Genomic DNA, 56,918 nt, shown 5'->3' with positions numbered 1-56,918 from the left:
ACCCGTTGACTCGCTCTACGGATGGTTATCGCAATGTGCACTACTGGACGGAACTGGCACGTACCCTTGAGCGAGGCCTCTTCGACAGCCTGTTTCTGGCCGACGTCCACGGCACCTACAGCGTGTACAAAGGTTCCGCCAGGACCGCGATCGAACAGGCGGTCCAGATTCCCGGCGGCGACCCCACGCTAATCATCTCGGCGATGGCTGCGGCGACGCAGCATCTGGGATTTGCGTGCACTTTCAGCACGAGCTATTTCCCGCCATACCACACGGCCAAACTGTTCTCGACGCTTGATCATCTGACGGGAGGCCGGGTCGGCTGGAACGTGGTGACTTCCTATTTGGCCGATGCACTCGCCAATTTTGGCCTCAAGGACGAGCTCACCCATGACCAGCGCTACGATCGGGCCGACGAATACATGTCGGTCGTCTACAAGCTCTGGGAACACTCCTGGGAGGACAACGCGATTGTTCGGGATCGCGTTCGCGATATCTACACGGACCCCGATCGCGTACACAAGATCGATCACGAAGGCGCCTGGTTCAATGTGCCTGGCCCGCACATGTGCGAGCCGTCGCCTCAGCGGACTCCGGTCATTTATCAGGCCGGGGCGTCCGGCCGCGGCAATGCGTTCGCAGCACGGCATGCCGAGGCCATCTTCTGCATTCACCCCCACATCGCGGCCGCGGCGAAGGATGTGAAGAAGGTGCGCGAAGCGGTCGTTCAAGCGGGACGTTCGCCGGGCGACATCAAGATCATCCAGGGGGTGGCAGTGATCGTCGCACCGACCGACGAGGAGGCGCGATTGAAGGAACAGACCTTCCGAAGCTTCTCCAACGCCGAAGGCGTTCTTGCGCTGTTCTGTGGATGGGCGGGGATCGACATTTCCGCCCTTCCACCCGGAACGCGTCTTGAAGATTGCGAATGGAAGGCCATCCAGGGTTTGCGCGGCTTCTTCAGCAACGTGGACCCCGATCGCGATTGGACACTGGAGGCGATCAGCGACTTCATGGCCATCGGCAGCATCTTTCCAAAGATCGTGGGCAGTCCCCAGGCAGTGGCGGACGAGCTGGAGCGCTGGATCGACGAGGCCGATGTGGATGGCTTCAACATTCATGCCGTGACTCAACCCACCGGGTTCTCTGACTTCGTGGACCTGGTTGTGCCGGAACTCCAGCGCCGCGGGCGGATGCGGACAAGCTATGAAGGTTCGACGTTGCGGGAGAGCTACTTTGGCGCCGGCAACCAGCGCCTAAGCAAGACGCACCCTGCATATCAGGCTCTGCCACCGTGGAAGTTTGGGCCGCTTCATTCATGAATGATCTCGCATCTGACGAACCGCTTATCATGTGTAGGACAAACTACATGAAGAGGGCGGATGACAGTCAGCAAGATACAGCGTCGGCTTCCACCGGAAGAGCGTCGGGCGCAAATGGTTCGAGCAGCGGTGAAGGTGGCTGCAGCCAAGGGGTTGGGGCGCGTCGTACATGCGGATGTAGCACGCGCGTCCGGCGTGTCCGTCCCAACCGCCTTTTTGTATTTTCAGGATCGCGAGACCCTGCTGAAATCGATTGTCGAGGAGGTCGATCGACACTACAGAGCAATGGCGAGGGAGAGTCACGATTCCGGTCACCCCGGCTTGCAAAGCATTCGCGATCACTTCCAGGTCTTCGGCAACTCGATCGACATGGATCCCACTTACGCCACCGTCTGGCTGGAATGGAGCACCATGTTTCGCAACGAATACGGGTTGTGGGACGCATTCCTGAATTTCCAAGAATACATTATCTCGACGGTGGCGCGGTCCATCCGAAAAGGCCAGAAGGAGGGGGTTGTCGCGGCAACCATTTCAGCTTCGGACAGCGCGCGCTTGATCGTCGCCGGCGCCTACGCGCTCACCCAGCTCAAATTCATGAAGCGCAGCAATGCAATGGTGAAGCGTTACGTCGAGCAGATGCTACAGATGGCCTTGAGGGATCACTAGCTCCCAATGAATTTACGGGGACAAGGTCCGCGCCGCAGACCTCACGCCTCGCGACGGGATCCGCATCATGGCATCCGTGACTGCGCGCACATCGGCGCCATCCCGCGCAAGGCCGTGGCGGATTCTGCCGGTGATCGTGCTTGCGCAATTCGCCGCCACATCACTGTGGTTCGCGGGTAACGCGGTCCTCACCGATCTACAAACTCTCTGGAACCTGCAGCCCGCTTCGCTCGGCCTGATCACCTCGGCCGTCCAGATCGGTTTCGTGGCGGGCACTCTCTTCTTCGCGATCCTCGCGGTCTCCGACCGCTTCTCCGCGGCGAGCGTCTTTCTGTGCTGCTCAATCCTGGGGGCGTTGTGCAACCTGTCCATTCTTCTGGTCGGCCAGGGCCTGTGGTCGCTTGTACTACTGCGCCTCCTTACCGGATTTTTCCTTGCCGGGATCTACCCAGTAGGCATGAAGATCGCGGCATCGTGGTGCGAGCGCGGATTGGGCCGCGCATTGGGCTACTTGGTCGGCGCACTGGTGCTGGGTACCGCATTCCCGCATCTGCTGCGCGGCCTGGGAACAACCTTCGAGTGGGGAACAGTTCTGGCCAGCGTCTCGGCATTTGCCGTTCTTGGCGGCATCGCCATTTACCTCATGGTGCCAGCAGGTCCATACCTCCCCGCGAAATCATCTTTTGATGTTCGCGCAATCCCCCGGATATTCGCTTCGCCGGATCTGCGTGCAGCAGCATGGGGTTACTTTGGTCACATGTGGGAGTTGTACGCGCTGTGGGCATTTACTCCATCGATCCTTCGACGCTACGCCGATCGATTCGGTCTCGACGGCCTGAACGTGTCGCTGTGGTCGTTCTACGTCATTGCGGCCGGTGCCATTGGGTGCATTGCCGGCGGGTTGATCGCGTCCCGCGCCGGTAGCGCCCGGGTTGCCAGTGCCCAGCTCGGTGCCTCGGGCGTAGCTTGCCTCCTGTCTCCCCTCATGTTTCACGCATCGCCACTTGTCTTCTTCGCTTTCATGCTGTTCTGGGGAGTCACTGTAGCTGGCGACTCGCCACAGTTTTCAACGCTGATCGCGAATGCGGCCCCTCGTGAGTATGTGGGCAGCGCCCTTACGGTGGTGAACTGTATCGGCTTCGCCATCACTGCCGTCAGCATCCAGCTGATCAGCGACTTGAGCCAGGCAGTGAACGCGGATTTCCTATTTCTCGTCTTGGCGCCGGGTCCGCTGATCGGCCTGCTCGCGAGCAGGCGCCTCATGAAGCCCGCAATGTCGCGGCATAACAGGCCGTACTGAAGAGTTCCGCCGCTTGCCGTGGGTAGTTTTTTCTCTTCTTTCTGATAATTGTGTCATTAGCCAACTGTTTTTTTCCAAACTAAAGAATCGTCATTTCAGTTTTTAAGTGCCATTTCCATCAACACCGCGCTGAATCGCGCCTACCTGGAGATCTTGATGAGTATCCCTAACACCCTCCCACTCGGAACCGATACCCCGAAGCCGCAGGCGGCAACTCAGCCCCTGGATCCTGCAAATCTGCGCCAATTTGCCGGCCAATTCCCCACGGGAGTAGCCGTCGTCACGGCGTATGACGGCACGGACAGACTCCACGGGCTGACCCTGAATGCTGTGACCAGCGTGTCGTTGAACCCACCTCTCTACCTGGTCTGCCTGAGCAACACCAGCAACACTCTGAACGCCATTATGGAAAACCGGATGTTCGGGATCAATTTCCTCAGCGAGGGCCAGCAAGCGGTCTCGCGCGTGTTTGCCAGCAAGAGCGACAACAAGTTCGACTCCATCCCTTACCTGCGAGGTCATGAACGAGTCCCGCTGCTTCAGGATGCGGTGGCGACGGCAGTCTGCCGGGTCGAGGACGTCTTCCCGGGCGGCGATCACCAGATCGTCGTCGGGCGTCTCGAATCCTACGACATTGCAGGCGGCCACCCGCTTATGTTTCACAAAGGTCAATACCTCGACCGGCGAGATTCTTTGCCGTCGGATGGCATCCGCTGACGGTCCGCGAAAAGCCAGGAGTCGCGTTATAGAGTCCGCTTGCACAACCGAGGCCCGTTGGCGATCAGCGCGAAGCTGATGAAATCAACGAACATCACGCCGAGCTTCTCGAGGCGAGGGAAGATTCGGGGGAAGCGCTAGAGTTGCCCTAACAGTCGCTCCGTCTCACCGCTCTAGATCCGCACACCGGAAACGCACATGGCTCATTCGCGCTTCACAGTGCCCTCGCAACTCTTTTTTTCCACGCCGGAGCAACGCCTGGCCTTGGCACGCGAGCTCTTCTTCGACGAAGGGGAACGGCCTTCGGGGCTGGTCAGCGAAGCGGTCCTCCAGTCCTGGTACCGCTGCGTGCGGTCGGGCCAGCGCACGAGGGACCGTCTTTCGGTGGAAACCGTCAGCAAGTTGCGCATTAGTTCGGCGCTTCGCTTCAGCCAGCAGTTGAGGGAAGCCTCGGCCAGTGGACTGGATCGGCTGGAAGCGACCATTGCCGGCACGCCGTGCCAGGTCATCCTGACCAATCCCGAAGGCATGGTCATCTATGCCAGCCGGCGTGCGCAGGACCACGGAGAGTTGCTCATGCAGGACATCGCGCGCGTCGGCGTCGATCTCTCGGAGCACACCGTTGGCACCAATGCGCCGGGCATCGTGGTCCAGACTGGCCAAGGTTGCATTGTGCATGGCGGCGAACATTTCAATAACGCGATCCGGGCGGTGCATTGCGCAGCCGCGCCCATACGTGACATCCATGGGCAATTGGCGGGGGTGCTTGATATTTCCATCGAGAGGCGTGCCTTTGGCTTTGATGCCTTTGCCTTGATCGGCACCTACGCAACTATGATCGAAAACAACCTGATAGCCAGGCAGTCGCAAGACATGCTGCTGCTGGCCTTCCAGGTGGATCCGCAACTGCTGGGCACGCCGCAGGCAGGATTTGCCGCTATCTACGAGGACGGACAACTGAAATGGCTGAACGATACGGCGGTGCGGCTGACTGGGGGCGCCGTCGGTCAATCCATCGAAGACGTGCTGGGCCATTCGCTGATGGTTCTGCTGGGCCTGATTCGCAAGCGGCAGCCGCAATGCGTGTGTCTGCCCAATGGACTCCGTGTCTGGATACAGGCTCAACTCCGGACGGGCGATCGTGCGGGCGTCCTCTGGTCCGCGGAGCCGTTTCAGCGTGCAGATACGGTACTGCCGCCACCGGTAAGCGAAGAGTCCTGGGATGCCATGCGCCCCTCGGAAACACCTGGCGAGTCTGTGGTCGAGGCCAGTCCCCAGCAAAGTCCCATTCTGCCAATACCGTCGACCCTGCAGGACAGTCAGGCCGAACAGATCGCGCGGGCGCTGCAGGCGTGCGGTGGCAAGGTGGCGCGCGCCGCTCGGGTGCTGGGCGTGTCGCGCGGCCTGATCTATCGCTATCTGAACAAGCTCAAGGCCTGATCGTGCGAGGACGGCCTGACCCTTGCCGAGTGTCTCGGAGGAGAACACTTTTCACTAAGGGAAAGTCCTCATCTCGAAGCCTTGGAGGGTGACTCCTAAACTGCCTCGCTGCTGCTGGCATGCGGCTGCTCCGGCGCATATCGCGTCCGGGAAATTTTCTGAAACAAAGGCAAAAGATGAATCTCTCCGACATCCAACATTTTCTCTCGGACAGGGCTGCGGCCTTCCTAAAGCGTGACAGGCACGCACTGCTGATCGATGGCCAATGGGTGCCCGCTGCAGGCGAAGGCACGTTCGTGACCCGCAACCCGGCCACGGGAAAAGTGATCGGGCGGATCGCCGCCGCTGGCGCCGAAGACGTTGACCGCGCCGTGCGTGCCGCGCGCCAGGCCTTCGACGCAGGTCCCTGGTCCAAGATGCGTCCCGTGGAGCGCCAGCGCCTGATACTGAAGCTGGCCGACCTGGTGGAAGAGCATGCGCAGGCGCTGGCGGAGATCGAGTCAGTGGACAACGGCAAGTCCGCCGGAATCGCGCGTGCGGTGGACGTGGCGCTCACCGTGGACTTTTTGCGCTACATGGCCGGCTGGGCCACCAAGATCGAGGGCATCACGCACGAGGCGTCGGTACCCTACGCCCTGCAGGCCGAATTCGTCACTTACACGCGGCGCGAGGCCGTGGGCGTGGTCGGGGCCATCGTGCCTTGGAACTTTCCGCTGCTGGTGGCGACCTGGAAGTTGGGTCCGGCGCTGGCCGCCGGCTGCACGGTGGTGCTCAAGCCCGCCGAGCAGACGCCGCTGACGGCGCTTTACCTGGGCGAGCTGATTGGCGAGGCCGGATTCCCGCCGGGTGTTGTCAACATCGTGACTGGCGACGGCCCCGGCGCAGGCGCACCGCTGGCCCGTCACCCGCGGGTCGACAAGATCAGCTTTACCGGCTCCACCGAGGTCGGCAAGCTGATCGGGCACGCGTCGGTGGAGAACATGACACGCTTCACGCTCGAACTGGGCGGCAAGTCGCCGGTGATCGTGCTCGACGACTGCGATCCCGAGGTTGCCGCAGCCGGGGCGGCGAATGCCATCTTCTTCAACCAGGGCCAGGTGTGCTGCGCCGGCTCGCGGCTGTATGTGCAGAAAAAGATGTTTGACCGCGTGGTCGGCGAGATCGGCAAGATCGCCGACGGCATGACGCTGGGCCACGGTTTTGACGCGGCGGCGCAAATGGGGCCACTGGTGTCTCAGGAGCAGATGGATCGCGTGTGCGGCTACATCGACATCGGGCGCTCGCAGGGTGCCGAAGTCGTGGCCGGGGGCGGCCGGCAGCCGGGCGAGGGGTACTTCGTGCGGCCGACCGTCATGGTCAACGTCGACCACGGCAAGCGCGTGGTCCAGGAGGAAATCTTCGGCCCCGTGCTGACCGCCATGCCCTACGATACCATTGAGGAAGTCGCGGCCTGGGCCAACGATTCGCCCTATGGTCTGGGCGCCAGCATCTGGTCCAACAACCTGTCCAAGGTGCATCGGCTGATCCCCAAGATCAGGGCCGGCACGGTCTGGGTCAACTGCCACAGCGCGCTCGAACCCGCGATGCCTTTCGGCGGCTACAAGCAGTCGGGCGTCGGCCGCGACATGGGGCGCGCCGCCCTCGACGCCTACCTGGAGACCAAGTCCGTGTTCATCGCCGTCTGAGCGCAGTTTCCCAGCGCCTTCGCGGCACACGGCGCCGCGGAGGTTTTTCGACTTCGGATGGAGAAGAACACGAATGGTGCCGGACTTCGGGCGTTCAAGCAGGCAAGGCAGTTCTTGCTCGATCACCGCGAGGACTACGACACGGCCTATGCGGGATTCGCTTGCCTCATGCTGGGGTCCCCTCGTTTTCAGTGCAATAACTGGCGATACGCAAAGCGAGCACTGGCGTGGGGGTGGTATTCGTAGATCGTTGATTTCATTGGATTTCCCGTTCACTTTCAAATCCGATATTTGTGGCGTCAAGGCGTGATCGGTTTTAGCCATTGGTGCCAGTTATCGGCGCCCCCTGCGGGGGTAGGATTTGATCGACGTAGCGGTCAACAGGGAAGCGAAACACACCCCGCAAGTTGATGCTCTCCAGCCTGGTCGGCGCAATTTTGCCGATTAATTCCGGCGGAATGACTTGGCGGCGGTTCGACCAACGATCCAGGACGGCCTAAGCCCCACTTGGTGCCGAAAAAGCGTGCCTGCTCCGCGGCGTAGTCTCCAGCCTATGAAATCCACGCGAGAGTCGCTGTCGCGCGTGTAGAACGAAGAGAAGTTGCCCTGCTCGCAATTAAGCACCGGCATGCCGTGCGGTTCTAGGTGTCTTCGATGCCCGCTGACACTCTGAAAAACCGTAACGCCGAAGCGAGTTTGACCCTCCCTGAGGTCTCCGCTTCTTCCGTATCTGCGATCTTTGATGACATTGGTAGAAACACTTATGCCGTTTAATGAAATATTTATTGAAATTAATTGAATGTTTGATTAATATCAATGAATCAACTACGCCATTTATTGAAACGAATACTTCGAAATCTAAAGCCATGAACACGATCACCATGAAGAAACCAGTCGCAAGTCGCGCACGCGCATCGGCTCGTCCCGAGCGTGACGATGGTGCCGCGGTGATCGGCTCCCTGTCCCGCGGACTGCAGGTTCTCGATGTGCTTCGACAGGCCAATGGCTACCTCTCGCTGTCCGACATTGCTGCAGAAACCGGGCTCGATGCGAGCACGGCGCACCGTCTCGTGCAGACCCTGACGGAGAACGGCTATGCCGTTCGCGACGACGTTCAAAAGCGTTACCTGCCTGGCCCGCGCGCGCTGTCGCCACTGTCCCTGTTTCATCCACTCACGCAATTGCGGCGCGAAGCGAGCTCGACCCTCCATTCGCTGCAGAAGGAGACTGGGTATACGACCGCGTTGGCGCTATTTGTGGGCAAGGAGCGCATGGTGGTGGACTTTGTTCAGGGGGGCCATCCGCTCTCGCCGTACTACGAAAGCTGGCTCAAGAGTCCACTGCACGGATCCGCCTCCGGAAGGCTCTTGCTCGCCTGGATGCCCGAATCGGAGCGCGAGCAACTGCTGGGCGCCGGCCCTTATGAGGCTTATACGCCGAAAACCATCACCGACCCGTCGGCCCTGTCGCGCGAGTTCGGCCGGGTTCGCATGCGGGGCTATGCGGTGGCCCGCGACGACTACAACCACGGGCTGTTGGCCATCGGCGTTCCCCTGATCCATCAAGCCGAATCGCAACCGCTCGGCTGCTTGATGCTGACTTCCCCCAGCGGCTCGGTGCCGGTCGAGGCCGAAGAGGTGCTGGCCGACCAGTTGAAGGCTGCATCGAAGCTCCTGATGAACAGCGCACCCTCCCTGCAGACCTTCAAGCAATGGAGTGTCCGTGGCGCCGCCCGCCGAAACCCGGCCAACTTGGCCATTGCATGATGACTCTCACCTAAGGAAGACCCTATGACACGCAACGCCGCCCAGTGGGCAGGTCCGCCCCGACTCCCCGAGGACCACTACGTCAACTCACGGATCTATACGGACCCCGAGGTGTTCGCCCAGGAGCGCGGGAAAATCTTCGCCCGCACCTGGAAGTTCGCCTGCCACGAGAGCGAACTCCCGTTGCCCGGCGACTTCCGTACGCTGGAACATGCCGGCATTCCCGTTGTTGTGGTACGCGGGCCCGATGGCACCGTGCGCGCCTTCCTCAATGCCTGCTCGCACCGCGGCGCCCAACTGGTGACGGAGCCGCGTGGCAACTCCAAGCACTTCACCTGCTTCTTCCACCTCTGGTCCTACGACACCAAGGGCCGTTGCATCGAGATCACGCGTGAGGAGGGCTACAAGCAGTGCAAGCTGACCAAGGACGATTGCGGGCTGCGCAGCGTGCGAACGGCCGAGAAGCTCGGGATGATCTTCATCAATCTCGACGACGACGCGCAGGACTTCGACAGCTACGCCGGCGACGCCCTGGACGATCTGATCGATCCCATGGGGACGCATCCGATGGAGGTTTTCCATTACCACCGCGTGCTGATGAAGGCCAACTGGAAGCAGTGGCATGAGACCAACATGGAACTGTATCACGAGTGGGGCCATGTGGTGAACCGGACCACCAGCGTCGCGGCCGGTGGCTACCACGAACGCAAGTGGAAGATCCATCCCAATGGGCACGGCTCGCTCGACCCGCTGAAGGTCGAGTACGACAAGTACAAGGGCTGGGACGGACGCCAGGACCTGATGTTGCCCGGACTGTCGCCCGGCGAGTTTCGTGTCGTCGACATCTTCCCCAACACGACCGTCATCGTGCGAGGGACCAACATCCGTCTCGATACCAGCATTCCGATTGCGCCCGGCCTCACGCTCCTGGAGCAGCGCGGCCTGGGCGTCAAGGGTGAGTCCGCGGAGGATCGCGCCTTGCGCCAGGAGCACCACAACCAATTCTGGGGCCCGTTCGGGCGCAACCTGGCGGAAGACGTGGTCTTCGTCGAGGCCGTCGAGCGAACCAATCGCCACGGCGCATCGCGTTACGGGATCATCGCGCGCCACGAGGACCTGATGTCCCAGGATGACGAAATCATGCGCGCCTACTACCGCGTCTGGGGCAAGTACATGGGCACCAGCGCCGCCAACCCGCTCAACAAGGCCGCGCGCCGTGAAGCGCACATGGAGGTGGCTTAAATGGAAACGATCAACATAAGCAACGAAGAGATCAACCGCCTGATCTACACCTCGGCACTCAAGCTCGACGCCGAGGACTTCAAGGGCTTTCTGCGCCAGTGTGGCGAGAGTTTTCGCTACACCATCAAGGCCTACAGTCCGGAACTCGGCAAGGAGATGACCTGGCTGGACCACGGGCGCAAGGGCATGCAGGATCTGTTCGGGATGCTGCCCCAGCACGTGCGCATGAAGGGGCGCTTCAAGCGGCACGTGAGCGTCTATTCGGTCGACCGGCAAGAAGACGGCCGGGCCAAAGCGCACTCCAGCTTTCTGCTCATCCACACGGATCCCGAGGGGAATTCCAAGCTTTTCGCGGCCGGCCAGTATTTCGATGTGATTGACGTGAGCGGTGATGCGCCGCGCCTCGTCGAGCGGGTAGTGCAGCTCGAAACACGAGAGCTTGGGCCCGGCATGCACATCCCCGTGTGACGATAGAAAACAATAAGAAGCCAGCACATGGCTCCAGCCTTTCCATCCCCGATCGACATGAGACCCATTGGAGAAGACATGATCAAACTTAAATTTTTACGTACCGCGCTGCTCACCCTCGCAACGCTGGCAAGCACTGTCGTGATGGCGCAGACCGCGCCCGTTAGCGGCGAGACGGTGCGCATCCAGAAGTACCCTGGCGTCGTCAGCCTGCTGGCCATAGTCGCTGCTGAGCGAGGCTATTGCACCAAGTACGGAATCAATTGTGTGCTCACGACGATCCCATCTTCTGTGGTGGGGTTGCAGGCCATGCTGTCGAGCAGTCTTGACGTCGCCACTCCGGCCGTGGAGGCGGCCTTGCAATTGGCCGCCAAGGGAACGCCGATCCGTTTCGTTGGCAATATCTCGCGCAACGGCCTCTATATGTTCGCGGTGGGCGATCAGGTGTCCGGCCCTAACCAGAAAAAGGGCTTTCCGGCGCTGATGCATGACTTCAAGAACAAGAAAATTGGTGTGACCACGCGCGGTGCCGGGCCTGAATATGCCTTGAAAAGCATGCTCGCCGCCGCCGGAATGAAGGACAGCGATGTGACCATTGTCGCGGTCGGGGGGCCGGATACAGCCTACTCTGCGCTCGTGAACAAGCAGGTCGACGCCGTCGTCAGCTTCGAACCCATGGGAGCATTCTGCGAAGTGCTGAAGACCTGCCGCGTCGATGTGTGGCTCTCGCGGGGAGAGGGACCGAAGGAGTTGACCCTTCTTGCCGGCGCGTATGCACCCATGGTGGTGCGCGCGGAGTATGCGGAGAAGAACCCCAAGGTGATCGCGGCGCTGCGCAGCGCACTCAAAGACGCCGAAACATTCATTCACACCAGTTCCAACTTCGACGAGTTGCTACGCATTACTGCGAAGCACTTCAAGATGGAGCATCCTCAGGCCGATGCGCTGATCGCGGCCATGGTGCGTAACACGCTCCCGAACCTTTACTACGAGATCGATCCGAAGGGAGTACAAGCTGCCATGGACTATATGGTTCGTACTGGCCAGCTCGATAAGCCTTTCGACATTTCCGGGCTCGTGCTGCGATGAGCAACGTTGCGACCATCGTGCGCAAGAGCGCACGAAGCGAGCCCTTGAGCCCCCGGCCATCGAATCTCGCTGAGCCAGCCGCGATCACTATCGACGGCCTGACACTCGAGTTTCAGCCGGGCCGCCCGGTGCTCGACAAGATCTCGCTGTCCATCCCGCATGGTCAGTTCGTGTCGATCGTGGGTCCCAGCGGGTGCGGCAAGACGACCGTCCTGAATTTGCTCGCAGGATTGATCAACGTTCCCTATTCCGGGGATATCCAGCTGCTCCAGCATCCGCCCCGGCTCGGATCGCACAATGTGGCGTACATGCTGGCCCGCGACTGCATGCTGCCATGGCGTGATGCACTCGGCAACGCAAGCTTCGGGATGGAAGTGCGGGGCATATCGAAGCAGGAATGCCAGGCGCGCGCCGCCAGGCTGCTTGCGCGGGTGGGGCTTGCCGGCTTCGAGCAGGCCTATCCCAAACAACTCTCACACGGCATGCGCCAGCGTTGCGCGCTCGCGCGCACCTTTGCGCTGGACTCCAGCGTGCTGTTGATGGACGAGCCATTCGGGGCGCTGGATGCGCAGACCAAGCTCCAGCTCGAGGAGCTGTTAGTTGACCTCTGGCAGGCGGAGCGCCGCACGGTGGTGTTCATTACGCACGACATTGGTGAAGCGATCGCGGTATCCGATCGAGTCATCGTGATGAGCGGGCGTCCTGGGCGAATCGTCTCCGATACGCTCATTTCCCTCCCCCGGCCACGCTCCGTGCGAGAGCTTCAAAAGAGCGCCGAGTTCCACCAGATCTACGCGCACATTTGGGAAAAGCTGGAAGGCGATTGGAGAGCAAGCGATGCCAAATAATTCAAAACCCCATACGTTTTCGTTTGGTATGGTAGGCGCACACCTCGTGTTTTTGTCGATTTTCCTCGGCCTGTGGCAGTTTGCCGTGGCGCGAGGCTGGATCGATCAAACCTTCTTCGGCAGCCCGCTCGGCATCGTGATGTTCCTGTTTGACGGTTTTCTCCGCGGAACAAAGCTATGGTGGGAAATGGCGTGGTCACTAGGCGGGACGGTTTCCGCGTTCCTGCTTGGGAGCGTTGCCGCAATTCTTGCGGCGCTGGTCTTCATCAACTATCCCCGCGTCGAGAAATTCGCGGACCCCTATCTATCGGCATTGAACTCGATGCCGCGCATTGCCCTGGTGCCGCTGTTTATTCTGTGGTTCGGGCTTGGGCTGGCATCCAAGATCGCCATGGGGTTCACGCTCACCTTCTTCATCGTACTGTCGAGTGCCATTGCCGGGATTCGCGGCGTGAATCAGGATCACCTCACGCTGATGTCCACCCTGGGTGCCCGCCCGCGTCAGACCTTTTCCCTGGTGACCTTGCCGAACGCCGTGCCGGTGATCTTCTCCGGTTTGCGGCTCGGTCTGGTCTACGCCCTGCTGGGAGTCATAGGCTCCGAAATCATTGCTTCCGAGCACGGACTGGGACAGCAGATTTCCTACCTCGCATCGACGTTCAACATGAATGGTGTGCTGGGTCTACTGCTTGTACTGGCCATCGTAGCGACGCTTATCAACTACGGAATGTCGCGGCTGGAGTTTTATCTGTTGCGCTGGCAGTAGTCGATAAAGAAAGCGCATTGAAGAACCAGCCCGCGAGCCCTGTCGAGCTGACGCGAACCGACATGCACCTAACACTGAATAGAAAGAGAGATTTGATGACCACACCTCCCAAGCGCATTCCCGTTGCCATTCTGGGCTCCGGAAACATCGGCACCGACCTTATGTACAAGATCCGCCGCAATCCCCTGTTCGACCTGCGCCTGGTCTCGGGCATCGATGCCGCGTCTGAGGGTCTGGCCCGCGCGCGCGAGTTGGGTTGCACCACTTCGAACGACGGGGTCGAGGCAATTCTCGAGCGCGGCGACATCCGCATTGTCTTTGAAGCGACCTCGGCACGCGCCCACAAGTTAAATGCGCCGCGCTTCAAGGAAGCGGGGATCTTCGCGATCGATCTCACGCCCGCCAAAGTCGGCCCCAGCGTTGTGCCGTGCGTGAACATGAAGGACATTTTCGACGCAATGAACGTGAACCTGATCTCCTGCGCGGCGCAGGCAACCATTCCCATGGTGCACGGCGTGAGCCGCGTGGCGAAGGTGAAGTACGCCGAGATCGTCGCGACCGTCGCGAGCAAGAGCGTCGGGCCGGGTACACGGGAAAATATAGAGGAATTCACGCTCACCACGCAAAAGGCGCTGGCTGAGGTCGGCGGGGCCGGGCGCGGCAAGGCCCTTGTGGTGATCAATCCGGCCGATCCGCCGCTCATCATGCGCAACACCATCTACACCATCGTGGACGACGATGTGGACGAGCAGGCCGTGAAGGACTCCGTGCTGGACATGGTGAAGCAGGTTCAGCGCTACGTCCCCGGCTATCGCCTCACCGTTGAACCCTTTCGACGCGGCGATCACTTCATGATCGGCGTCGAGGTCGAGGGGGCGGGCGACTTCCTGCCGCCCTATGCGGGCAATCTGGACATCATCAACGCGGCCGCCGTGGCCGTGGCCGAGCGCTACGGCGCGACACTGAACTAGGAGAAACCTGTGGCCAAAATTACTTTCGTCGACGTCACCTTGCGTGACGGCAATCACACCTTCCGCCATCAGTTCACGCCGGAGATCGTGCAGGCGACTGCCGCGGCCCTCGACGCCGCCGGGGTCGACATCATTGAGGTCGGTCATGGCGACGGACTGGGCGGCAGTTGCGTGCATGTCGGTCGTGCACCGGCCACCGACCGCCAACTGCTCGAAGCCGCATGCAAGGTCACCAAGCGCGCGAAAGTCGGCATCCTGTTGGTGCCAGGCTTCGGACTGTTCGCCGACCTGGAGATGGCGGCCGAAGTCGGTGTGGGCGTGGCACGTATCGCGACGCATTGCACCGAGGCCGACGTGACCGAGCAGCATCTGCGGCGCGCCAAGGATCTCGGCATGTTCACCGTCGGCTATCTGATCTCGGCGGGCATGGCCAGCCCTGAGCAACTGGCGGAACAAGCGCGCAAACTCGAATCCTACGGCGCGGACTATGTGAATCTCGCCGAATCGCAGGGGCATCTGGTCCCGAGGGAAGTGGCCGCCCGGATTCGCGCGGTGCGCCAGGCCGTGAACATTCCGATCGGCTTTCATCCCCACAACAATCTGGGTCTGGCCATCGGCAATATCCTTGCCGCCGTGGACGAGGGCGCGACCTTCATTGACGGCAGTCTCAAGGGCTTTGGCGGCGGTGCGGGCAATGCCCAGACCGAAGTGGCAGTCACGGCGCTCAAGCGCGCCGGTCACGAGGTGGGCACTGATCTGTTCGGCATCATGGATGCGGCCGATGTCTTCGCGCGCCAGGTAGCCCCGCAACCCATGCCCGTCATTGACAACGATTCCCTCCTCATGGGCTACGCCAATGTTTATGGCGGATACATCAATCCTGTAAGGCACGCTGCCGAGCAGTATGGCTGCGACGCGCGCGCGCTGGTGCTACGCCTTGGCGAGCGCAAGGTGGTCGCCGCCCAGGAAGATGTGGTGATCGAAGAGGCCCAGAAACTGTCCCGTGCCATGCGCCTGGCAGCCTGAGTCGAGAGCCAGGAGAGCCGAATTGGACGCCATCATCGAAGTGCGAAGCGCAGAAGAGTGCCACAGCTTCGCCTGCGCGCCGGGCGAGCGTCTGCTTCACGCCGGCCTGCGCGGGGGCGTGAGCCTCCCTTACGGCTGTGCCACGGGTACCTGCGGTGATTGCCGTGCCAAGGTAGTGTCCGGAAACGTTGAGTCGCTGTGGCCGGATGCACCTGGGGCGCGCGCATTGCGCGATCCCGCTGAGATACTATTGTGCCAGTCGCACGCGCGCGGCGCCTGTGTCATCGAAGCAAAGCCCGACGCGCACACGCATGCGCGCGCACTGCCTCAACGCTACGAGGGCATGCTCGCGCGCGTGGTTCCGAATGACGACGGCCTGACCTGGGTAGAGCTGGAACTGGATAGGCCGATTCGCTTTCTTGCCGGCCAGTTCGTGCTGGTGGCTGTGCCAGGCGTCGAAGGCTACCGCGCCTATTCGCCGGCACACGACGGGCAAGAGGTGTCGCGCCTGTCGCTGGTCGTGCGCAACAAGGCCGAAGGCGCGCTTTCGCCACTGCTGTGCTCGCCTGATTCGGTAGGTTCTCACGTGCAGGTGTTTGGCCCCTTGGGCGCGGCGCATGTGCGGCCGGATGAGGACGGTGACTTTGCCGTGGTCGTCGGAGGGTCCGGCGCGGCGGTAGCCTTGTCGATACTCGACTGGGCGGTCGCTTCGGGCCACCTGGAATGGCATCGCCTCGATCTCGTGTGCGGACTGCGCACCTCGCGCTGTCCCGCTGTCATAGACCGCCTGGCCGCAGCGGCCGCACGCTTCCCGGAGAGCCTGAGGATCGTCGTGGCGCTGTCCGACGAAGACAGCGCTGATGTTGCGCTGCCCGGCGCCGGCGCCCACCTGCAGGTCGAGTCGGGCATGGCGCACGAGGTTGCGGCACATTGCCTGGAGGGCCTGTGGAAGGACCGTGCGGTGTTCGTTGCCGGGCCGCCGCCCATGGTTCGGGGCACGCTGCGGATGTTGATCACCAAGGCGCGCCTGAACCCTACGGGCATACGCTACGACAGCTTTTCCTGAGGCGGCGAGTGCCGCAAACCTGGATTAGCGGAGGAACCGTGCTATGGATACCAAGATGCAACAGAACGAACAATGGGAAGCCGCCTGCGATGCCGCGGATTTTGATGGCGAGGAGATGATGGAGTGTCGCGCCGGCGAACGCGATGTTCTGCTGGTGCGCCTGGGTGATCGCATCGTCGCCTGCCCGGCGCTCTGCCCGCATCTGGATGAGCGGCTCGCCTTTGGCTTTGCCGATGGCAATGTGTTGACCTGTTCCAAGCACCTTTGGCAGTGGGACCTCGAAACGGGCGATCCTCTTGGAATTGCGGAGAAACGTCTCGCGGTGGCACCGGTACGCATCGAGAACGGAAAAATCCTGGTGGACACTGGGCCGCTTGCGTGCGGTGACGATTAGCCCTTGTCTCCGTGGCTGAGCCTTCCAGCGGTTGTGTAGACGGCGTTCCTGGCATCAGAAGGGAAACCGTATCCATCGAAAGCCGCTACAGCTGGTGGGTTGCCGCCATGACGCTGGTGATCGCGTCTCTCGGTTTTGGCGCTGTCACGTCCGTTCCGATACTGCTAAAGCCGCTTGCCCGCTACTGGGAGACGGGAGCGAGCACCATTGCCCTCGTGCACACCTCGGCGATGTTCGGCGCGGCCATCGGCAGTCTCGTGCTGGGTCGAATGCTGGACCGATTCGGGTTCTTTCGCATTGCGATGCTGGCCGCGACCGCCACCGGCCTGGGCCTGCTGCTCGCGGCCTCGGCCCAGAATTTGCTCACTTTGTATCTGGCCTATGGGGTGCTCATTGGCGGCATCGGGCAGGGCGCGTTTTTCAGCCCGCTCACGGCTGCCGTCAGTCAATGGTTCGATCGGCATCGGGCGCTGGCGATCGCCATCGCCGCCAGCGGGCAGAGCGTGGGCGGATTGACGCTGCCGCCCCTGATGCGATGGGGTGCGGGTGCGTTCGGATGGCGGGCGACGCTAGTGGCCTACGGGCTTGTTGCAGGCCTCGCACTTGTGGCATGCGCGTTCGCGTTCCGGCGTGCGCCTCCGCCACACGCCGCTCCGCCCGATCTTTCCGGCACTGGCGAAGCGGGCCTATCTGAGGCACGCGGCGGCTTCCTCATGCTGGGCCTTTGCATGGCCCTGTCCAATCATGCGAGCTTCATGGTGATCGGACACCTGACGGCTTTCGGCGAGGAGCAAGGGTTTGCGCCGGCCGCCGCCGCGGCCCTGGTTTCGGCGCTGCTTGGCGTGACGCTCGTTCCGCGCTTGTTCGCCGGACAGTTGTCGCACAGATTAGGGCGCTACCGCACGCTGCTGGCGATGTCCGTGCTGCTTGTGTTCGGGATGGCCTGGCTGGCGACGGCGCAGGGGCCCGTTGCGATCACGGTGGGCGTCGTACTGATCGGGTTGGGCTTTGGCGGCTACATGCCCGGTTACGCGATCCTTGTGCGGGAAATGTTTCCTGCCGCGCAGGCGGGGCGCCGAATCGCCGAGATCTACTCCTTCGGATTCGTCGCGGCCGGAATCGGGAGTTGGACCAGTGGCTGGCTGCGCGACCTGACGGGTGGATACGCGATACCCTTTCTGGTCGCGGCCTGCTCGGCCGGCTTGGGCGCCGCCGGGCTGCTGCGGCTGCGCGAGCACCTACGTTCGATCTGAACTTGCGCGAACCTGCCGCTGCGCGCCGCGCGGGGTCCAGTGCCTGAGAACCTGCAAGCTCGGCGAACTGTTTATGAGCAGCGCTGCAGCAGCCTTCAAGCTGCTCACGATGTCGGCCTCGGCGTCTTCGGGCAGCAATTGGCTGGTACAGGTGACCACCAGGCACCCCATGGGCCGGCTGTGAGTTGGCATCATCAGTGGCACGCCGATGGCTACCAGGTTTTGATAGGCGTCGTCGCGCGCCACTGCATAGCCTTGACGGCAGATTTCCTCGAGCCGATCTTTGAAGATCACCGGATCCGTCACCGTCTTTGGGGTGTGCGCCATATAGGGGCCCGCTCCCAGCAATTGCTCCCGCTCTGCATCGGAAAGCCATGCCAACAGAATCTTTCCGGATGCCGAACCATGCAGCGGGCTCTTGAGCCATGTGTCGTAGTACGGCGAAAGCGGCTGCCTGCCGCGGATGAAGTCGACCACGAGGCGTTCGTTGCCCAGGAACAGAACCAGCGCGCAAGTTTCCCCCGTGTTTTGCTGCAGCGATCTCAGGACCTGTTCCGCTTCTCGGCGAAACAGGGTGAGCGGGTGGAACAGCGACAGCGGAGAGAGTGCGCGAGGTCCTGCCATATAGCGTTTGGCGGAGTCATCCCGTACGACATACCCATGCTCGCTGAGTGCGTGAAGCAACCGAAGTGTGGTGCTGGCGTCGAGACCCGTCAGCGCGGCAACTTCGGACAGCGTAAGACAGCCCTGGGCAGACGTAAGGACGTCGACGATCTGCAGCCCACGTGACAGCGATCCGACGGCTGCCGGCTCCCCACTGGCCGAGGCCTTCGTCTTCCGCGAAAGTATGGGGTCTTTCCGCGTTTTCGCGCTCTGCTGCACCATGTTTTGAAGCCCTTGTCAGATCAATATGAAGGCGGACTATCGGCCACCGATTCTCGGCGCCATTGTATTTCACTATTTCGCAAGATTTTTTCACTTTTGGAGTCAGGTGCCCCGCCGTCTCTTCTGCCGTGGCGTCTCAAGGCAGACGCCGTCCAAGCGAGCGGCTCACCGATCAAACCGTGGCGGAAGGCGCTGACGCAAACGACAAAGATGGCTCTGATGATGACCTGCACCTGCGAGCCGACGCGGTCGGCAAGGAAGTTCTGCAGCCTGAGCACCGCCAATGCGCCCGGCACTGGCCCGGTGAAGGTGCCCATGCCGCCGAGCAAGGTCATCAGCACGACCTCGCCCGACAGCGACCAGTGCACATCCGACAACGTGGCGAAGCCGAGCACCACGGTCTTCAAGCGTGGACTCAGCAGCATTGCGCTTGTCGTTCGTGACAGATGATGGTCGCTGGGCGAGCCGATCAGCTTCGCCCGGAAATTGCGGCGAAGACGAAGGTCCGCTGCCGACTCACGCAGCAGTTTGCATCGGGTCGTCAAGCCGGTCATGAACGACCGTTGACTGGAATTCAATTGGGTTCCGGTAAGCCGACACCGATGATTGGCCGCTTTCGCCTGCAGATCGGCCCGGCGCGCCTCAAGCCACCCTATGCCGGTAGCCTCTCCAGTGGGCTGACGACCTCACGCAGGACCTCGGTGGCCACGTGCGTGAAATCGATGTCGTCTCCAGCTTCTTGTGTCCCAGCATCACCTGGATCACACGGATGTCCACCTTTTGCTCCAGCAGGTGCGTGGCGAAGCTGTGGCGCAGCGTGTGCATGGAGACACGCTTGTCGATCCTGGCCGCCTCGGCGGCGTCGTGAACCGCGCCGTTGAGCTGGCGTGCCGTCAAAGGATCCACCGGGTTCATGCCCGGGAACAGCCAACCGCCCGGCAGCATCTTGCCGTGTGCATGTGCGAATCGCCACCAGGCGCGCAGCCGCTCCAGCAGCACCGGCGAGAGCATGGCGTAGCGATCCTTGCGGCCTTTGCCCTGCTCGACGCGCAAGGTCATGCGCTGGCTGTCGATGTCGCCCACCTTCAGCGCAACAATCTCACTGACCCACAGTCCCGTGCCGTAGGCGATAGACAGTGCCGTGTGGTACTTCAGGTTGGAGGCCGCAGCGATCAGACGCGCCACCTTCTCGCGACTCAGCACCACCGGCAGCTTCTAGGCCACACACACGTAGCTCATCCTGGCCATCAGCTCGCCTCGGTCGAGCGTGACATCGAAGAAGAACTTCAAGCCGGTGATGGTGGCATTGAGGGCGATCGGCGAGACGCCGCGATCGACCAGGTGCAACTGGAAGCGCCGCAGATCTTCCACTGTGGCTGTGTCGGGAGGGCGCTGGAGAAAGCTGGCGTGGATGCCGCGCAGCCCGCCAGGGGACCGAGGGGCTATTCAGCGGAAAGGCCGGGCGGCGTTCGCGAACCGGCGGGGGCGCGACGCAGCGCCGCAAGCACACGGGCGGGGTCCGAGGCCTCCTGCTCCAGTTGCGCCTTCAGGCACTGAATGAATGTTGGCAACACGGGATTCAGATTGTCCTTGCGCCAGGCACATAGCGTGCTGAGTCCGGACTTCTGCGTGACAAAGGGACGGACTGACATCAAGTCGGCCGAGTATGCCTGCGCCAGGTGGTGCGCGTAGGAAGTAGGGAAAATCGTCACTCCAAGATCGGCTATCACCAGCCAGAAAATCGCCTCGGGCGTGGGCGCTTCCTGAGAGATCCGCGGCAGCACGCCGCAACGATCAAATTCCGAGAAGATGGCCCGGCGGTAGACACTCCACTGATTTTCCGTACCGACCACCAGCTTGACCTTGTGCAGATCCGACGCAGTGATGGCGTCTTTTTCCGCAAGCACGTGGTCCCGCGGCATCACGACACTCAGCGGTTCTTCGCGGATCTTGCAAGTCAGGACTCCGGGAATCGAGATCGGGCCAAGCATCAGTGCTGCATCCACCGAGGCGTTCAACAGGGCAGGCAATTGCAGTTCTGTCGGATTATTGTTCAGCTCGATCCGCACGTTCGGCTTCAATACGCTGAACTGCCGCAGCAGCGGTGCCAGCGGGTCGGCCACCACAAAGGCCGTGTAGCCGATATTCAACTGCCCGGTTTGCCCAAGCGCCATTTCACGCCCAAGGCGCTCTGTGCGCAACGCCTGCGTCAGGGTCTTGCGGGCCTCTTCCAGGACAAGCTGCCCGATTGCCGTCAGGCGCACGTTGCGCGTGTCGCGACTCAGAAGCGGCGCGCCCAGACGATCCTCCAGCTGATTGATGGTGCGGGTCAGTGCGGGCTGCGCCATGTTCAGACTCGCAGCCGCCCGGGTGAAGTTCAAATGGTCTGCCACCGCGACGAAGCAGCGCAGCGATTGAAGGTTGAGCATCTATATCTTTTGTGTTAATTATTCATATAAAAACAGTATTGGGAAGAATCTTCATCGCCCATTACGATCTGCTTCAAGCACAGGTTGGAACCAGTTGGAACCATGGACTGTATCCTTGTGATCATACGTAGCACGTTGATTATGAAGATCCATGAATAAAATTGTAAATACCTGTGTGATACGTGAGGCCATACGTGAGATGGCCTAAAAAATATTGTTATGAATGTCTTGCATCAGTGTTAGCGTGCCCCGTTCTGATGCAGTTTCCGGAGGAAAGAGATGACTAGAAACCACAATTCCGATCAAGATTGTGTCATTGAGGCAGGTTGGGCCCTGGTGGAGCGCAACGGAAAGCAAGTGCTCGAAAAAGATGTGTCGATCGTGATCCGCGACTCGGAGATCGTCGACATCCGCCCAGGCAAGGTGCAGGGCTGGCAAGCGCGCGTCGACGCCAGCGACTGCCTGGTTCTGCCGGGCTTCATTTCCGGACACACGCACACCTGCATCAGCAGCCCGGCGCGTGGCCTGATCGAAAGCGGACGCTTCATGGACCGCCCCTGCGCCATGGTGGAAAACTTCAGCGACGAGGAACTGGACGCGCTGACCGCCTACAACATGGCCGAGATAGTCAAATCGGGCTGCACCACATTCGTCGAGATGAGCGGCTCGGTTCGCTATGCCAAGTCGTTCGTGCGGGTGGCGCGCGCCTGGGGCGTGCGTGCTTATGTCAGCGTCATCGTACCGAACAGCGACCGGCTGATGAAAATCTGGTATCGCACCGACGATCGGGTCCTGCTGGATTCTGTCCCAGAAACCCTGCGTGATATCGAGGAAGCGCTGCAATTCGGACTCGAAATCAACCAGTCGGACGATGATCTCGTGCGTGCCCAGATGGCGATCCATGCCGCCGACACGCATACGCCAGAAACACTGGCAGCAGTCAAGGCGGCCGCTGCCAAACTGGGCAATGGCGTTCACATTCACCTGGCCCAGCGCATCCGCGAAGTGGAAGCATGCGAGCGCATGTGGGGCATGCGCCCGGTTGCCTGGCTGGAAAGCCTGGGATTCTTTGACCAGCAGGTCATCGCCGCCCACCTGTACAAGATGGACATGGAGAAGGATCCGGCCATCCTGAAACGCCATGGCGTGAATTATGTACATTGCGCCTGCATGGCAAGCATGTTGCACCAGGCCTCGCAGCCATTGCCCGAAGCCCTGGCAGGAGGTCTGAACATCTCGCTGGGAATCGACCAGATCGGCAACGACTACATGGAAAACATCAAACTGGCCACCCTGAACGGCCAGCTGCGCATGAGTCTGCTGGAAAAGGACAGCAAGGCCAAGATGCAGCGTCCACTGATTGCCGACACAATTCGCGCGGCAACCGTTGGCGGGGCAAACATGCTGCGTCGTGGTGATCTCGGGCGGCTGGCCCCCGGTGCCAAGGCCGATCTGTGCGTGGTGGATGTGACCAAGCCACTGGGTGGCGTGGGCGCCCTGCCCCCCGAGCCGCTGCATCATCTGCTGTACTCCAGCGGCAGGAACGTGCGCCATGTCATGATCAACGGCCGCATGCAGGTCCACGACGGCAAGCTCGTGGCCGCCGACGAAGGCCGCGTGGTCTCCGAGGGCGGTGAGGCCAGCAAGCGGATTTGGGAAGGGTTGCAGAAGGAAGGTTGGTTCGACGCCCCGCCGCCGCCCAATTCCAGGGGTTGAACTGCGGCTCACAACAGCTCACGGAGGGCCTGGCCCCCTTGAGCCACCGAGACACCATTCAACAAGCAGCTTCAAACGTGCCGGCTTGACCCCGGGTCAGGATGAACAGGCCGGACTCATCACCAGACGGCTGCCCACCGGCAATAAAAGGAGAAACGAAGAAAGAAGTCATCAAGCAGTCGGCCCAAGACCTGACCCATAACTAAACATTGAGCGCAACTGACGTTCAGTTGCACAAGACAAAAGGAGACGTTGAAATGAAAGTGATCCAATCTGAACGCGCGAGGAAACCAACCAGGCAACGCAGCCACGCCCTGAGCCTCGCGCTTGCGGGTGTCTTTGTCGCAGCCATGGCCACTGGCCTGCCACACATCTCGCAGGCAGCGCCTTCGAACGACCTGTTCACAATCGGCGCGGGTACCGAACCAGACACGCTGGACGTCCAGGGACAGGGCAGCACGGCGGTCATGAATTACATGGAATTCGTGGTGGAGCCTTTGGTGCGCCTGGAGCCTGACGGTTCCCTGTCGCCCGCGCTGGCCGAGAGTTGGGAGACCAGCGAAGACGGCCTTCAGGTGACCTTTCATCTGCGAAAGAACGTGAAGTTCCAGGATGGCTCGCCGTTCAATGCAGAGGCTGTGAAATTCAATTTCGACCGCGTGCTGGACAAGAAGATCCGCGTACCGCTGCGCGGCTATTTTGAGACCGTGGACAAGGTCAAGGCGCTTGACGATCATACCGTGCGCATTACGCTAACGGCACCCACCCCCGCTTTCGTGGGTTCCCTGGTCACGGGGCCAGCGGCCATGATGTCTCCGGCCAGCATCAACAAGCATGGCAACAGTTACGAGAAAATCGTCTATCCCGTGGGGACAGGCCCTTTCAAGTTCCGCGAATACGTAGGGGGCGATCACCTCACGTTCGATCGATGGGATTCATACTGGGGGAAAAAGCCTTATTACAAGACGATCAAGATCCTGATCATGCCCGAACCAGCCTCGCGCGAAGCGGCTGTGCTGTCCGGCCAGGCCGACATGATCATGCAGCCGCCCAGCGTCGATATAGACAAGCTCAAGAAAAACCCGAAGATCAAGGTCATCATTGGCCCGACGACACGCGTCGTCTACATGGCGATGAACAACCAATCAACCGCGTTTTCGGATGTGCGCGTCAGGCAAGCGCTGAACTATGCAGTGGACAAGCAATCGATCATCAAGAACATCTTGTTCGGGGCAGCCACACCGACCCACTCGCCGCTTTCCAATTTGATGGCCAGCTATTGTGATACCGGTTTTTACAAGTACGACCCTGAAAAGGCGCGGAAGCTGTTGAGCGAAGCAGGGGCTACGGATCTGACCGTCAAGCTGATTGCACCCAATGGTCATTACATCCAGGACAGGCAGGCAACCCAGGCAATCGCCGCTTATTTTCAGCAAGTGGGCGTGAAGTCGACGGTCCGAACCACCGACTGGGCCACCTACCTGGCCTGGGTCGCCGAACCATCGGCCAAACAGGGTGCACAGATCAATATGTTCGGCTATGCTGGCTCCACTCCAGCGGCCGCCACCCCGGGCTTTGCGCTGTTCGCTGCGGGTTCTTCAGCATTCCCGCCCAATGGATACAACACCGCCTTCTACCAGAATGAAAAATTCGACAAATTGTGGAAGGAGGCCGGCAAGGAACCGGACAAGCAAAAGCGCGACGACCTGTACTGCCAGGCCCAGAAAATCATGTGGGCGGACGCTCCTTGGGTATTTTTGTGGAATCAGGGAATCCCGATCGTGACGAGCGCCAACATCACCGGTGTCGAGACGCTGCCCAACGAGATGTATCGGGCGTATGACGCACGGCCTCTGAACTCCAACTGAAGCAACTTGAATACCGGTCGCGCCAGGTGGCATGTGCCGCTGCCTCGCGCGAGGTACGGACACCTGCCTGCGCGACCGATTGGTTCGCAAAGTGACCCTATGAGGCTGCAGAATGCGTGAATTAGTAATTCGTCGATTGATTGGATCGCTGGCGACGCTGTTCGGCGTCTGTGTACTGGTATTTGGCATGGTGCAGGCCTTGCCGGGCGATCCCGCCCGGGTCATCGCCGGACTGAATGCGTCGCCACAGGACGTCCAACGCATCCGCGAGGAGCTGAAACTGGACCAGAGCCTGCCTGCTCAGTTCAGTTTCTACCTGAAGGGGGTGGCCGTTGGGGATCTGGGTGTCTCGGCGCGGTCTGGCCGCTCCGTGACTATGGAAATTGTGGACCGACTGCCTGCCACCGTCGGCCTGGCCATTGCTGCAGTGCTGACCGCCACCGTGGCAGGCATCCTGCTGGGCATCCTGGCCGCGCTGCGCCCCAATTCGCCGCTGGATTACGGCGTATCAGCGATGGCCATCGGTGCCAGCTCGATGCCGACTTTCTGGCTCGGACTGCTGCTGATATTGCTTTTTTCGGTGCACTTCCAGCTCTTGCCTTCTGCAGGCATGCTGACCTGGAAAAGCTGGATATTGCCCACGCTGACGCTGGCCTCATTCAGCCTTGCCCTGATTGCCCGGGTGACGCGCGCCGCGATGCTAGAGGTCCTGAAGCAGGATTACATCAGAACGGCCCGCGCCAAGGGGGTCGAGGACTGGCTGGTCATCAGCAGGCACGGCTTGCGCAATGCCATGCTGCCCGTGATTACAGTGATTGGCCTTCAATTCGGGCAGCTGATGGGGGGTGCCGTGCTGACAGAAGTCGTGTTCAGCTGGCCCGGGATCGGCAGGCTGCTGGTGGACTCCATTTTTGCGCGCGACTTTCCCATCGTTCAGGGGGTGATCCTGGTGTATGGCGCGCTGATCATCGTCATCAACCTGCTGGTCGATTTGTCCTATGCCGTATTCGATCCGCGGATCCGTAACTAATTAGTCTGGAACTCCACCATGATTCATGAATCCACAAAATGGCGGCGATTCACTGCGAACAAGGCGGCCTTCGCCTCGCTCTTGATATTGATCATTCTGGTAGGTGTTGCAATCGTATTGCCCTGGGCCGTCAACCTGGGTGACCCCAACCGGATGGACCTCGCAAAGGTGCTGGCCGGGCCGTCGTGGAGCCACCCATTCGGCACCGATCAGCTGGGGCGCGATATGGCAGTGCGCATCGTCTACGGCGCCCGGGTATCGCTGCTGTACGGGATTGGCGCCGCGGCGTTCGGCGTTGCCGTTGCCCTGCCCATCGGCCTGGTGACCAGCTACATCGGCGGAAGAACCGACATGACCACCCAGCGCGTGGTCGATGTGCTGTTTGCCTTCCCGCCCTTTCTGCTGGCACTGGCCTTTGTGGCCGTCCTGGGAACGGGCCTGGTCAACGTGATCATTGCCGTGGGTGCCAGCACCGTGCCGCCGATGGTTCGCCTGATCCGCAGCGGGGTGCTGGCCGTCAAGGGCGAGGAGTACATCAGCAGTGCCCGCGCGGTCGGTTGCAGCAATATGCGCATCATCGTGCGACACATCATGCCGAACATCATCGGGCCCATCATCGTTCAGGGCACCCTGTATATCGGGCTGACCATCATTGCGGCCGCAGGCCTCGGGTTTCTGGGGCTGGGAATTCAACCGCCAGCGGCCGAGTGGGGGACCATGCTCGGAGAAAGCCGTGACTATATCTTCAACGCACCGCATCTGTTGGCAATCCCGGGGCTGGCCATATTCATCGTCGTCCTGGCGTTCAACTACGTCGGCGACGGCCTGCGGGACATGCTGGATCCAAGGGTGACTTTCTGAATCCGTGAAGAACTTTCTGAATGCTGAAGCGATTCCCTGAACCCTGAAGCAATTGCCGGACTTCAGGACCGCGGAATTCGAAAGCACAGCTGGGGAACGAGTGAGACAAAATGAAAATGAACATCAAGCAACATGAAGGACCGGACGCACCGGACAAGCAAGCCTTGCTATCCATCAAGGAGCTGTCCGTAAAGTTCGGAGAGGCAGATTCTGCCGTGCTGGCAGTCAACAAGGTTTCGTTTGATGTGTCCAAAGGCGAAACGCTTGGCATTGTTGGCGAGTCCGGTTCGGGCAAAAGCGTGACCCTGCTGGCCGCGCTTGGGCTTTTGCCATCACCACCGGCCCATATAGCGGGCGGCACAGTGGTCTTTGAAGGTCGGGATTTGCTGAAAGAAGAGCGATCCTGCCTGAGAAACATACGCGGCAAGGAGATAGGCTACATCTTCCAGGACCCGCAATCGTCTCTGAATCCCGTCATGAAGATCGGTGATCAAATCGCCGAGACCCTGCTCTGCCATCATACGAACCTTGGCAAGGCGCAGGTGCGCGAACGCGTGCTGGAGCTGCTGACTCTGGTGAACATGGCGGATCCGGCACGGCTCATGGGGCAATATCCGCATCAACTGTCGGGCGGCATGCGACAACGCATCATGATTGCGATCGCGATCGCGAACAATCCGAAGCTGCTCATCGCGGACGAACCTACAACTGCGCTGGACGTCACCATACAGGCGCAAGTTCTTGATCTGATGAAAAAGGCGCAGAAGGAAACCGGCGCTTCCCTGATCCTCGTCAGCCACGATCTGGGGGTGATTTCCCAGATGGCCAGCAAAGTCATTGTGATGTATGCAGGAGAAGTCATCGAGTCCGGCAGCGTCTCGGACGTGCTGGACAAACCGCTGCATCCGTATACCTATGGCCTGATTGACAGCGCCCCGACACTGGATACCACCATCGAGGGCATCCACCCCATTCCCGGCCAGGCACCCAACCCGGCGGACATGCCATCCGGCTGCCACTTTCACCCCAGATGCAAGTATCGGCGGGATATCTGTCGCACCAGGAAGCCCGACTATCGCGAGATCAGCGACGGCCGCCATGTGGCCTGTCATTTTGCCGGGGAGATCCTATTCGGCGATCAGGCGTTTGAAGACCAGTGGCAAGACAGCCCCCGGGCTGGTGAAACTGCCGAAGAGGCACAGGCTACCGCGGTGGAGGTCGGTCGATGAATAAGCAAGAGAAGCAGGAAAGGCGGGAAATTCTGCGCATCGAGAAGCTGGAAGTGCATTTCCCGATCGTCGGGGGTGTCTTGCGTCACGTCATTGGCAGGGTTCGGGCCGTGGACGGGGTCTCGCTGAGCATGGCCGAGGGCGAGACGCTGGCGATTGTCGGGGAATCGGGTTCTGGAAAAACCACCATGGGCCATGCCACGGCCCGGCTGTTGCGCCCCACAGGCGGCAAGATCCTGTTCGAGGGCAAGGACATCACCGCCCTGGGCGGCAGGAGCCTGCGAGAGATCAGGCGCGACATCCAGGTCGTGTTTCAGAACCCGAACAGTTCCTTGAGTCCGCGCATGCGCATCGGGGATTTGCTGGCAGAACCGCTGGTGGTGCAAGGGGTATCGAAATCTGAATGCAGATCCCGGGTGCTGGAGTTGCTCGAGGCGGTCGGCTTGTCCAGGAAGTACGTGGACAGATACCCACACGAATTTTCCGGCGGCCAAAAGCAGAGAATTGCCATTGGGCGCGCCCTGGCGATCCGCCCCAAGCTGGTGGTCTTTGACGAGCCGGTGTCCGCTCTGGATGTCTCGGTGCAGGCGCAGATCATCCGATTGCTGGCGGCCATCCAGAAAGAAAGCAGGCTGACTTCCATCTTCATCACTCACGATCTGTCGGTTGTACGGGCCGTTGCCAATCACGTGATGGTGATGTATCTGGGCAAAGTCATGGAGTCCGGCCCGGTCCTGGAGGTTCTGGGCAAGCCGTCCCACCCCTACACGCTGGCGCTCATGTCTGCGGTTCCAAGCATGGACCCCGTCAAAAGGCGGGGTAATGACCGCATCATTCTGAGCGGTGATATCCCCAATCCAGCCAATCCGCCATCAGGGTGTCCATTCCGTACAAGGTGCTGGAAAGCACAGTCCATCTGTGCACAGCAAATGCCCGAGCTCAACGTGGATGCACATGGCCACGCGACCGCATGCCATTTTCCCTGCGGACCCGATGAATACGCGGGTCTGGTACGGCCACGGGTGGTCGCAAGACCCGTCCCTGAAAGGAGGCTGGCATGGCACAGGTGATTGCAGCAAAGTATGTATTGGGAATGGACGGAGAGCGTCAGAGTCTGCTCCAGGATCACTATGTCTACATCGAGGGTTCAAACATCGAGGCGGTCACGCAAGATGCGCCCGCCGCCACCGACGATGTTCTGCGGTATGAGCATGGTCTGGTGACACCCGGATTCGTCAATATCCATTCACATTGCCTCAATGGCGCCCTGTTCAGGGGCATTCCAGACGACCTGACGCTGGACCCCTGGATACCGGAGCTGATTTACAAAATCCTGATGCCATTGGGGAAAATCGCTTCAGATGAGCTGTCCGCTGCCGAGCTTCGCAGCGTCATCGCGCTGGGCCTGATCGATGTGCTCAAGGGTGGGTGCACGACCGTGATGGACATGTGGCACCACGGGCAGGAAGTCTTTTTCGACATGGCCCGTGAGCTTGGGAATCGGGTCGTGGGCGCCCCCAACATCCTGTCCGCGACAAAAGTCGGGTTCAATGCCAAAGGCGACATCGACTATGCGTATGGTGGAGACGGGCTGGGGCAGCTGGCCCGTTCGGTGGAACTCTTTCACGCCCATGATGAAGGTCGGGATGGGCGGATCCAGGTGGCGCTGGGTCCCCACGCCATGGACACCTGCGAGCCGGACTTGCTGCGAGAAATCCGCAAAACGGCCGATCAGCTGGGATGCGTGATCACCACGCACCTGGCGCAGACACCAGAAGAAGTCGCGCTTCTGTGGCGTCGGTATGGGAAGGAGCCCGTGGCGTATGCGCAGGACTGCGGCATGCTCGGGGACGACGTTACCCTGGCGCATTGCGTGCATGTCACCGATGATGAGCTGGCAGTTCTGGCGCGTACCGGCACCCATGTGGCGAATTGCGTGATCAGCTTTGCACGTGCGGGCATCAATGTTCCGTACGCGCGGTTTGCGGATGCGGGCGTGCGCACCGGCATCGGCACCGACTCTCATGGCATGAATTTCGTCAATGAATTGCGCACCGCCGGCTTTTTTTCCAAACTTCATTTCAATAAAGGTCATGTGGCATCGGCCCACCAGCTCATGGCTGCCGGGACACTCGCAGGCGCTGACGCGCTGAACCGCCCCGATCTGGGCAGGCTTGCCGCGGGCGCCAAGGCGGATCTGCTGGTCTTCGACCTCTTCAAGCCCCATCTGCAGCCGGTGTGGGATCCTGTCAAGAATCTCATCTGGAAGGGGTCGGCAGCAGACATTGTCCTGATCATGGTGCATGGCAAACCCGTGGTGCGCAATGGAGAGCTGTTGACAGCGAATGAAGGCGAGATCATCCGTGACGCAGCAAAAGCAGCCCGCAAGATTTGGGAGATCGGGGCCAGGCAGGGCGTGCTTCCGGAAACCGCCCTTTGATGCGCGACAGGGTCCGGTTTCAAGCATCAGCCATGCAAGTCGTGGCCTTGCGTGATGCGGCCCGAACTCAACGAGGTTTTACATGCGGATGAGCGATCTGGCCAGGCACCGAGTCATAGGCACTTATCTGACATTGTCGATGGGCTGCTTCGGCCTCTATACCCTGATGCTCTCATTGACGCCGATCATCGGGATGAGCAATGGTCTGAGCTCTTTGCATGTTGGCTTGTTGACGGCGGTGCTGACGGGGCTCGGGCTCTTTACCGATCTTCCGCTGGCGCACATTGCGCGTCAGCGGGGTACCCGCTTCATCATTCTAAGCGGCACATTGTGCCTCTCAATCTCCTGCTGCCTGCTTTACGCGTCCGCGGTCGGCGTGAACACGCGCATGAACATTTTGCTGCTGGTGGTGGCGACCGCCGTGGCGGCCTTCGGGTTTTCCTGTCTGATCGCGCCCCTTCTGGGAGGGATTGCCACACAGGCAAAAGGCGCCCAGGTTCCCGTTCAGGTGGTGAACGCTATCGTGCAGAGAATCGGCGCCTTCGCCGCCTCTCTGTTCATTGGATACCTGTTTTATACCAACGAACTCTGGATGGGGGCGTGCGTTGCCCTGCTCATCAGCATCATGATGATTTTCCTGACCCGCAGCCTGCCGCTTGTGCTGGTCCAGCCTTCTGGAAATTCGGCGAACGCCAGGCAGCAATTTGCCTCGATCAGGGGCAGCATATCGAATGGAGTCAAGAAGTCCATTTATGCCAGCGCGAGCGTTCAAGCCTATCTGGTTGCCGGGTATGCTTTTTTCCCGACCGTGATGAGCGCCAATGGCCTGGAGGGCTCGGTGGGATCTGCCCTGACGGTCAGAGAAGTGGTGTCCATTTCCTCTGTGATCCTGGTTGGTACGATTTTTTCCAGGGATTCGCTATCAAAATACTGGGTCGCATCCGCCTGGGTCGGTGCCCTGACCCTGGTCGCCGCACCCTTCATGACGGACCCCCTGACCGCAATCGTGCTTTTTTCCATTCACGGGGCTGCCCTGGGGATCGGGATCGTGCTGGGTAATGTCCACGCATATTTTGGCACAACGCTGGAAACGCGGGCGTATGGCTTTGCAAGCGTGGTGATGTCCACCCGGCTGACCGGTGTCATTCTTCCAATTGTCCTGGGTGCTGCACTCGAGGTCTCGGTGCGTGCCTTTTCGATGACCGTTCTTTTGTACCTTATGGCGTCGGCTGCGCTGTATTCCGCCGTAAGAATCATGCCTGCAGAGGCAAAGCCGGAATGAATCGGCCCAGGCCTGAATCGGTCTGAACCTGGATGGGCCTGAGAAGGTCCGTTTTTTCAAGCAGCCCGTCTTGCTCTGTCAATCCAGACCGAGCAAGGGCGCGGTAGTCCCCCATTTTCAGGAGTAGGTTTCGGTAGAATGTGTTAACGGAAGGGGGCTTCGTTTCTGAACGGGAGTCAATCCACCCGAAGATTTATGGAGCCGTTCGTTTTTGTGGATCCAGAGCCATTCAGTGGCGCCTCCTGGACCTCATCCAGGCTGCCATACTTCGGAATGAAGTCCGCTGCAATCACTGCGACGCTCACCTGCAGGCGGGCTTCGCAAGTGGCCCGGGTGGGGACCGCCTTGGGATCGACCCATTCTCCCCAGGCGGCGTTCATGCCCGCAAAGTCGCGATCGATATCGCGCAGCCAGTTTTGTGCCGTTAGCAAGCGGGATTTGTCGCTGCCCACTTGCGTCAACCGGCTGGTCGTCGCGGTCTGGAGGCACGGCACAGAAGTGGGATGCACTGCCGATGTAGATGCCGGCGGCGTTGGGGTGGGTGATCGTGAGGGCGGCTCGGGACTTGGTCGGTTTGAGGGGAATTTTGCGATTGCGTTGCACCATGGTTTGCTCCATCATTGCACTTGGAATGTGGTGCCGCATCGGGTACGTCGTCTTGCTCACTCTCTCAAACGGGATATCGGCGTGGCGGCTGCGAACCACCAAGCCGATTCACCAATGTCGATGACGTCACCCAGGACCACGCTAACCCGCGGGCAATTTGCACCATTGCTACATCGGTCTTCCGCAGCACCGCATTCCACCTTGCCACAAACACGACAACACGTGCTTCTTCGGCGCGATTTGCGGCAGTAGGCCGATTACTTCGCTAACCCGGTTTCCCGCAGATTTGTAGTCCGGCCACCGCGCCTATTGACTTGCTCGCCATTCGCCGTCCTTGCCGTAGTTCGTTGAGCCGTCGTAGCCTGCGGCCTGGCACATCAGGTCGTAGGTCGGCCGCATGCCCTTGCCGATGGAGGTGTCGGCGTTAATGACGATTTCCGGCTGAAGTACGTCTTTGCGGTCGAACGCTTTAATGCTGTAGCCCCACCCGGGGCCCATATCGGAGGGGCCGACGAACACTGCCTGGTCTGCGCTCACAAGCGAGACGAACACCGCAATCTCCTGTCCGACATCAGTGGAATGCGCAGAATCGCGCATAAGCTGGTTGTACATTTCGGCCAGCGCCACCACGCCATTGAACGTAGTGGGTCGAGCCTGCGGCGGCAATGGTACGACGTGCCGTATCAAGATCTCAAAGCGCTCGGCACTGATTTCTCGTGCCCCCACGACCCGGTTCAGGTAGCGAATCTCGCCATGGCTTAAACCAAACCCTTGCCTGATCATGGCGCGCAGTGGCTCGCGCAGATCGATGGCCTCCAGCAGGCGGTCGGTGCACGCTCCGCGATGACATACGGCGTGTGCCATCCAGGCGGGCTCGAGACGCAGCGCTGCGCAGCGGGTGACTCGGTAAATCTTGGTCGCGCACAGCCAGTTGTAAACCGCGATGGAACGCGAACCGGCTGAGCGCAGCAAGTGGACAGCGTGCGGATCGGCGTAGACGGCGTGTGCCGCCAGGATCTGGGCCATCGCCAGGTGGATGCCGCGCGCCTGCCAGCGGGTCAGCAGGGCTTTGAGACGGGGAGCCCCGTGCGTGGCTTGCAAAGCCCGAGCCCACTGCCGGTCCAGATGCTGGCGCAGCAGCCGCTGGTCGGCGCTGCCAAGCGGCCCGGCCTGCTCCATCAGCGACGCTTCAAGCAGATTCTAGTCGGGCCACGGGTCTGCGCCCATGGGGCCAGGGCTTGAGAAAATCAAGAACTCGCCGGTCCATTGAATGCCGACTACGACTTGGGCGACGTGATGGCCGGGAAATGCCGAGATGGCCTTGAACGCGCCGTGCCGAAACACCTGCAGCCAAGCCAAGGGGCACTGAAGACGACCCAACTACTGCGCACCGACACGCTGGAGTGAACGGGCCGGTACGAAGTGGCTCAAGATACCGGCAAGGGTCCAAACGGTGCGGGTGCCGGCGGCACCGATGGCCGTGGCATTGCCAAGCCTGCCAGCTGGGGCGATAGGTGGGAGTTTCATTGTTGAAAGCCTTTACGGGCTGTGTGCCGACCCCCCACGGGGCCCAATGTGGGCCTGTGGAAGTGTTGGTGATGGAGGGGCTACAGAACCGACTTGAGCGCGTTCTGCTCGAACAGCCCGAGGCCTCTGATGTAGCACCGTACCATGTGCTCGGACTTGTGGCCAGTTTGGCGTTGGATGGCCCAGGTAGGCACACCCGCCTTGGCGGCGCTGGTGACGAAATCCACGCGGGTATGTGCGTGACATGCACTCAGCCCCGCGCGCTGCGGACTTGGTCTTTGAGAATCCGGCATTCCAGTGGGCGTGCGTGGTTGACGTGTGAGGGACGCTGAACGAGCTTGGTCGTCCAGCCGGGGGAGGGCGCGAGACTGGCGGCGCGGGTGCTGAGTCTGATACGAAGGCAAGCCCCCAAGGGCCCACCGCGCTAATACAACGAGAGGCCGATGGAGCGTCGAGTAAAGAGCGAGCCCCTTGTCAAGGACCTCGGTCATCAGTTGTGTGAGTCTTGCGACGAAACGTCGGCCCGTTGGGACGGGTGTTCGCCACGGTACTCAACCACCATACGGAAGGTGCGTTCGCTCACCTCGGGTGAGAGCTGGTTTGGCTTCCCCATCGTTCCATCTTCTCGAGGCTTGGAGCCACCTCAAGCCCCGGGGCGGCCCAGGGCCACCTTCAAAAGGAATAAAACATCTGGCTAGACGGATTTCCACCAACTCATTTGCAGGAGACCCATGTCTAATTTTCCCAACAACCCCCTCCAATCCTTGCTTGACTCGCGACCCGAAAACGACAGCGGTTTTCGCCCCGAGGTCTCGCAGGAGGCGCTCAATCGCGCACTCCAAAGTGCCGGACTGCCTGCTGGCGTGCCCCCCGAGCACGGAGCCTTCTTGCCGGCGCTGGTGGGTGACATGCGAGACCAGGCGGCTGCACAATCCGGCGGCCTGGCCTTGTTTGCGCTGTCGGGCCGCGACCTGCCGGGGCTCATTCCGCCCTGTTTGAGCGACTATGTGGTCTGGTACTTCACTCTGCCAGCGCAGATGAAACACGCCATTGCCGAGTTGCTGACTGCGACCTTGGATTGCTTTGGGAACTTGACCGGGGACCCCTGGAGGAATGCCGTCTTCCTGGGACTGGTCACGCAAACCCAGCTGTCGCAGGGGTATTCACAGGACGGTACCAGCCCGCCGTCCCTGTGTTTCACCCAGGAGGGCACCTCCTTGTCCCGGGCGTGCAGGCAGGGCTGCGTTTTGCTGGTGTTCGACTGCGCCGGAGCGTTGCATTTGCGGGGCATCCCCATGGGCGAGAACATGATTCTCGGCCTGCAAGGGTGCGAGGGGAGCTCGTTTCAGCGGCCCATGCGGATGTATGCCTGGAAATATCTCCAGGAGCGCACGCGGGCGGTGGAGGAAACCGGTCACGACCCCGAGGGCCCGCCCGCCGGCGGTAACCACATCGTGACGGTGTATTCGCCAACGCAGGGCCAGGGCGCTGTGCGCCAGGCGTTGCCCGCGCATGTCATGCATCGGATGCCCCGCATCCGATGGTGTGGCATCGAAGCTGCTGCCATCGGTCGGCTGAGGAAGGTCACCCACTTCCTGGAGGGCGCTCAGAGAGACGACGACCGCCTGTACCTGAAAAATACGGTGGTACGGGAATTCCATGATGCCCTGGAATCTGAGCCACTCGGCGCACGGGTCGAGCAGGTGGCCTTGCGTGCGGACAGTAACAAGTCGTGCTATGTGCTGGTGCTGCAAGTCGGCTCCCAGGTGTGCGTGGTTGCGATGGACGTGACGGACGAGCGGTTTCAGCAGGCGTACCGAATCTGGGCCGAAAAGGGGGTCTGCCCGCTGGCACTGGAAAACCTCAGGAACGGCCGTATCGTGACCCGCGAAGTCGCCTGGCCTTCGGATTTCACCGGCAAGAGCGCCGCCGTCGGAAGCACGCATCCCGAAGCACGCCTGCCGGGCCGCCACTTGTCCGGCGACGCGGCCGTGTGGGCGCTGGTCGAGACGATTGGTGCTGCCGATGGGGAGCGCCTGGTTTGCCATAGCTGCGATGCAGTGGATGAGCACGATTGGGCCAATGCATCGTAGAGCGCCTTGAAGGTTCGGATTCCCCCCGAACCGCCCGCAGGACTGGCCCCTCGCGGGCCTTTCTTGCTGGGGCGTCACTCTTTTGCGCAAACCGGAGCCCCGGCGGCTTCGCCAGGACAGATTCCTGGCGACAGCAAAAAAGGCTAAACACAGGGCCTATATCAATGTCCAACCAACTTTTTGAAAGCTTTGTGCGCATTCCATTGATGGCGGACACCCTGCGCTGGTGTCCTGAGTGACAGTGGCAATCGTATCCCAACTGTCCGCGATGAATGTGGAATGGGCTGATTGCGGGGCGGCTTAAGCGGCCTTGGCCAGCTTTCGCATGGACTCACCTTTGAGCGCCATCTTGTGCGAGCCGTGCACGATGCGGTCCAAGATGGCATCGGCCAGGGTGGGCTCATCGAGCCAGGCATGCCAGGCTGTTACCGGCAACTGGCTGGTGATGAGCGTGGAGCGGCTGCCCACCCGGTCATCCAACAATTCCAGCAAATCATTGCGCTCATGCGCGGCAATGGGTGCGATGGCGGAGTCATCGAGTATCAGCAGGTCCAGCTTGGCTAACTGGCCCAGCCTGCGCGCAAAGCTGCCATCGCCATGCGCCACATGCAACTCCTCCAGCAAGCGAGGGGCGCGGGCGTAGAGCACCGAGAAACCCAAGCGGGCTGCCTGCTGGCCCAGAGCACACGCCAGCCAGGTCTTGCCGTAACCGGTGGCACCGGTCAGCGGCACATTGTGGCCATGGCGCAGTCAGTCGCCGCCGGCCAGGGCGCCAATGACTTCGCGGCTGATGCCGCGGTTGCTTCTCCAGTCAATGTCCTCCAGGCAAGCCGAGGAGACCTTCAGCCGGGCGGCCTTCAACAGGCGCTCCAGACGCTTGCTGTCGCGCCAATCAACCTCCCGTTGCACCAGCAGAGCCAGGCGTTGTTCAAAGGGCAATTCAGCGGCAGCGATTTGGTTTGCCGGGTTGGTCAAGGCGGCAGCCATGCCATCCAGGCGCAGGGTTCAGAGTTGGTGCAGGGTGCCCGCCAAACACCGCCACCAGTTCGGCCACCTTGCCCCGCGCACCGATGTTTGATGCCATCGAGCGGTGGGCATACACGGTGTGCAGCGTGGCCCCGGCATACAGGCGTCGCGCCGTGGGGGTGTCGTGGTTCGACACCACTACAGGGATGCCCTGCTCGGCCAGTTCGCGGGCCAGGCTTGCCAGCTTCTCTTGCTGTGCCATGCCAAAGCGGTTCTTGCTGTAAGCAGTGAAGCTGGCAGACGCGTTGCCTTGCGCATCTTCTCGGTCTACATATGGTGGGTCGCAATAGACCACGTCACCGGGCCTCGCCTGCGCCATGGTGTCCTCGAAGCTTGTGCATAGCAGCTGGGCTTGCCCCAACTTCGTGGCAAAGCGCTCAGTGGCCTCCGTTGGAAACGCCGGCAATTTGTCATGGTGGGCAAAGGGCACATTCATCTGGCCCCGCTTGTTAACCCGGTATAGCCCGTTAAAGGCAAATTTATTCAGGTAAATGAACAGGGCCGCCCGTTCAGGTTCAGGCGTCGCCGGGTCGTTAAACCTGCTACGCAGAGCGTTGTAAGCCTCTGGGCTGCGGTTGCCCTCGACAAACAGGGCCTGGGCTTGGCTGACCAATGCAGCGGGGTCAGTTTGGAGTTGGGCATACACAGCCATCAGCACTGCATTGGTGTCGGCCAGCAGGTACTGCTCAAAGCGGCTAGCCATGAAGACACTGCCGGCCCCGACAAAGGGCTCAATCAGGCGCTGACCTTGGGGCAACAGGGGTAGCAATTGGGACAACAGGCGGCGTTTGCTCCCGGCCCATTTAAGGAACGGAGCGCCTGAGCTGGAACTGATGCCAGCGGCGCTTGGGTTTGCGAAGGTGCTGGCGAGTGAGGATGACTGACCAGCGGCGGCTTGAGTTGGGAATGAATAGTTCATTCCGCGTCAAGCAATCGGTTTTAGCCTCCGCTCGGATTAGCCCCGAACCGCCAGCAGGACAGGCCCCTCGCGGGCCTTCCTTGCTCGCACTTGGGCGTGAAAAGCCGCGCAGAGCGTCCATTTCGCGCGCACTCATGACCTGTGGGACGGCTGAACCAGAGCGGCGCCCGTGTCGCCCTGCAGGGGGTCAGCTTGAACACGCTGCCCCGCCCGTGCTGGGACCTCATGGACAAGCCATGGCCGGGCCGCCTTGCAGTCTGAGTGCAAAGCTAAACCGCCCGGGCAGGCTGCGGCGTACTCGCGTGGGGGATTTCAGCAGCCTGTTAAGGCGGTGGTCGACCCCTTCTCAATTTCGCTTACGACTACGGCTGCCCAGTCAAGGCGTCGGCGCTCAGCCCTGCGAAATCACCTGACTCGTTACGGCCTCGTACACGTCCTGAATAAGCTGCACCGCTTGCGGACCCGCGCACTCCAAGCGATGGCTGCGCACGTGGTCGTACATGGCAAGGATGGCTCGAGCGGGCATGGCGTGGCCGGCCAGCCAGGTAGCGCTACTGAGTTCATACACCATTCCCATGGCTGCGTCCACACAGCCTCGCAGCATCTCAACGTCACAGTAGTCGACAGTGTTCTGAGCCTGGTTTGCTACGTTCTCCGCCAGCGCGCCAAGGCGAAGGAAGAATTCCCCGGCGACGGTAGTCATCAGCTGCCATTTCGCCTGGTTGGGCGCGACGGCGGTCCGTGACACGGTTTGCGACTGGAAGAGTCTGTCGAGCACTTCAGCGACTCCGGCAATCATTTCGCAGGCATCCGCGTCGTCTGCCACCGAGCAACGAGGTGTGCTGCCTTCGTGGGCCGACTTGGAGTCGCCGGCAGCCCAGAAGAGCATCTCAAGGGCTGCCTCGGCGCAGTGCCCGACCGTGCGAACCACCTCGACAGGAACACAGCCGTCATTGGAGTTCTTGTCCTGATGCTCCAGGAACAGGTCGAGCCTGTAGATAAACTCCGCCGCGACACTGTAGGTCAGCTGACTCTTGCTGTCGTCCGCCGGATTGGGAAAGCTGTAGTTGCTCATTGCATCTCCATAAGTTCAAAAAACGAGGGCCGTTGTGTCCTCGCTCTGGTTTAGCGGATGTGTTTAGCCTTTTGCTCTGCGGCACAGCGGCCTTTCTGACCTGCATCGCTGGCCCGGGTCGCTGGATTTCAGGCCTGCGTCGAGGATGGGTCACTTGACCCTTGAGTATGCAATGTTCAATCGACCGCGCCGGTGTCAATGCACCGCTGTGGCCGCTGCGGCACCCAAGGGTGCCGGTCGCTTCATTGAGTGGCTAGGCATCTCAGCATTGAGCCGCCCGGCGAAGCGCAATCCAGGCATAAATTGCGACGTTGATGCCAACGACTACAGCCGCGAGTATGAACTGGACCTCGCGCGTCAGCCCGGATGGATAAATGACCTCGATAAGGTAGTGCTCGACGAAGCCTCCCGTGTAGCCTGATTGCCCTGCTCGGATGCGAAGGTGGTCCTCAAGGTCGGTGAGCGGGCAGATGCGGCCCGTCAGCTCGACAAAGACTGCCCGGGCCGCCGCTGGGAGATGAACATCTGGCATCCAGCGGCGCCAGGCGGCGAGTGCGCCGCCAAAAATTGCAAACAGGATGAATCCCAAGTGGAACAGGAGGACGCCGTCAGCCACAATACGAAAATACATAAGGATATCGACAAGAGGGTTCATGCCAAACGAGCACGAGGCAAGCGTGACCGATTTGGGCCGATTCCTGCCTGAGGGGTTGCATTGTCCCCACTTTGCCTCGCCTACTCGTGAACGCCTGGCGCTGGTGGAAAGTCTGCCCACTGCGGGTCAAGAGGGCCGGTATGTGTGCCCGTTCTTTGAGCATTAACGGCATGCCCATGAGGGACGCCACCTTCGCCAGTGGTGCATACCTTTATCCACAGCCTAGACCACCGTCTACATGGGTGACTTTTGATGCGACAGTCCGCTTGCGTCCCGCTTTATGAGCCCAAGACGCGTCTCGAGACGCGTATGGTTCATCCAATCGCCAGACCTATTGCGTTCGAAACGGTTTTGATAAGTGCTGCCTGAATGGTCGTCTACGACTGTTCAGCCTTCAGTGTCGTCGTCGCACTCAACGTCAGACGGATAGACCTGTGGGAGGTCAAGGTGCGGCCAGTCTTGCTTCAAGTCACGAAGGAGTTGCTGCGTCTCGCGAATTGATTCGAAATACAAATGGTATCGATACTCGCTGGGGTCGTCGGGTTCAACGCAGATATAGCATCGTATCGCGTCCTCCAACGCGTCTACCATTTCGTCCAGGTACCAAGTCAATACTTCGATGACTTTTTCGCAGCTCTGAACGCTTTGACGCGGGACAGTCGCAATGCGACCATTAAGAGCTCGTTTCAGGTAATTCTGCTGCGCGCACTCCGACTGCGCAGGGCTATTGGGGTTTTCAAGTGAACTCATGGTGACTCCTGTTGATTTGAGCGTCAATAGGAATAGGCACTACGTTTATATTTCCGTTCACGGCTCGTGACTTCACCCTGGATGCAGCCACAGGAGAGAAGGCATTCGTCTGCGGCCTGAAGCAAACGCCGAGAGCCTGTCCTGAACTTCGTGTGCGAGGCATAGCAGGACGACAAGTGGCATCTATGCCAAGCAACACGAAGAAGAATGCGGCGATTGCCGCACATCCCCAAGGAGCCGATTGACCAGTTTGTGAGCGGCCCGTTGACCGGCGAGGCCGTCAATGCGGTACTTTCAGTGACCCGCATTGAGGGCGGGCACAGCCACAACGTATTGCCGGCGGAAGTTCAGATTACCGGCACTGTGCGCAGTTTTGATGCCACCGCGCAAGACTGCATTGAAGCCGCCCTGCGCGACACGGCCCGGGGAGTGGCACTGGCCAATGGCACGGATGTGCAGGTGAAATACCAGCGTTACTACCCAGCCACAACCAATACCGCTGCCGAGGTCACACTGGCGCTGGAGGCCGCGCAGGCTGTGGGTCTGCAGGCACAGGGGGCTCCGCATGCAGCTTTCACCTCAGAAGACTTCGCTTTCATGCTGCAGCGCAAGCGTTGTGCCTACCTGTGGCTGGGCCAGGGGCGAGCAGAGCCCGGCCCAGACGGTGACCGCGCCTTGCACCACCCTTGCTACGACTTCAATGATGAGGCACTCCCTTTGGGGGTGCGCTGGTTTTGCGAGGTGGCTGCTTGCGCTCTAGTTGCAAATTAGTGGCGAATTCCACATCAGCACTCACTGCTGATTTGGAAACAGGCGCTCGATCGGGCAGTGTGTTTTGATGAAGGGCGACTTGATGACGATGTAGCTGAAGTATTTGGCAATGCCAATATTGCGCTCCAGCAGGTCTTCCATGACCTCCTGGTAGTGGTTTACGCCACGGGTCAGGAATCGCAGCAGGTAATCGTAGCCGCCACTCACCAGATGGCACTCCAGCACCTCGTCAACGCCACGCAGCACCACTTCAAAGCGGGTAAAGTCTTCGCGTCGGTGGTCTGACAGGGTGATCTCGGTGAACACCGTCAGGGTGTCCCCCAACTTTTCCAGGCGCAGGTGCGCCCCGTAGCCCGCGATATAGCCTGCCTGCTCCAACCGTTTGACGCGGATGAGGCAGGGGCTTGGCGACAAGCCCACCGCATCAGCCAAGTCCACATTGGTCATGCGGCCGCTCTTTTGCAGCTGCGCCAGAATGCGCAAATCCAGTCGGTCGATTTTCAGTGCTTCATTCGTCATTTTGGGCGGTGCGTAAAAGAGGACAGATCCTATTGTGACGTGATAGCAGGGGCAGCGCGAGCGGGATTACACCTGCTCAGTCTTTCAGGGCGGCACGCACATCGGCGTGGGCCAATACGTCATCCAGTGTTTTCCTCACCCGCTCGAACATCAGGCCAAAGTCGGACGTGGTGAAAGTGAGTGCAGGTGCGAAGCCCAGAATGTTGTCGCCAAACGCACGGAAGACGATGCCGTTGCGATATGCCGCGGCCGAGATGCGGCTGGGCAGGTCCAGCGCAGGGGCGAAGCCGGCCTTGGTGGATTTGCTGCTGACCAGCTCCAGCGCGCCCAGCAGGCCGCGATGGCGCGAATCCCCCACCAGTGGATGGGCCAGCAAATCATCCAAGCCTAGGGCAAACACCGGTGCCACACGCTGCCCGTTGGCCAACACGCCGCCTTCTTCGTACAAACGCAGCACCTCCAGTGCCACGGCCGCGCTGACCGGGTGGGCCGAGTAGGTGGCACCGTGGCCGATGGGGGCACCTTTGGGGGCACCATCGGCAATGGCCGAGTACACGTTGTCGCTCATCAGCGTGGCACCCATGGGCACATAGCCCGAGGTCAATCCCTTGGCCACAGTCATCAGGTCGGGTTCCACGCCTTCGGCCAGGCAGGCAAACATGGGGCCGGTGCGGCCAAAGCCGGTGATGACCTCGTCCACCACGAACAGGATGTCGAGTGCGCGGGCAGTCTCGCGCATAGCCTTGAGCCAGCCTTGGGGCGGTACGATGACGCCGCCCGAGCCCTGGATGGGCTCACAGAAGAAAGCGGCTACATTCTCCGCGCCCAGCTCGGCAACCTTGGCCTTCAGGGCCGCCACCGAGGCGCCGATGATGGCCTGGCTGTCAGCGGGATTAGCCGCGCGGTAGGGGTTGGGCGAGGGGATGTAATGCTGCGTGGGCAGCGGCAGGTCAAACCCGCGATGGAACACGGGCAGCGCCGTCAGCCCCGCGCCGGTGGACGAGGAGCCGTGGTAGCCGCGCTCCAGCGCGATGAAATGTTTTTTGCTCGGCTTGCCGATAGCGTTGTAGTACTGCACGATGAAGCGCACGGCCGCATCGACGGACTCCGACCCTCCCAGCGTGAGGTACACGTGCTGCAGAGATGCGGGCGTGATCTGCACCAGCTTGTCGGCCAGGCGGATGGCGGGCTCGCTACTGAAGTGGAAGTACCCAGTGGCGTAGGGCAGCTTGCGCATCTGCTCGGTAGCGGCCTGCACCACGCTCTCCTGCCCGTAGCCCACGTTCACGCACCACAGGCCTGCAAAGGCATCCAGCAACTGGTGGCCCCGGCCGTCCGTGAGCCAGACGCCTTGCGCGGCCGTGAGGATATTGGGACCGCGCGCCTCATGCGTGCGCCAGGGGACTACGGGGTGGATGAGATGGGCGCGGTCCAGTGCGTCCAGTGCGGCGATCTGAGGAAGGGCTTCGGAGTGGGTCATGGCGGCATCCGTGGGTGACTGGGGGAAAGGGCACGAGGGGCGGTACGAACTGCATCGCAACACCTCGCAAGGTGCTCATAGGTTAGAGGGATTGCCAGCCAAGGTGATGCTGCTTTGAGTGGGTTGCACGCAGTAGCGTGCGGTTGTTGGGGTCTGGACAGCACATCGTTTGGCTGTGGCCGTCCGGGAGCTTTCGTGCCGCGCGATGTGCATTTGTCGCTCGAACCGGTGTGGCAAAAAATGCCAGACACCCTGCGCATTGACAACGAATCTGCCTGGGGTCGGGTGCGATATGGCATCTCCTGAATGGGAGGTATCCATAGAATTATTCCGTCTCAACGCAGCGGATCAACCCATGATTTTCAAACCCAAATTCATTAGCTTCGATTGCTACGGCACTCTCATCAACTTCGAGATGGGTACGACGGCAAAGGTACTGTTCAAGGACCGCGTGCCGGTCGACCGGATGCCAGCGTTCCTGGACAGTTTCCGGGCCTATCGCCTCGACGAGGTGCTCGGCGACTGGAAACCCTTTTACGACGTGTTGGAGAACTCCATCCAGCGAGCCTGCAAGGCGCATGGCATCGAATGCCTGGCCTCTGACGCGGTCGCTCTGTACGCTGCGGTGTCGACCTTTCAGCCGCACCCTAACGTGGTGGAGGTGCTGGAAGCTATCGCGCCGCACGTGCCGCTGGTGATTTTGTCGAATTCGATGGTCGACCTCATCCCCCACAGCGTTGCGCACCTCAAGGCTCATTTTCACGCTGTCTACACTGCAGAAGAAGCGCGCGCCTACAAACCGCGCATGCAGACCTTCGAGTACATGTTCGACCAGCTCGGCTGCGGACCCGAACAGATGATGCATGTCTCGTCGAGCTTTCGGTACGACCTGATGACGGCGTCTGACTTGGGCTTCATGGCCAAGGCCTTCATCGACCGCGGTCACGAGCCCACGTCAACCAACTACGGGGTGAACCGCGTGACCGACGTTCGTCAGCTTCCCGCGCTGCTAGGCCTCTGATGTTCAGCTCCGACGCACACCGTGGGCAGCCCGAGGCTGTGCCGCCGCAAAGCCCAAACGAGGCTGCGGAGCTGAGCACTGCGGCGCCCAACCTGGCGCCGGCCGAGGTGCAGGCACTGGTGGCACGCCTCTACGGCATCGACGGCAGCACCATCGAGCCGTTGGCTGGCGAGCGTGACCAGAACTGTGCCGTAGAGACGGCCGATGGCACTCGCTACGTGTTCAAGATCAGTAACCCCAGCGAGCCGGTGCCGCTGGTCGATTTTCAGGTTGCCGCCCTTGAGCACATCGCCCGCACGTCGCCCAGGCAGCCCGTTCCCCGCGTGGTGCGCACGGTGGATGGCCGAACGCGTGACACTGTGGTGCTCGCCGATGGCGCCCGCACTTCGGTGCGCATGCTGACTTACCTGGAAGGCACCCAGATCAGGAATACGCCGCGCACCGCTGCGCAGCGCATGGCGATGGGCCGAGGTATGGCCGAACTGAACCTCGCCCTGCAAGGCTTCACGCACCCCGCAGCTGCGCACGACCTGCTGTGGAACGTGTCTGCCGCGCATCAGCTCAAGGTGCAGTTGCACAGCCTTACCGAAGGGCCACGGCGCACGCTTGCGCAGTCGTTCATGACACGCTTTACGGAGCATGTGCTGCCCCGCCTGGGTTCGCTGCGAGCGCAGGTGATCCACAACGATTACCACCTCTACAACGTATTGGTTGCGCCCGAGGACCAGGCGCGCATCACCGGCATCATCGATTTCGGCGACATGCTCCATGCGCCACTGGTCGGCGAGGTGGCCACAGCGGCCGCCTTCCACATGACCGGTAACGCCGATCCGTTCGAGGGGCCGGCGCAGTTCGTCGGTGCCTACCAGGCCGTGCTGCCGCTGACAGCGGCGGAGCAGGACATCGTCGCTGACCTCATGGCCACGCGCCACCTCATCACAGCCCTGATCTCGGAATGGCGCGCCTTGCGCTACCCCGAAAACCGGGCATATATCATGCGCCACAACCCTGCAGCCTGGGAGGCGCTGTCGCAGATGGCGGACCTCTCACGCCACGAAGCGCGCGACCGCTTGCTGACTCCCACACACCAAGGAACTGCCACATGAAAACCATCGCCGACTTCAACATGGTCAACGCCTACATTCCCGGGCGCGCCAAGGTCGAGCCCGCCACAGAGGCCATGATTGCGCGGCGCAATGCGCTGCTTGGCCCGGCCTACCGGCTAATGTACGAACACCCGTTGCACATCGTGCGCGGCGAAGGCGCGTGGCTGATCGACCCCGAAGGCCGTCGCTATCTGGATGCCTACAACAACGTCACTTCGCTCGGGCATTGCCACCCTGCGGTGGCCGAAGCCATCTGTCGCCAGGTGCAGACGCTCGCGACCAATACACGCTACCTGCATGACACCATCCTCCAGTTGGCCGAGCGCCTGCTTGCCAGTGTGCCCGGTACCGGCCTGGCCCACCTGATGCTAACCTGCACCGGCAGCGAGGCTAACGACCTGGCCTATCGCATCGCCAAGGTGCGCACGGGGGGCACGGGAGTGATCGTCACCGACACCGCCTACCACGGCATCACTGACGCCGTGTCGCAGTTCTCGCCGTCGCTGGGCGTGACGGTGGATCTGGGCCCACACGTTCGGTTGGTGCCTGCGCCCCGCCTGTACCACGCCGAGGGCGCAGACCTTGGCGAGCGCTTCACGCGTGACGTCGAAGCGGCCATCGCGGACCTGCAGCGCCACGGCATCAAGCCGGCGGCCCTGATCGTTGATTCGCTTTTCACCAGCGACGGCATCCTGCCCGAGCCTGCAGGATTCCTGAAAGGAGCCGTCGAGGCCATCAAGCGCACTGGCGGCCTATTCATCGCCGACGAGGTGCAACCCGGCTTTGGTCGTACCGGCGGGCACATGTGGGGCTTCCAGCGCCACGGCCTCGTTCCCGACATTGTCACGCTGGGCAAACCGATGGGCAACGGCCAGCCCATCGCCGGACTGCTCGCGACCGCCGACGCCTTGGCGGAGTTCGGCGAGTACTCGCGGTATTTCAATACCTTTGCCGGCAACACTGTCTCATGTGCAGCGGCGCTGGCGGTGCTGGAGACCATCGAACGGGAACAGCTGATGCCCCACGCCGCCAAGGTCGGCAAGAAGCTGCTCGATGGCATCGCCGGGCTCGCTGCAAAGCACGATGCCATTGGCGATGTGCGGGGGGCAGGGCTCTTCGTAGGTGTCGAACTTGTATCGAACCGCACGACGCGGGCGGCGGACCGCAGCTTAGCCAGCCGGGTGGTCAACCTGATGCGCGACAAAGGCGTGCTGCTCAGCGCCTGCGCCCAAGGTCACAACGTACTCAAGATTCGTCCGCCACTCGTGTTGTCGGAGGAGCAAGCCGCCATCGTGATCGATGTACTGGACCAATCGTTGGCCCAGGCGCAAATCACAGCGCCCAAGTCGACTTGACGGTACGATGGCGCCATGAGTTCCGTGGTTTCGTTTGACCGGTTTGACCTCAAGATACTGGTGCATCTTCAGCGCGAAGGGCGCTGCTCGAACGTGGACCTCGCAAATCACGTGGGCCTCAGTCCCAGCCCATGCTTGCTGCGCACCAAGCGGATGCAAGAGGTTGGACTTATTCGCAGCTACGGCGCCGACATCGCACTGGAAAAACTGGGTGAGCACGTTGTTGTGTTCTCCGAGGTCACCATCAACAGTCATACTCCCCATGACTTTCGCAAGTTCGAGGAGGCTGTCGGGAAGTACCAGGAGATTGCCGAGTGCTACAACGTCAGCGGCGGCTATGACTACCTGTTGAAGATCGTGGCGCCGGGCATCGGCTATTTCCAGGCGCTGATGGACAAGATGTTGGCAGAGGAAATTGGCATCGAACGTTTCGCCAGCCGGATCGTCCTGCGTCAGCCGCTGAACCGACGTGAATACCCTCTGAGCATCATCGCGACCCGCAAGCGCTGGGAGTAATGCTCGTTGGGAACGAGACTTCCGCTGACTGCTCCTCGCCCTCGCGTACTCGATTGAGAGACCGAATGAGAAGCACCGGATCCCGATACAGCCAGAATCTGCACCAAGGTCTGTCATGTATTAGGGCTGGGGATGGCGCATGGTCAGGGGGTTGTCCGTTGGCAATGGTACGGACGAGCTTGGAGGCGCCGGCGCTGCACCGTCGCAAATCGTCGATCGTTTGCTAATGCTACTCAATCACCGGCGAAGGCCTCGGCGAGCTGACAAAGGTCCCAGTTTCCCCCTGTCAGAACCACGCAGACTTTTTCGTCCGGTCTGACTTTCACATTGCCGGCGAGCAGGGCGCCGATGCCGATGGAGGCCGCCGGTTCTGCGGTCAGCTTCGCCTCCTTGGCCAGCGCACGCATGTGCGTGGGGGCTCGGGTCGTGAACTCTTCAGTTCACGCGAAAGAAAAATGCTATTTGTAGATATCGGCCAAGTCGCACAGGTCCCAGTTTCCACCGCTCAGCACCAAGCAGACTTTTTCGTCGGACCTGAGCTTCACGCTGCCAGCCAGCAGGGCGCCAAGGCCGATGGAGGCCGCCGGTTCCGCGATCAGCTTCGCATCCTTGGCCAGCGCGCGCATGCCCGCGATGATGTGTTCGTCCTCCACCAGAACGATCTCATCCACGTACTTCTCAATGATGGGATAGGGGTTCTGCCCCGGCACGCTGATTCGCACCCCATCGGCAATGGTATTTTTCAGGGGAAGCGACGTGCGCTGCTGGTTGATGCGGCTTTGGTAGTACTTGGGCGTCAAGGCGGGCTCCGCGCCGATGACCCGCACCGACGGCTTCGTTTCCTTGATGGCGGTGGCAATGCCCGAGATCAGGCCCCCGCCGCCCAGGGGAACGATGACGGTGTCCACCCCCTCCAGATCCTCCAGGATCTCGCATCCGATGGTCCCTTGGCCGGCCATGACCAGCGGGTCTTCGAAACCGTGAACCGCCGTGTAATTGTTCTCTGCGGCGATCTCGCACACCTTTTTCCATCGGGCGGCGGTGTCGCCGTCGAAAAGAATCACCTCCGCCCCCAGGGCTTGGGTGTTCTCGATCTTGATCCTGGGTGTCGTCACCGGAACGACGATGGTCGCCTTGACACCCAGCATCCTGGCGGCATAGGCAATCCCCTGGGCGTGGTTGCCCGAAGAGGTCGCAATGAGACCGCTGCCGATTTCTTCTTTGGAGAGAGACAGTGCCTTGTTCAGAGCGCCTCGGATCTTGAAGGCGCCCGTGACTTGCAGGGTTTCAGGCTTCAGATAAAGCTGGCAACCCACGGTCTTCTCGATTTTTTCCGCACGCAATATCGGCGTGCGCTTAATGTGGGGCTTCAGCCGCTCGCGGGCCTGGTGGATGTCCTGGAGGGTGGGATGTTCGAGCAGGGGAATCATGATGGAATGAACTCAAAGGCCGTGCCGACCTGGCCGGCGATGGCATTGCGGTAGATGCGTGCTGCGGTGGTGTTGTCCTGGATGGCCATGCCGGTGGAGTCAAAGATCGTGATCTCGTTGTCGGTCTCGCGCCCCGGCTTCTTGCCCAGCAGGATTTCCCCTAGCTCCGCGTGAATGTCTTCGCGGCGGATGATTTGCCGGTTCAGCGGGTGCCAGGTTTCCCCCTTTTCGACGCACTGCACGATCGAGTCGTTGACGATCTTGGCGCCCCTGAAAATCTCGGGCTCAAATTCCTGCTTGCCATAGGTGTCGGTGCCGATGGCGACGATGTGCGTCCCCGGCTGCACCCAGGCCGCCTCCACCAGCGAGCCTTTGCCGCGTGTGGTGGTTACGATGATGTCGGCCTGCTCCACCGCCGCCTGCTTGGAGCGTGCCGCCACCACAGGGATGCCGAACTCGCGTTCGATGTCGACCTGGTACTGGGCCAGGGTCTCGGGGTGGTGGTCCCAGGCATGGATGGTCTCAATCTGCATCACCTCGCGGATCGCGCGGATCTGCATCCGCGCCTGGTTGCCGGTGCCGATGGAAGCGACGGTCTTTGCGTTCTTTCGGGCGAGCGCCTTGACCGACACCGCACCGGCCGCCCCGGTGCGCAGGCCGGTGAGCAGGCTGCCATCCATTGCGCAGATGAGCGCGCAGGTCCGCGCGTCAAACAGCAGGACCGTGCCCATGCCGCTGGGAACTCCATACTCCGTGGGGTTGTTCGGGAATCCGCCGGACGAGGCCTTCATCGAGATGATCTCGTTGGCTTCGCAGTGGCTGAGCTTGAAGTCGATCTCGCCCCGGGGCGGGGGCAGGTGGATGCAGGTGTAGGGCGGTTGCGTCACCTGGCCGCTGTTGAAGGCCTTGTAGGCCTCCTCCACCGTCTCGATGACTTCTCTCATGTGGATCAGGCGACCCACGTCTTCTTTGTTGAGCAGTAGTGTTTTCATGGGGGTTTTCTTCTGATGGTTGTTTGGGATGGGCTGGGCCTCAGTAGCCCCGCGCCCGGTCCACCAGCCCGATCATCGGCAGGCCTTGCCGGTAGCGGCGCAGGTTGTCGATCACGGCATCAACCGCAGTTTCGGGCTGCGTCATGCTGGCGATATGCGGTGTGAGCACCACCTTGGGATGGCTCCAGAAAGGGTGCTCCGGTGGCAGTGGTTCCGGGTCACACACGTCCAGCACGGCACTGGAAAGCTGTCCGGCATCCAGCGCCCGCAACAGATCGTCCTGTACCAGGTGGCCGCCTCGTCCCACGTTGATCACGGTGGCGCCGTGTGGCAACTGGTCGAAGAGCCGCTTGCGGAGGATGCCCCGCGTGCTGTCGGTCAGTGGCAGCAGGCAGATCAGAATCTCGGTGCGTGCCAGCAGTGCCTGCAGGCCGGCGGGTCCGTGGTGGCATTCCACGTCGTAGATCTGTTGCGGCGATCGACTCCAGCCCGCGCACGAAAAACCGAAGGCATGCAGGCGGTCCAATACGGCGCGGCCCAGGTTGCCCAGGCCCAGCACGCCCACGCGGCGCGACGATGCCGGGCGCACGGGATGCGCCTGCCAGGTGCCGGCGCGCTGCTGGTCCTGGTAGGTGCGCCAGTCGCGGTGTTGGGACAGCACGGCCAGCGTCACGTACTCGACCATGCCCTGGACAATGCCGGACTCAACCATGCGCACCACCGGCAGTGTGGGCGGGATGGCGGCAAAGTCGAACTGGTCGGTGCCGGCGCCGGTGGAGAACAGGATTTCCAGGTTGGGGAACTGCGTGGTCAGGTCCAGCGGTGGCTGCCACGTGGCCAGAATACGCACCTCCTTTGGGTTCCCGATATCGGGCCAGATCCGAAACGGCAACTCCGGCATCTCGCGGGCCAGGAGTTTTTTCCATGTCGCGCCTCTGTTCGGATCGGCTTTATAGAGAAATGTCATGTGAGCCTGCGATGGCACTGAAAACAATTGGCCCTGCTTATTTGGGCCGGTAAATGACGTACACCTTTGCGACGTCTTCGCGGCTGTCCCAGGTGCAACTTGCACCTTGTTCGACGAGGAAGATGGCGCCTTTCGAAAAGGTGGCGCCGCGCCCGGTTTCATCTACGAAGTCCACGCTGCCTTTGAGCAGGTACATCAGTTCATAGTGGCGGTAGAACAGGGGCCGGCGCGCATAGGGCGTGGAATCCCAGGTGCCGCACATGAACTCGCCGTCTGCGGACAGGTAGTCGGTGAAGTTGCGGCAGGAAGGCGAGGGCGTGGTCAGCAGGTCCACGGGCGGCGTGCCCGAAGGCTTGAGTTCGGGCGATTGCTGGATGGGCACGATGACGCCACTGCCCGGCTGGCTGAGGTTGTAGCGCGTGAAGATGAGCGATACCGGAGTCGATGCCAACCAGGTGAACGCCGCCCCGCGTGGGATCACGGCGCTCTGGCCCGGCTCCAGGGTCAGGGGGAGGTCCTGCTTCTCGCCTTGTTGCGCCAGGGTCAGGCGGCCTTCATGGACGAGGATGAATTCATCGGCCGGCAGGGCTTGCACTTCGCCACTGCCGGCGTCGAGCGTGATGACGCCCGCCGTCACCGGGCCCGGCGTCCAGTCCAGCGCGTGGCGGTGGGCAAGAAAAGGATCGTCTCCCGCGGAAGACGCCACGGCAACGCCCTGGCGGGGGTCGCGTGCAAATGCGCGCAGGTCGATGAAGGAAGGCGCAGAGGCTGGATGGGCCGCACGGGCCAAGGCAGGCTGCAGGTTGGACATGCTGGTTTTCAATGGAAGGAGGAAGAAGGAGCGATGTCGCCGGCGAGTGCGGCGGCCATCTCCCCGTCGATCAAGATGCGCACGCGGGCGCGGGCCTGCTCTGCCAGACGGACAAATCGTTGGCTCATGTCTTGTCTCATGTTGCTTGTCGTTGTTCGGGCAGGTTGCTGGAATCAGCGGGCCTTCAGCACAGCGCCTGCGTCACGATGGCGAACAACCGGGGCGCGCCGACGGGGTGCTGAAGCGGTGCGCCGCGTACCATCGTGGTGGGGGCCTCCACGCGCAGCAGGCCAATGCCCTCCAGCCACTCGGTCAGCCCAGAGTCGAAGTCGATATCGATGCGGGTGAAGCGCCCGGCGTTCATGCCGGCCAGGTGGGCGATCAGCGCCTTGGCGCTTTCAGGGTCGGGTGCAACCACGGGACCGATGGCGTGGCCGCGGCCAAACCGGCGCAGGATAGCAAAGCCCTTTGGAGTGCCGTCGTGGTCCAGCACCACGCAGGCATCGGCCTGGGCGAGCAGATCGTCGATGAGTGCGGGCCGTGGCATGCCGCGCGCGTCTTCATCCAGCCGGTACAGGACGGCGGCTTCGTTCAGTCCGGCGGGGCGCAGGCGCCAGCCGGCAGGCAGAGCGATCAGCGGGGTGGGTTGCGCCATGCCCTGGTGCTGGCGGATTTCGCCGGTGCGCACAAAACCCAGCCGCTCGTAAAGGCCACGGCCCTCGGCCGTGGCCTGCAGCAGTAAGGTGCGGTCGTCCATGCCGTCCAGCAGCGCGCTCATCAGCCGGTGGCCGATTCGCCGGCCCTGGCACGCGGGCGACACGATCACGAGGCCGATGGTGGCGTGGTGGTCGCCCCAGAGCCAGCGCTGCGCCGTAGCCACAACCTTGCCGTCACGCTCGGCCACCAGGCCTTCGCTGTGTGCGAATACCTGCTCCCAGTCCACCGGGCGGTGGGGCCAGCGCTGCTCGGCCGACAGGGCGTACGCCTGGAGCAGGTCGTCGGCGGTCATGGGGCGCAGCACCACTCCGTCATCGGCGACGGACGAGAGCGAGACACCGGGCTTCAACGACATGGAAAGCACCTCACGGCAATGGAAATTGGTGCCTATCATGGACGACATCGCGGCGTTGCACCAGTGCCGAATTGGGGTTTGCCCGCAACTTGCAAGCATCGTCTGCGGGGCTTTGCGGATTTGCAATTTACTGCGGCCTGAGGAGCTTTTACGGACACAAATGCCGGGCCTTGGTGCCTAGCATCAACCATCCTTTTCCACCTCCCGCCCAGACCCCTGCGGGCGATCCTTTGCCATGCTACTTTTCGACCCCCAATCCATTGCGGCACCATCCGGCCATTACATCGGCGGCCAGTTGGTTTCCGCCGCAGCGCGTCGCACGGTGCTGCGCCCCTCCGACGGGCAGGTGCATGGTGAATTGCCCGTGGCCGACGCAACCACCGTGGCTGCCGCGGTGCAGGATGCGTGGCGCGCCTGGTGCACGTCCGACTGGGCGCGCTGCGCACCCCGCGAGCGTGCCCGTGTGCTGCGCCGCTGCGCTGATCTGATTGAGGTCGACGCGCCGCAGATGGCGCCGCTGGAGGCTGTGTGCTCCACCCGGCCCGTGCGAGACGCCACCGGGATCTGTTGCGGTAAGCGTCAGCGGCAATGTGCCCCATGCCCGATTTCCGCCAAAGTCTGATCAGCAGCACGCTGCGAAAAGTCCTGAAGCGACTGCATTACCCGCTTGATGTGATGCTGACCTGCGTGCGCTGGTATGTGGCCTACCCGCTGAGCCTGCGCCACATTGAGGAGATGATGCAGGAACGCGGTGTGGTCGTTGATCACGTCACAGTTCATCGCTGGGCGATCAAGATCCTGCCGGTGCTGGCCGGCGTGTTACGTCGGCGCAAAAGGCCCGTGGGCCCAAGCTGGCGCATGGATGAGACCTACATCAAGATTTCGGGCGAATGGAAATACCTGTACCGTGCGGTCGACAAAGTTGGCGACACGGTAGATTTTTTGCTCACTGCCAAGCGAGATCTTGCGGCGGCTCGGCGTTTTCTGGAACGCGCGATTGGCCTTCACGATGTCCCAGAGACGATCACCATCGACAAAAGCGGCGCCAACACGGCGGCTATAGAGAGGAGAGCGTCAAGGCCGACGCCTGCGTCGACATCTTGATGAGCCAGAGCAAATATCTCAACAACATCGTCGAACAGGACCACCGGGCCATCAAGCGGATCACCCGACCGATGTTGGGCTTGAAGTCGTTTTTGAGCGCCAGGATCCTCATCGCCGGAATCGAGACCATGCACATGATCAAGAAGGGGCAGTTGGACTGCCCCGGCGGCCAAGCCATGTCGGCAGCCAACCAGTTCTACAGTCTTGCAGCTTGATCAACAGGCCGGCAGCGCAACCCTTTTCGGCTCTTCGCCCCGGTGCCACTTGGGACGCGCAAACCACGCTTTCACCCATCATCTCTGCGCCGCAGGCCGCGCGCATCCTCGACATAGTGGAGCGGGCGCGCACTGCGGGCGCCCAGGTGCGCTGCGGTGGTGGCCTGTTCGAAGGGGGCCCGGGTGGCGCCTACTTCCAGCCCACGCTGCTGCGAGGCGTGTTGGCCGACAACCCGGCAGTGCAGGAAGACACCTTCGACACGGAAGACGAAGGCCTGGCGCTGGCGGCACACGCCCACTGCGGTTTGGCTGCGGGCGTGCACACGGCGGACATAGGTCGGGCACTGCGCTGCATGCGCGGCATATCTGCCGGCACGGTGTGGATCAACCGCTATGGGTGCAGCGCGGACTTCGTCATACCCACTGGCGGCTACCACCAATCGGGGCATTGGCAAGGATTTGGGAGGCCAGACGGTGGAAGCCAATCTGGGTTTCAAAAGCGTGCTGGTCGATTTTTCTGCCGCACATTAAGGGTGCGGTTTTGCACCCACGATGGGCATGCCACACGACGTGCTAAATGTACCCATGCAATGCGCAACTTTATCGCTTGCAAGGGGCCCATTTCCCAATACGTTTCGCGTTATTACGTGTTCCAATTTCTTCGACATCACTTGTCGCAAACAGTAATTTAGAGATGCGACCCGCGACAGTCGGCAACCGAACCTCAAAGGAACAAAGACCATGACTTTCCGTCCCAAGTATGTGACTTTCGACTGCTACGGCACGCTCACCCGCTTCCGCATGGGTGAGATGACCCGCGAACTGTTTGCCGACCGCATTCGGCCCGAGCAGATGGAGCAGTTCATCGCCGACTTCTCGGCCTATCGCTTCGACGAAGTGCTGGGTGACTGGCAGCCGTATGACGTGGTGCTGAAGAACGCCGTGCGCCGCCTGTGCAAGAAGTGGAAGATCCAGTACTTCGACACCGACGGTCAGGCGTACTACAACGCCGTGCCCACGTGGGATCCGCACGCAGACGTGCCGGCCGGTCTGGCCAAGGTGGCCAAGGAGATCCCGTTGGTCATTCTGTCCAATGCCGACGACGCACAGATCCAGAAGAACGTGGCCATGTTGGGTGCGCCGTTCCACCGCGTGTACACCGCACAACAGGCCCAGGCCTACAAGCCGCGCCTCAAGGCTTTTGAGTACATGTTTGACTGCCTTGGCTGCAACCCCGAGGACGTGCTGCATGTGTCCTCCAGCCTACGCTACGACCTCATGTCGGCCGACGACCTCGGCATCAAGCACAAGGTATTCGTGAACCGCGGCCATGGCCCGGGCAACCCCGCCTACGGCTACACCGAAATCAAGGACATCGGCGGTCTGCCCGGCGTCGTCGGCCTCTGATCCGATCCACCCACCGCACCCCACGCATCGCCATGAAGCTCGACTCCTACTGGAACGACTCGGTGCCCCCGCTGGCCCTGGCCGCGCACGACCTGCCGCAGCAGGTGGACGTGGCCGTCGTCGGCGGTGGATTCACGGGTCTGTCGGCCGCCCTGGCCCTGGCCCGGCGCGGTGCCCGCGTGGCGGTGCTGGAGGCCGGCGAGACCGTGGCGCCCGAAGCATCGGGTCGCAACGGTGGGCACGTGAATAACGGCCTGGCGGTGGACTATGCCGAGGTGGCCGCCAAGGTCGGCATCGACCGTGCCCGCAGCTGGTACCGCGCCTACGATGACGCCGTCGACACCGTGGAGCGCATCGTGCGCACCGAAGGCATCGACTGCGACTTCCTGCGCAACGGCAAGCTCAAGCTGGCCACCAAGGCCTATCAGATGGAGGCCCTGCAGCGCAGCGTGGAACGGCTGATCGCCGACGACGTGGATACCGACGTGGAGATCGTTGGCGCGAGCCGCGTGCACAGCGAGGTGCAGAGTGAGCGTTTCGTCGGCGGCATGCTCTACAAGCGCAGCGCGCAGATGCACATGGGCCGTTTTGCCCAAGGCCTGGCGCAGGCCGCGCAGCGCCAGGGCGCGCAGATACACACCGGCACCAGCGTGCAGCGCATGGAGCGGGTGAACGGACACGCACACCGCCTGCACACGGCGCGTGGCATGGTTCAGGCACAGCAGGTGCTGCTCGCCACGGGGGCTTCGCGCCACGGCGGGTACGGCAGCTTTGGCTGGTTGCGCCGGCGCATCGTGCCCATCGGCAGCTTCATCGTGGTGACCGAGCCTCTGGGGGCCGAGCGGGCAAAAGCCTTGCTGGCCCATCGCCGCACCTACACCACCATCGCCAACATCCACCACTACTTCCGCCTCACCGAAGACCACCGGTTGGTGTTTGGTGGGCGTGCGCGCTTCGCCATTTCCAGCCCCACGTCCGATGCGGCGAGCGGCGAAGTGCTGCGTGAAGGCCTGGCGGCCACATTCCCACAACTGGGCCGCGTCCGGCTGGACTACTGCTGGGGCGGGCTGGTGGACGTGACGCAGGACCGCTTGCCCCATGCGGGCGAACGCGACGGCCTGTTCTATTCCATGGGCTACAGCGGCCATGGCACGCAGATGTCGGTGCACATGGGCCAGCGAATGGCCGATGTGATGGCGGGCGATGCCAGTGCCAACCCCTGGAAGGACCGCAACTGGCCTGCCATTCCAGGCCACTTCGGGCCACCTTGGTTCTTGCCCGCTGTGGGCTTGTACTTCCGGCTCAAGGACCGTCTGGCCTGAAGGCGCGAACGCCTTCCCCGCCTGCCTTCCTTGATTTGCCATCTTTGTTTTTTTGACGACCCGCGATCCCTTTCATATTTATAACCAGGAGCACCACCATGAGCGATAGCCACAACCAGTTCCAGCAACTTGTCGGTCCCAGTGAGAGCCTTCATGTGATGGACTCGCTCAAGCGCGGTGCCACGCGCCGCGACGTACTTGCCATGCTCACAGCCGGCGGCATGCAGGCCACGCTGGCGGGCGGTTTGGCCGGCATGGCCGTGTCCGCCCATGCGCAGACGCCTCGCCGCGGCGGCCGCATCCGGGTGGCGGTCGCCACTGCCGCAGTATCTGACACGCTTGATCCGGCCAAGCAATCGAACCAGAATGATTATGTTCGCTGCAACATGGTCTATAACGGACTCACGTCGCTCGTCGACA

At 61.4% G+C, this 56,918-nt stretch carries 51 protein-coding genes and 7 pseudogenes (2 of these 58 only partly in view); 38 read left to right on the top strand and 20 right to left on the bottom strand.

What is annotated here, in order from left to right; all coding sequences use genetic code 11:
* The 6 genes from B0E49_RS12220 to B0E49_RS12195 form a co-directional block, all read left to right on the top strand.
* A protein-coding gene (locus tag B0E49_RS12220) for an LLM class flavin-dependent oxidoreductase (RefSeq protein ID WP_077562463.1) crosses the window boundary here: on the top strand, window positions 1-1,322 show its 3' portion. The gene continues 73 nt to the left of window position 1, outside the view; the window shows 1,322 of its 1,395 coding nt (coding positions 74-1,395); its start codon lies off the left edge, out of view; the stop codon is at window positions 1,320-1,322.
* A gap of 60 nt (window positions 1,323-1,382) precedes the next feature.
* Window positions 1,383-1,988, top strand: a complete 606-nt coding sequence (locus B0E49_RS12215; RefSeq protein WP_077562462.1) for a TetR/AcrR family transcriptional regulator — start codon at window positions 1,383-1,385, stop codon at window positions 1,986-1,988.
* 67 nt (window positions 1,989-2,055) lie between these two features.
* Entirely contained in the window at window positions 2,056-3,288 is a 1,233-nt protein-coding gene (locus B0E49_RS12210; RefSeq protein WP_077562461.1) for an MFS transporter, read from the top strand.
* A gap of 156 nt (window positions 3,289-3,444) precedes the next feature.
* Complete coding sequence (locus B0E49_RS12205) at window positions 3,445-4,005, top strand: flavin reductase family protein (protein ID WP_077562460.1); 561 nt, start codon at window positions 3,445-3,447, stop codon at window positions 4,003-4,005.
* 198 nt (window positions 4,006-4,203) lie between these two features.
* Window positions 4,204-5,445 (top strand): GAF domain-containing protein, encoded by a 1,242-nt coding sequence (locus B0E49_RS12200; protein WP_077562459.1) that lies wholly within the window; start codon window positions 4,204-4,206, stop codon window positions 5,443-5,445.
* A gap of 176 nt (window positions 5,446-5,621) precedes the next feature.
* Window positions 5,622-7,130, top strand: coding sequence for an aldehyde dehydrogenase family protein (locus B0E49_RS12195; RefSeq protein ID WP_077562458.1), 1,509 nt, complete (start codon window positions 5,622-5,624; stop codon window positions 7,128-7,130).
* 316 nt (window positions 7,131-7,446) lie between these two features.
* On the opposite strand, the pseudogene B0E49_RS12190 reads toward B0E49_RS12195, so the two are convergent.
* A pseudogene (locus B0E49_RS12190) lies at window positions 7,447-7,626 on the bottom strand (hypothetical protein); the annotation flags it as partial.
* Window positions 7,627-7,903: 277 nt separating this feature from the next.
* On the opposite strand from B0E49_RS12190, the gene B0E49_RS12185 reads away from it, so the two are divergent.
* From B0E49_RS12185 to B0E49_RS12135, 11 genes are all read left to right on the top strand, one after another.
* Window positions 7,904-8,896 carry an IclR family transcriptional regulator gene (locus B0E49_RS12185; RefSeq protein ID WP_077562457.1) on the top strand — a complete coding sequence of 331 codons (993 nt, stop codon included), beginning with the start codon at window positions 7,904-7,906 and terminating at the stop codon, window positions 8,894-8,896.
* A 24-nt stretch (window positions 8,897-8,920) separates the two neighbouring features.
* Window positions 8,921-10,138: an aromatic ring-hydroxylating oxygenase subunit alpha gene (locus B0E49_RS12180; protein ID WP_077562456.1), complete on the top strand. Its 1,218-nt coding sequence runs from the start codon at window positions 8,921-8,923 to the stop codon at window positions 10,136-10,138.
* Window positions 10,139-10,606, top strand: coding sequence for a nuclear transport factor 2 family protein (locus tag B0E49_RS12175; protein WP_077562455.1), 468 nt, complete (start codon window positions 10,139-10,141; stop codon window positions 10,604-10,606).
* A gap of 78 nt (window positions 10,607-10,684) precedes the next feature.
* Window positions 10,685-11,695 carry an ABC transporter substrate-binding protein gene (locus B0E49_RS12170; protein ID WP_168175053.1) on the top strand — a complete coding sequence of 337 codons (1,011 nt, stop codon included), beginning with the start codon at window positions 10,685-10,687 and terminating at the stop codon, window positions 11,693-11,695.
* On the top strand, window positions 11,692-12,543 hold the full coding sequence (locus tag B0E49_RS12165; RefSeq protein WP_144264544.1) for an ABC transporter ATP-binding protein: 852 nt from the start codon (window positions 11,692-11,694) through the stop codon (window positions 12,541-12,543). The genes B0E49_RS12170 and B0E49_RS12165 overlap by 4 nt, the downstream gene beginning before the upstream one ends.
* Window positions 12,544-12,589: 46 nt before the next feature.
* Window positions 12,590-13,309 carry an ABC transporter permease gene (locus B0E49_RS12160; RefSeq protein WP_286137964.1) on the top strand — a complete coding sequence of 240 codons (720 nt, stop codon included), beginning with the start codon at window positions 12,590-12,592 and terminating at the stop codon, window positions 13,307-13,309.
* Window positions 13,310-13,404: 95 nt separating this feature from the next.
* Complete coding sequence (locus B0E49_RS12155; protein ID WP_077562452.1) at window positions 13,405-14,280, top strand: acetaldehyde dehydrogenase (acetylating); 876 nt, start codon at window positions 13,405-13,407, stop codon at window positions 14,278-14,280.
* A 9-nt stretch (window positions 14,281-14,289) separates the two neighbouring features.
* A complete protein-coding gene (dmpG, locus tag B0E49_RS12150) occupies window positions 14,290-15,306 on the top strand; it encodes a 4-hydroxy-2-oxovalerate aldolase (protein ID WP_077562451.1) in 1,017 nt (338 codons plus the stop codon).
* Between the two features lie 22 nt (window positions 15,307-15,328).
* On the top strand, window positions 15,329-16,372 hold the full coding sequence (locus B0E49_RS12145; protein WP_168175052.1) for a 2Fe-2S iron-sulfur cluster-binding protein: 1,044 nt from the start codon (window positions 15,329-15,331) through the stop codon (window positions 16,370-16,372).
* A gap of 43 nt (window positions 16,373-16,415) precedes the next feature.
* Window positions 16,416-16,766, top strand: coding sequence for a Rieske 2Fe-2S domain-containing protein (locus B0E49_RS12140; protein ID WP_077562449.1), 351 nt, complete (start codon window positions 16,416-16,418; stop codon window positions 16,764-16,766).
* A gap of 107 nt (window positions 16,767-16,873) precedes the next feature.
* Window positions 16,874-18,019 carry an MFS transporter gene (locus tag B0E49_RS12135; RefSeq protein WP_077562448.1) on the top strand — a complete coding sequence of 382 codons (1,146 nt, stop codon included), beginning with the start codon at window positions 16,874-16,876 and terminating at the stop codon, window positions 18,017-18,019.
* Here B0E49_RS12135 and B0E49_RS12130 read toward each other — a convergent pair.
* The 4 genes and pseudogenes from B0E49_RS12130 to B0E49_RS12115 all read right to left on the bottom strand — a co-directional run bounded on the left by B0E49_RS12130 (window position 18,005) and on the right by B0E49_RS12115 (window position 21,333).
* Window positions 18,005-18,904 carry an IclR family transcriptional regulator gene (locus B0E49_RS12130; protein ID WP_077562447.1) on the bottom strand — a complete coding sequence of 300 codons (900 nt, stop codon included), beginning with the start codon at window positions 18,902-18,904 and terminating at the stop codon, window positions 18,005-18,007. The genes B0E49_RS12135 and B0E49_RS12130 overlap by 15 nt on opposite strands.
* A 20-nt stretch (window positions 18,905-18,924) precedes the next feature.
* Window positions 18,925-19,317: pseudogene (locus B0E49_RS12125) on the bottom strand (branched-chain amino acid ABC transporter permease); the annotation flags it as partial.
* Between the two features lie 239 nt (window positions 19,318-19,556).
* Window positions 19,557-20,311, bottom strand: a pseudogene (locus B0E49_RS12120) (tyrosine-type recombinase/integrase); the annotation flags it as partial.
* A gap of 35 nt (window positions 20,312-20,346) precedes the next feature.
* Window positions 20,347-21,333 carry a LysR family transcriptional regulator gene (locus tag B0E49_RS12115; RefSeq protein ID WP_077562446.1) on the bottom strand — a complete coding sequence of 329 codons (987 nt, stop codon included), beginning with the start codon at window positions 21,331-21,333 and terminating at the stop codon, window positions 20,347-20,349.
* Between the two features lie 357 nt (window positions 21,334-21,690).
* Here B0E49_RS12115 and B0E49_RS12110 point away from each other — a divergent pair, with 357 nt between their 5' ends.
* The 8 genes from B0E49_RS12110 (at window position 21,691) to B0E49_RS12075 (ending at window position 31,759) form a co-directional block, all read left to right on the top strand.
* Entirely contained in the window at window positions 21,691-23,049 is a 1,359-nt protein-coding gene (locus B0E49_RS12110) for an amidohydrolase family protein (RefSeq protein WP_168175051.1), read from the top strand.
* A gap of 257 nt (window positions 23,050-23,306) precedes the next feature.
* The gene (locus tag B0E49_RS12105) at window positions 23,307-24,917 is read left to right on the top strand and encodes an ABC transporter substrate-binding protein (RefSeq protein ID WP_077562444.1); all 1,611 of its coding nucleotides are present in this window, start codon (window positions 23,307-23,309) and stop codon (window positions 24,915-24,917) included.
* Between the two features lie 112 nt (window positions 24,918-25,029).
* On the top strand, window positions 25,030-25,947 hold the full coding sequence (locus B0E49_RS12100; protein WP_077562443.1) for an ABC transporter permease: 918 nt from the start codon (window positions 25,030-25,032) through the stop codon (window positions 25,945-25,947).
* Window positions 25,948-25,965: 18 nt separating this feature from the next.
* A complete protein-coding gene (locus B0E49_RS12095) occupies window positions 25,966-26,808 on the top strand; it encodes an ABC transporter permease (RefSeq protein WP_077562442.1) in 843 nt (280 codons plus the stop codon).
* A 110-nt stretch (window positions 26,809-26,918) separates the two neighbouring features.
* Window positions 26,919-28,037, top strand: coding sequence for an ABC transporter ATP-binding protein (locus B0E49_RS12090; protein WP_217349242.1), 1,119 nt, complete (start codon window positions 26,919-26,921; stop codon window positions 28,035-28,037).
* Entirely contained in the window at window positions 28,034-29,107 is a 1,074-nt protein-coding gene (locus tag B0E49_RS12085; RefSeq protein ID WP_077562440.1) for an ABC transporter ATP-binding protein, read from the top strand. The genes B0E49_RS12090 and B0E49_RS12085 overlap by 4 nt, the downstream gene beginning before the upstream one ends.
* Window positions 29,095-30,477 (top strand): amidohydrolase family protein, encoded by a 1,383-nt coding sequence (locus B0E49_RS12080; protein WP_077562439.1) that lies wholly within the window; start codon window positions 29,095-29,097, stop codon window positions 30,475-30,477. Before B0E49_RS12085 ends, B0E49_RS12080 begins: the two co-directional genes overlap by 13 nt.
* Window positions 30,478-30,559: 82 nt before the next feature.
* Complete coding sequence (locus B0E49_RS12075) at window positions 30,560-31,759, top strand: MFS transporter (protein ID WP_077562438.1); 1,200 nt, start codon at window positions 30,560-30,562, stop codon at window positions 31,757-31,759.
* Between the two features lie 176 nt (window positions 31,760-31,935).
* Here B0E49_RS12075 and B0E49_RS20915 read toward each other — a convergent pair whose 3' ends face one another.
* Window positions 31,936-32,211 carry a RidA family protein gene (locus B0E49_RS20915; RefSeq protein ID WP_077562437.1) on the bottom strand — a complete coding sequence of 92 codons (276 nt, stop codon included), beginning with the start codon at window positions 32,209-32,211 and terminating at the stop codon, window positions 31,936-31,938.
* A 460-nt stretch (window positions 32,212-32,671) separates the two neighbouring features.
* Entirely contained in the window at window positions 32,672-33,544 is an 873-nt protein-coding gene (locus B0E49_RS12065) for a hypothetical protein (protein WP_077562436.1), read from the bottom strand.
* Between the two features lie 87 nt (window positions 33,545-33,631).
* On the opposite strand from B0E49_RS12065, the gene B0E49_RS20545 reads away from it, so the two are divergent.
* Both B0E49_RS20545 and B0E49_RS12060 read left to right on the top strand, forming a co-directional pair.
* Window positions 33,632-33,772 carry a hypothetical protein gene (locus B0E49_RS20545; protein ID WP_168175050.1) on the top strand — a complete coding sequence of 47 codons (141 nt, stop codon included), beginning with the start codon at window positions 33,632-33,634 and terminating at the stop codon, window positions 33,770-33,772.
* Window positions 33,773-34,623: 851 nt separating this feature from the next.
* Entirely contained in the window at window positions 34,624-35,985 is a 1,362-nt protein-coding gene (locus B0E49_RS12060) for a hypothetical protein (RefSeq protein ID WP_077562435.1), read from the top strand.
* A gap of 300 nt (window positions 35,986-36,285) precedes the next feature.
* On the opposite strand, the pseudogene istB reads toward B0E49_RS12060, so the two are convergent.
* The 5 genes and pseudogenes from istB to B0E49_RS20220 form a co-directional block, all read right to left on the bottom strand.
* Window positions 36,286-36,972: pseudogene (gene istB, locus B0E49_RS12055) on the bottom strand (IS21-like element helper ATPase IstB).
* Window positions 36,926-37,930 (bottom strand): Dam family site-specific DNA-(adenine-N6)-methyltransferase, encoded by a 1,005-nt coding sequence (locus tag B0E49_RS12050; protein ID WP_077562482.1) that lies wholly within the window; start codon window positions 37,928-37,930, stop codon window positions 36,926-36,928. The pseudogene istB and the gene B0E49_RS12050 overlap by 47 nt, the downstream one beginning before the upstream one ends.
* A 391-nt stretch (window positions 37,931-38,321) precedes the next feature.
* Entirely contained in the window at window positions 38,322-39,005 is a 684-nt protein-coding gene (locus B0E49_RS12045) for a hypothetical protein (RefSeq protein WP_077562434.1), read from the bottom strand.
* 262 nt (window positions 39,006-39,267) lie between these two features.
* Window positions 39,268-39,660, bottom strand: a complete 393-nt coding sequence (locus B0E49_RS12040) for a DUF2784 domain-containing protein (RefSeq protein WP_353647349.1) — start codon at window positions 39,658-39,660, stop codon at window positions 39,268-39,270.
* 387 nt (window positions 39,661-40,047) lie between these two features.
* The gene (locus B0E49_RS20220; RefSeq protein WP_144264542.1) at window positions 40,048-40,410 is read right to left on the bottom strand and encodes a hypothetical protein; all 363 of its coding nucleotides are present in this window, start codon (window positions 40,408-40,410) and stop codon (window positions 40,048-40,050) included.
* A 282-nt stretch (window positions 40,411-40,692) separates the two neighbouring features.
* Here B0E49_RS20220 and B0E49_RS12030 point away from each other — a divergent pair.
* Window positions 40,693-41,181 (top strand): annotated as a pseudogene (locus B0E49_RS12030) (M20/M25/M40 family metallo-hydrolase); the annotation flags it as partial.
* 21 nt (window positions 41,182-41,202) lie between these two features.
* Here B0E49_RS12030 and B0E49_RS12025 read toward each other — a convergent pair.
* Window positions 41,203-41,700 (bottom strand): Lrp/AsnC family transcriptional regulator, encoded by a 498-nt coding sequence (locus B0E49_RS12025; RefSeq protein WP_077562431.1) that lies wholly within the window; start codon window positions 41,698-41,700, stop codon window positions 41,203-41,205.
* 76 nt (window positions 41,701-41,776) lie between these two features.
* Complete coding sequence (locus tag B0E49_RS12020) at window positions 41,777-43,180, bottom strand: aspartate aminotransferase family protein (protein ID WP_077562430.1); 1,404 nt, start codon at window positions 43,178-43,180, stop codon at window positions 41,777-41,779.
* Window positions 43,181-43,535: 355 nt separating this feature from the next.
* Here B0E49_RS12020 and B0E49_RS12015 point away from each other — a divergent pair, with 355 nt between their 5' ends.
* Genes B0E49_RS12015 through B0E49_RS12000 form a run of 4 tightly spaced genes read left to right on the top strand, consistent with a single transcriptional unit; the run spans window position 43,536 to window position 47,178 of the window.
* The gene (locus B0E49_RS12015) at window positions 43,536-44,201 is read left to right on the top strand and encodes a haloacid dehalogenase type II (RefSeq protein ID WP_077562429.1); all 666 of its coding nucleotides are present in this window, start codon (window positions 43,536-43,538) and stop codon (window positions 44,199-44,201) included.
* Complete coding sequence (locus tag B0E49_RS12010; protein WP_144264541.1) at window positions 44,201-45,307, top strand: phosphotransferase; 1,107 nt, start codon at window positions 44,201-44,203, stop codon at window positions 45,305-45,307. The genes B0E49_RS12015 and B0E49_RS12010 overlap by 1 nt, the downstream gene beginning before the upstream one ends.
* Window positions 45,304-46,662 carry an aspartate aminotransferase family protein gene (locus B0E49_RS12005; RefSeq protein WP_077562428.1) on the top strand — a complete coding sequence of 453 codons (1,359 nt, stop codon included), beginning with the start codon at window positions 45,304-45,306 and terminating at the stop codon, window positions 46,660-46,662. Before B0E49_RS12010 ends, B0E49_RS12005 begins: the two co-directional genes overlap by 4 nt.
* Before the next feature lie 15 nt (window positions 46,663-46,677).
* The gene (locus tag B0E49_RS12000) at window positions 46,678-47,178 is read left to right on the top strand and encodes an Lrp/AsnC family transcriptional regulator (protein WP_077562427.1); all 501 of its coding nucleotides are present in this window, start codon (window positions 46,678-46,680) and stop codon (window positions 47,176-47,178) included.
* 233 nt (window positions 47,179-47,411) lie between these two features.
* Here the strand turns inward: B0E49_RS12000 and B0E49_RS20215 are convergent, their stop codons facing one another.
* The 6 genes from B0E49_RS20215 to B0E49_RS11975 form a co-directional block, all read right to left on the bottom strand.
* Window positions 47,412-47,585: a hypothetical protein gene (locus B0E49_RS20215; protein WP_217349241.1), complete on the bottom strand. Its 174-nt coding sequence runs from the start codon at window positions 47,583-47,585 to the stop codon at window positions 47,412-47,414.
* 51 nt (window positions 47,586-47,636) lie between these two features.
* Window positions 47,637-48,608 (bottom strand): threonine/serine dehydratase family protein, encoded by a 972-nt coding sequence (locus tag B0E49_RS11995; RefSeq protein ID WP_077562426.1) that lies wholly within the window; start codon window positions 48,606-48,608, stop codon window positions 47,637-47,639.
* Window positions 48,605-49,600: an ornithine cyclodeaminase family protein gene (locus B0E49_RS11990; RefSeq protein ID WP_077562425.1), complete on the bottom strand. Its 996-nt coding sequence runs from the start codon at window positions 49,598-49,600 to the stop codon at window positions 48,605-48,607. The genes B0E49_RS11995 and B0E49_RS11990 overlap by 4 nt, the downstream gene beginning before the upstream one ends.
* Window positions 49,601-49,640: 40 nt before the next feature.
* On the bottom strand, window positions 49,641-50,567 hold the full coding sequence (locus B0E49_RS11985; RefSeq protein ID WP_077562424.1) for a 2-hydroxyacid dehydrogenase: 927 nt from the start codon (window positions 50,565-50,567) through the stop codon (window positions 49,641-49,643).
* A 37-nt stretch (window positions 50,568-50,604) separates the two neighbouring features.
* Window positions 50,605-51,378 (bottom strand): cupin domain-containing protein, encoded by a 774-nt coding sequence (locus B0E49_RS11980; protein ID WP_077562423.1) that lies wholly within the window; start codon window positions 51,376-51,378, stop codon window positions 50,605-50,607.
* Between the two features lie 184 nt (window positions 51,379-51,562).
* Window positions 51,563-52,450 carry a GNAT family N-acetyltransferase gene (locus B0E49_RS11975; protein ID WP_077562422.1) on the bottom strand — a complete coding sequence of 296 codons (888 nt, stop codon included), beginning with the start codon at window positions 52,448-52,450 and terminating at the stop codon, window positions 51,563-51,565.
* A 235-nt stretch (window positions 52,451-52,685) separates the two neighbouring features.
* On the opposite strand from B0E49_RS11975, the pseudogene B0E49_RS11970 reads away from it, so the two are divergent.
* From B0E49_RS11970 to B0E49_RS11945, 6 genes and pseudogenes are all read left to right on the top strand, one after another.
* Window positions 52,686-53,006, top strand: a pseudogene (locus tag B0E49_RS11970) (aldehyde dehydrogenase family protein); the annotation flags it as partial.
* Window positions 53,007-53,047: 41 nt separating this feature from the next.
* A protein-coding gene (locus B0E49_RS11965; RefSeq protein WP_144264539.1) for an IS6 family transposase occupies window positions 53,048-53,769 on the top strand; the annotation gives its coding sequence in 2 pieces (ribosomal slippage) (window positions 53,048-53,545 and window positions 53,548-53,769; 720 coding nt in all).
* Window positions 53,770-53,771: 2 nt separating this feature from the next.
* Window positions 53,772-54,300: pseudogene (locus B0E49_RS11960) on the top strand (aldehyde dehydrogenase family protein); the annotation flags it as partial.
* Window positions 54,301-54,510: 210 nt separating this feature from the next.
* Window positions 54,511-55,176, top strand: a complete 666-nt coding sequence (locus tag B0E49_RS11955; protein WP_077562421.1) for a haloacid dehalogenase type II — start codon at window positions 54,511-54,513, stop codon at window positions 55,174-55,176.
* Window positions 55,177-55,208: 32 nt separating this feature from the next.
* Window positions 55,209-56,498: an NAD(P)/FAD-dependent oxidoreductase gene (locus B0E49_RS11950; protein WP_077562420.1), complete on the top strand. Its 1,290-nt coding sequence runs from the start codon at window positions 55,209-55,211 to the stop codon at window positions 56,496-56,498.
* 98 nt (window positions 56,499-56,596) lie between these two features.
* Window positions 56,597-56,918, top strand: the 5' portion of a protein-coding gene (locus tag B0E49_RS11945) for an ABC transporter substrate-binding protein (RefSeq protein ID WP_077562419.1). Its footprint extends 1,301 nt past the window's final position; only the first 322 of its 1,623 coding nucleotides appear in the window; its start codon is at window positions 56,597-56,599; its stop codon lies beyond the right edge, outside the window.

The organism is Polaromonas sp. C04 (assembly GCF_002002705.1).
In the GTDB taxonomy this organism is placed as follows: Bacteria; Pseudomonadota; Gammaproteobacteria; order Burkholderiales; family Burkholderiaceae_C; genus Rhodoferax_A.
The sequence above is the reverse complement of the archived record's forward strand: the minus strand, read 5'-3'. Positions and strand labels throughout refer to the sequence as shown.

Excerpts from the sequence above, each read along its gene's own strand:
- B0E49_RS12215 (WP_077562462.1), top strand. The coding sequence starts at position 1,383 with ATGACAGTCAGCAAGATACAGCGTCGGCTTCCACCGGAAGAGCGTCGG.
- B0E49_RS12210 (WP_077562461.1), top strand. The coding sequence starts at position 2,056 with ATGGCATCCGTGACTGCGCGCACATCGGCGCCATCCCGCGCAAGGCCG.
- B0E49_RS12205 (WP_077562460.1), top strand. The coding sequence starts at position 3,445 with ATGAGTATCCCTAACACCCTCCCACTCGGAACCGATACCCCGAAGCCG.
- B0E49_RS12200 (WP_077562459.1), top strand. The coding sequence starts at position 4,204 with ATGGCTCATTCGCGCTTCACAGTGCCCTCGCAACTCTTTTTTTCCACG.
- B0E49_RS12195 (WP_077562458.1), top strand. The coding sequence starts at position 5,622 with ATGAATCTCTCCGACATCCAACATTTTCTCTCGGACAGGGCTGCGGCC.
- B0E49_RS12185 (WP_077562457.1), top strand. The coding sequence starts at position 7,904 with ATGAAATATTTATTGAAATTAATTGAATGTTTGATTAATATCAATGAA.
- B0E49_RS12180 (WP_077562456.1), top strand. The coding sequence starts at position 8,921 with ATGACACGCAACGCCGCCCAGTGGGCAGGTCCGCCCCGACTCCCCGAG.
- B0E49_RS12175 (WP_077562455.1), top strand. The coding sequence starts at position 10,139 with ATGGAAACGATCAACATAAGCAACGAAGAGATCAACCGCCTGATCTAC.
- B0E49_RS12170 (WP_168175053.1), top strand. The coding sequence starts at position 10,685 with ATGATCAAACTTAAATTTTTACGTACCGCGCTGCTCACCCTCGCAACG.
- B0E49_RS12165 (WP_144264544.1), top strand. The coding sequence starts at position 11,692 with ATGAGCAACGTTGCGACCATCGTGCGCAAGAGCGCACGAAGCGAGCCC.
- B0E49_RS12155 (WP_077562452.1), top strand. The coding sequence starts at position 13,405 with ATGACCACACCTCCCAAGCGCATTCCCGTTGCCATTCTGGGCTCCGGA.
- B0E49_RS12140 (WP_077562449.1), top strand. The coding sequence starts at position 16,416 with ATGGATACCAAGATGCAACAGAACGAACAATGGGAAGCCGCCTGCGAT.
- B0E49_RS12135 (WP_077562448.1), top strand. The coding sequence starts at position 16,874 with ATGACGCTGGTGATCGCGTCTCTCGGTTTTGGCGCTGTCACGTCCGTT.
- B0E49_RS12130 (WP_077562447.1), bottom strand. The coding sequence starts at position 18,904 with ATGGTGCAGCAGAGCGCGAAAACGCGGAAAGACCCCATACTTTCGCGG.
- B0E49_RS12115 (WP_077562446.1), bottom strand. The coding sequence starts at position 21,333 with ATGCTCAACCTTCAATCGCTGCGCTGCTTCGTCGCGGTGGCAGACCAT.
- B0E49_RS12105 (WP_077562444.1), top strand. The coding sequence starts at position 23,307 with ATGAAAGTGATCCAATCTGAACGCGCGAGGAAACCAACCAGGCAACGC.
- B0E49_RS12100 (WP_077562443.1), top strand. The coding sequence starts at position 25,030 with ATGCGTGAATTAGTAATTCGTCGATTGATTGGATCGCTGGCGACGCTG.
- B0E49_RS12095 (WP_077562442.1), top strand. The coding sequence starts at position 25,966 with ATGATTCATGAATCCACAAAATGGCGGCGATTCACTGCGAACAAGGCG.
- B0E49_RS12090 (WP_217349242.1), top strand. The coding sequence starts at position 26,919 with ATGAAAATGAACATCAAGCAACATGAAGGACCGGACGCACCGGACAAG.
- B0E49_RS12085 (WP_077562440.1), top strand. The coding sequence starts at position 28,034 with ATGAATAAGCAAGAGAAGCAGGAAAGGCGGGAAATTCTGCGCATCGAG.
- B0E49_RS12080 (WP_077562439.1), top strand. The coding sequence starts at position 29,095 with ATGGCACAGGTGATTGCAGCAAAGTATGTATTGGGAATGGACGGAGAG.
- B0E49_RS12075 (WP_077562438.1), top strand. The coding sequence starts at position 30,560 with ATGCGGATGAGCGATCTGGCCAGGCACCGAGTCATAGGCACTTATCTG.
- B0E49_RS12065 (WP_077562436.1), bottom strand. The coding sequence starts at position 33,544 with ATGGAGCAGGCCGGGCCGCTTGGCAGCGCCGACCAGCGGCTGCTGCGC.
- B0E49_RS12060 (WP_077562435.1), top strand. The coding sequence starts at position 34,624 with ATGTCTAATTTTCCCAACAACCCCCTCCAATCCTTGCTTGACTCGCGA.
- B0E49_RS12050 (WP_077562482.1), bottom strand. The coding sequence starts at position 37,930 with ATGAACTATTCATTCCCAACTCAAGCCGCCGCTGGTCAGTCATCCTCA.
- B0E49_RS12045 (WP_077562434.1), bottom strand. The coding sequence starts at position 39,005 with ATGAGCAACTACAGCTTTCCCAATCCGGCGGACGACAGCAAGAGTCAG.
- B0E49_RS12040 (WP_353647349.1), bottom strand. The coding sequence starts at position 39,660 with ATGAACCCTCTTGTCGATATCCTTATGTATTTTCGTATTGTGGCTGAC.
- B0E49_RS20220 (WP_144264542.1), bottom strand. The coding sequence starts at position 40,410 with ATGAGTTCACTTGAAAACCCCAATAGCCCTGCGCAGTCGGAGTGCGCG.
- B0E49_RS12025 (WP_077562431.1), bottom strand. The coding sequence starts at position 41,700 with ATGACGAATGAAGCACTGAAAATCGACCGACTGGATTTGCGCATTCTG.
- B0E49_RS12020 (WP_077562430.1), bottom strand. The coding sequence starts at position 43,180 with ATGACCCACTCCGAAGCCCTTCCTCAGATCGCCGCACTGGACGCACTG.
- B0E49_RS12015 (WP_077562429.1), top strand. The coding sequence starts at position 43,536 with ATGATTTTCAAACCCAAATTCATTAGCTTCGATTGCTACGGCACTCTC.
- B0E49_RS12010 (WP_144264541.1), top strand. The coding sequence starts at position 44,201 with ATGTTCAGCTCCGACGCACACCGTGGGCAGCCCGAGGCTGTGCCGCCG.
- B0E49_RS12005 (WP_077562428.1), top strand. The coding sequence starts at position 45,304 with ATGAAAACCATCGCCGACTTCAACATGGTCAACGCCTACATTCCCGGG.
- B0E49_RS12000 (WP_077562427.1), top strand. The coding sequence starts at position 46,678 with ATGAGTTCCGTGGTTTCGTTTGACCGGTTTGACCTCAAGATACTGGTG.
- B0E49_RS20215 (WP_217349241.1), bottom strand. The coding sequence starts at position 47,585 with ATGCGTGCGCTGGCCAAGGAGGCGAAGCTGACCGCAGAACCGGCGGCC.
- B0E49_RS11995 (WP_077562426.1), bottom strand. The coding sequence starts at position 48,608 with ATGATTCCCCTGCTCGAACATCCCACCCTCCAGGACATCCACCAGGCC.
- B0E49_RS11990 (WP_077562425.1), bottom strand. The coding sequence starts at position 49,600 with ATGAAAACACTACTGCTCAACAAAGAAGACGTGGGTCGCCTGATCCAC.
- B0E49_RS11985 (WP_077562424.1), bottom strand. The coding sequence starts at position 50,567 with ATGACATTTCTCTATAAAGCCGATCCGAACAGAGGCGCGACATGGAAA.
- B0E49_RS11980 (WP_077562423.1), bottom strand. The coding sequence starts at position 51,378 with ATGTCCAACCTGCAGCCTGCCTTGGCCCGTGCGGCCCATCCAGCCTCT.
- B0E49_RS11975 (WP_077562422.1), bottom strand. The coding sequence starts at position 52,450 with ATGTCGTTGAAGCCCGGTGTCTCGCTCTCGTCCGTCGCCGATGACGGA.
- B0E49_RS11955 (WP_077562421.1), top strand. The coding sequence starts at position 54,511 with ATGACTTTCCGTCCCAAGTATGTGACTTTCGACTGCTACGGCACGCTC.
- B0E49_RS11950 (WP_077562420.1), top strand. The coding sequence starts at position 55,209 with ATGAAGCTCGACTCCTACTGGAACGACTCGGTGCCCCCGCTGGCCCTG.